At 63.5% G+C, this 54,096-nt stretch carries 62 protein-coding genes (2 of these 62 only partly in view); 37 read left to right on the forward strand and 25 right to left on the reverse strand.

Features of this window, described 5'->3' with window-relative positions:
* The 3 genes in view from FJ980_RS04130 to FJ980_RS04140 are tightly spaced (each overlapping or abutting the next) and all read right to left on the reverse strand, a layout consistent with a single transcriptional unit that may run on beyond the window.
* Positions 1-139 carry the start of a TadE/TadG family type IV pilus assembly protein gene (locus FJ980_RS04130; protein ID WP_246676302.1) on the reverse strand. It extends 278 nt beyond the left edge of the window, so 139 of the gene's 417 nt are visible here — the first part of the coding sequence; the start codon lies at positions 137-139; the stop codon falls past the left edge of the window.
* Complete coding sequence (locus tag FJ980_RS04135; RefSeq protein WP_246673361.1) at positions 129-578, reverse strand: TadE/TadG family type IV pilus assembly protein; 450 nt, start codon at positions 576-578, stop codon at positions 129-131. Before FJ980_RS04135 ends, FJ980_RS04130 begins: the two co-directional genes overlap by 11 nt.
* The gene (locus FJ980_RS04140) at positions 575-1,825 is read right to left on the reverse strand and encodes a pilus assembly protein TadG-related protein (protein ID WP_140541669.1); all 1,251 of its coding nucleotides are present in this window, start codon (positions 1,823-1,825) and stop codon (positions 575-577) included. The genes FJ980_RS04135 and FJ980_RS04140 overlap by 4 nt, the downstream gene beginning before the upstream one ends.
* 282 nt (positions 1,826-2,107) lie before the next feature.
* On the opposite strand from FJ980_RS04140, the gene FJ980_RS04145 reads away from it, so the two are divergent.
* Positions 2,108-3,325 (forward strand): TadE/TadG family type IV pilus assembly protein, encoded by a 1,218-nt coding sequence (locus FJ980_RS04145; protein ID WP_140541670.1) that lies wholly within the window; start codon positions 2,108-2,110, stop codon positions 3,323-3,325.
* Between the two features lie 36 nt (positions 3,326-3,361).
* On the opposite strand, the gene FJ980_RS04150 is transcribed toward FJ980_RS04145, so the two are convergent.
* Positions 3,362-3,613 carry a hypothetical protein gene (locus tag FJ980_RS04150; RefSeq protein WP_348639810.1) on the reverse strand — a complete coding sequence of 84 codons (252 nt, stop codon included), beginning with the start codon at positions 3,611-3,613 and terminating at the stop codon, positions 3,362-3,364.
* Between the two features lie 51 nt (positions 3,614-3,664).
* On the reverse strand, positions 3,665-3,898 hold the full coding sequence (locus FJ980_RS04155) for a polymerase (RefSeq protein WP_140541671.1): 234 nt from the start codon (positions 3,896-3,898) through the stop codon (positions 3,665-3,667).
* A gap of 377 nt (positions 3,899-4,275) precedes the next feature.
* On the opposite strand from FJ980_RS04155, the gene FJ980_RS04160 reads away from it, so the two are divergent.
* The 4 genes from FJ980_RS04160 (at position 4,276) to FJ980_RS04175 (ending at position 8,479) form a co-directional block, all read left to right on the forward strand.
* On the forward strand, positions 4,276-4,656 hold the full coding sequence (locus FJ980_RS04160) for a cupin domain-containing protein (protein ID WP_140541672.1): 381 nt from the start codon (positions 4,276-4,278) through the stop codon (positions 4,654-4,656).
* Positions 4,657-4,926: 270 nt separating this feature from the next.
* Positions 4,927-6,189: a DNA polymerase IV gene (gene dinB / locus FJ980_RS04165; protein WP_140541673.1), complete on the forward strand. Its 1,263-nt coding sequence runs from the start codon at positions 4,927-4,929 to the stop codon at positions 6,187-6,189.
* Positions 6,190-6,408: 219 nt separating this feature from the next.
* A complete protein-coding gene (locus FJ980_RS04170; RefSeq protein ID WP_140541674.1) occupies positions 6,409-7,647 on the forward strand; it encodes a patatin-like phospholipase family protein in 1,239 nt (412 codons plus the stop codon).
* Between the two features lie 127 nt (positions 7,648-7,774).
* Positions 7,775-8,479: an SDR family oxidoreductase gene (locus FJ980_RS04175; protein WP_140541675.1), complete on the forward strand. Its 705-nt coding sequence runs from the start codon at positions 7,775-7,777 to the stop codon at positions 8,477-8,479.
* Positions 8,480-8,522: 43 nt separating this feature from the next.
* Here FJ980_RS04175 and FJ980_RS04180 read toward each other — a convergent pair whose 3' ends face one another.
* From FJ980_RS04180 to FJ980_RS04190, 3 genes are all read right to left on the reverse strand, one after another.
* Complete coding sequence (locus tag FJ980_RS04180) at positions 8,523-8,753, reverse strand: hypothetical protein (RefSeq protein WP_140541676.1); 231 nt, start codon at positions 8,751-8,753, stop codon at positions 8,523-8,525.
* A 69-nt stretch (positions 8,754-8,822) separates the two neighbouring features.
* Positions 8,823-9,053: a hypothetical protein gene (locus FJ980_RS04185; RefSeq protein WP_140541677.1), complete on the reverse strand. Its 231-nt coding sequence runs from the start codon at positions 9,051-9,053 to the stop codon at positions 8,823-8,825.
* Positions 9,054-9,208: 155 nt separating this feature from the next.
* On the reverse strand, positions 9,209-9,652 hold the full coding sequence (locus FJ980_RS04190) for an SRPBCC family protein (protein ID WP_140541678.1): 444 nt from the start codon (positions 9,650-9,652) through the stop codon (positions 9,209-9,211).
* A gap of 455 nt (positions 9,653-10,107) precedes the next feature.
* Between FJ980_RS04190 and FJ980_RS04195 the strand changes: the two genes are divergently transcribed.
* Genes FJ980_RS04195 through FJ980_RS04205 form a run of 3 tightly spaced genes read left to right on the forward strand, consistent with a single transcriptional unit; the run spans position 10,108 to position 14,618 of the window.
* Positions 10,108-11,532: a family 16 glycosylhydrolase gene (locus FJ980_RS04195; RefSeq protein ID WP_140541679.1), complete on the forward strand. Its 1,425-nt coding sequence runs from the start codon at positions 10,108-10,110 to the stop codon at positions 11,530-11,532.
* Positions 11,533-11,541: 9 nt separating this feature from the next.
* Positions 11,542-13,305, forward strand: coding sequence for a type I secretion system permease/ATPase (locus FJ980_RS04200; RefSeq protein WP_246676303.1), 1,764 nt, complete (start codon positions 11,542-11,544; stop codon positions 13,303-13,305).
* Entirely contained in the window at positions 13,302-14,618 is a 1,317-nt protein-coding gene (locus FJ980_RS04205) for an HlyD family type I secretion periplasmic adaptor subunit (protein WP_140541680.1), read from the forward strand. The genes FJ980_RS04200 and FJ980_RS04205 overlap by 4 nt, the downstream gene beginning before the upstream one ends.
* 117 nt (positions 14,619-14,735) lie before the next feature.
* Here the strand turns inward: FJ980_RS04205 and FJ980_RS04210 are convergent, their stop codons facing one another.
* From FJ980_RS04210 to FJ980_RS04225, 4 genes are read right to left on the reverse strand one after another with little or no spacing between them, the layout of a single operon-like run.
* Entirely contained in the window at positions 14,736-16,514 is a 1,779-nt protein-coding gene (locus tag FJ980_RS04210; protein WP_140541681.1) for an ABC transporter ATP-binding protein, read from the reverse strand.
* Entirely contained in the window at positions 16,511-17,530 is a 1,020-nt protein-coding gene (locus FJ980_RS04215; RefSeq protein WP_140541682.1) for a glycosyltransferase, read from the reverse strand. Before FJ980_RS04215 ends, FJ980_RS04210 begins: the two co-directional genes overlap by 4 nt.
* Positions 17,527-18,636 (reverse strand): glycosyltransferase family A protein, encoded by a 1,110-nt coding sequence (locus tag FJ980_RS04220; protein ID WP_140541683.1) that lies wholly within the window; start codon positions 18,634-18,636, stop codon positions 17,527-17,529. Before FJ980_RS04220 ends, FJ980_RS04215 begins: the two co-directional genes overlap by 4 nt.
* A 2-nt stretch (positions 18,637-18,638) precedes the next feature.
* Entirely contained in the window at positions 18,639-19,793 is a 1,155-nt protein-coding gene (locus tag FJ980_RS04225; RefSeq protein ID WP_140541748.1) for an acyltransferase, read from the reverse strand.
* A gap of 457 nt (positions 19,794-20,250) precedes the next feature.
* Between FJ980_RS04225 and FJ980_RS04230 the strand changes: the two genes are divergently transcribed.
* The 4 genes from FJ980_RS04230 to FJ980_RS04245 are packed head-to-tail and all read left to right on the forward strand — an operon-like array spanning position 20,251 to position 24,254.
* Complete coding sequence (locus tag FJ980_RS04230) at positions 20,251-21,129, forward strand: ABC transporter permease (protein WP_140541749.1); 879 nt, start codon at positions 20,251-20,253, stop codon at positions 21,127-21,129.
* Positions 21,126-21,965 (forward strand): ABC transporter permease, encoded by an 840-nt coding sequence (locus FJ980_RS04235; protein ID WP_140541684.1) that lies wholly within the window; start codon positions 21,126-21,128, stop codon positions 21,963-21,965. The genes FJ980_RS04230 and FJ980_RS04235 overlap by 4 nt, the downstream gene beginning before the upstream one ends.
* Positions 21,962-23,104: an ABC transporter substrate-binding protein gene (locus FJ980_RS04240; RefSeq protein WP_140541685.1), complete on the forward strand. Its 1,143-nt coding sequence runs from the start codon at positions 21,962-21,964 to the stop codon at positions 23,102-23,104. The genes FJ980_RS04235 and FJ980_RS04240 overlap by 4 nt, the downstream gene beginning before the upstream one ends.
* Entirely contained in the window at positions 23,097-24,254 is a 1,158-nt protein-coding gene (locus FJ980_RS04245; RefSeq protein ID WP_140541686.1) for an ABC transporter ATP-binding protein, read from the forward strand. The genes FJ980_RS04240 and FJ980_RS04245 overlap by 8 nt, the downstream gene beginning before the upstream one ends.
* 229 nt (positions 24,255-24,483) lie before the next feature.
* Here FJ980_RS04245 and FJ980_RS04250 read toward each other — a convergent pair whose 3' ends face one another.
* A complete protein-coding gene (locus FJ980_RS04250) occupies positions 24,484-24,699 on the reverse strand; it encodes a hypothetical protein (RefSeq protein WP_140541687.1) in 216 nt (71 codons plus the stop codon).
* Between the two features lie 638 nt (positions 24,700-25,337).
* On the opposite strand from FJ980_RS04250, the gene FJ980_RS04260 reads away from it, so the two are divergent.
* Positions 25,338-26,183 carry a hypothetical protein gene (locus FJ980_RS04260; RefSeq protein WP_140541688.1) on the forward strand — a complete coding sequence of 282 codons (846 nt, stop codon included), beginning with the start codon at positions 25,338-25,340 and terminating at the stop codon, positions 26,181-26,183.
* A 57-nt stretch (positions 26,184-26,240) separates the two neighbouring features.
* Positions 26,241-27,011 (forward strand): hypothetical protein, encoded by a 771-nt coding sequence (locus tag FJ980_RS04265; protein ID WP_140541689.1) that lies wholly within the window; start codon positions 26,241-26,243, stop codon positions 27,009-27,011.
* Positions 27,012-27,044: 33 nt separating this feature from the next.
* Here the strand turns inward: FJ980_RS04265 and FJ980_RS04270 are convergent, their stop codons facing one another.
* Positions 27,045-28,025 carry a GlxA family transcriptional regulator gene (locus tag FJ980_RS04270; RefSeq protein WP_140541690.1) on the reverse strand — a complete coding sequence of 327 codons (981 nt, stop codon included), beginning with the start codon at positions 28,023-28,025 and terminating at the stop codon, positions 27,045-27,047.
* Positions 28,026-28,303: 278 nt separating this feature from the next.
* Here FJ980_RS04270 and FJ980_RS04275 point away from each other — a divergent pair, with 278 nt between their 5' ends.
* From FJ980_RS04275 to FJ980_RS04290, 4 genes are all read left to right on the forward strand, one after another.
* On the forward strand, positions 28,304-29,260 hold the full coding sequence (locus FJ980_RS04275) for a hypothetical protein (RefSeq protein ID WP_140541691.1): 957 nt from the start codon (positions 28,304-28,306) through the stop codon (positions 29,258-29,260).
* 18 nt (positions 29,261-29,278) lie between these two features.
* Positions 29,279-29,563, forward strand: a complete 285-nt coding sequence (locus FJ980_RS04280; protein WP_140541692.1) for a hypothetical protein — start codon at positions 29,279-29,281, stop codon at positions 29,561-29,563.
* 234 nt (positions 29,564-29,797) lie between these two features.
* A complete protein-coding gene (locus tag FJ980_RS04285; RefSeq protein WP_140541693.1) occupies positions 29,798-30,331 on the forward strand; it encodes a DUF1629 domain-containing protein in 534 nt (177 codons plus the stop codon).
* 68 nt (positions 30,332-30,399) lie between these two features.
* Positions 30,400-31,116, forward strand: coding sequence for a hypothetical protein (locus FJ980_RS04290; RefSeq protein ID WP_140541694.1), 717 nt, complete (start codon positions 30,400-30,402; stop codon positions 31,114-31,116).
* Here the strand turns inward: FJ980_RS04290 and FJ980_RS04295 are convergent.
* Positions 31,054-31,923, reverse strand: coding sequence for a tetratricopeptide repeat protein (locus FJ980_RS04295; protein ID WP_140541695.1), 870 nt, complete (start codon positions 31,921-31,923; stop codon positions 31,054-31,056). The genes FJ980_RS04290 and FJ980_RS04295 overlap by 63 nt on opposite strands.
* A 198-nt stretch (positions 31,924-32,121) precedes the next feature.
* On the opposite strand from FJ980_RS04295, the gene FJ980_RS04300 reads away from it, so the two are divergent.
* From FJ980_RS04300 to FJ980_RS04315, 4 genes are read left to right on the forward strand one after another with little or no spacing between them, the layout of a single operon-like run.
* Positions 32,122-32,982, forward strand: a complete 861-nt coding sequence (locus FJ980_RS04300; protein ID WP_140541696.1) for a xanthine dehydrogenase family protein subunit M — start codon at positions 32,122-32,124, stop codon at positions 32,980-32,982.
* Positions 32,982-33,458, forward strand: a complete 477-nt coding sequence (locus FJ980_RS04305) for a (2Fe-2S)-binding protein (RefSeq protein WP_140541697.1) — start codon at positions 32,982-32,984, stop codon at positions 33,456-33,458. Before FJ980_RS04300 ends, FJ980_RS04305 begins: the two co-directional genes overlap by 1 nt.
* A gap of 3 nt (positions 33,459-33,461) precedes the next feature.
* Complete coding sequence (locus FJ980_RS04310) at positions 33,462-35,726, forward strand: xanthine dehydrogenase family protein molybdopterin-binding subunit (RefSeq protein WP_140541698.1); 2,265 nt, start codon at positions 33,462-33,464, stop codon at positions 35,724-35,726.
* A gap of 60 nt (positions 35,727-35,786) precedes the next feature.
* On the forward strand, positions 35,787-36,032 hold the full coding sequence (locus tag FJ980_RS04315) for a MoaD/ThiS family protein (RefSeq protein ID WP_095768248.1): 246 nt from the start codon (positions 35,787-35,789) through the stop codon (positions 36,030-36,032).
* Positions 36,033-36,224: 192 nt separating this feature from the next.
* Here the strand turns inward: FJ980_RS04315 and FJ980_RS35805 are convergent, their stop codons facing one another.
* From FJ980_RS35805 to FJ980_RS35250, 3 genes are all read right to left on the reverse strand, one after another.
* Positions 36,225-36,356 (reverse strand): hypothetical protein, encoded by a 132-nt coding sequence (locus FJ980_RS35805; protein WP_281405771.1) that lies wholly within the window; start codon positions 36,354-36,356, stop codon positions 36,225-36,227.
* Positions 36,357-36,434: 78 nt separating this feature from the next.
* Positions 36,435-36,659, reverse strand: a complete 225-nt coding sequence (locus FJ980_RS04320; RefSeq protein ID WP_140541699.1) for a DUF768 domain-containing protein — start codon at positions 36,657-36,659, stop codon at positions 36,435-36,437.
* Positions 36,656-36,925, reverse strand: coding sequence for a hypothetical protein (locus FJ980_RS35250; protein ID WP_246676304.1), 270 nt, complete (start codon positions 36,923-36,925; stop codon positions 36,656-36,658). Before FJ980_RS35250 ends, FJ980_RS04320 begins: the two co-directional genes overlap by 4 nt.
* Before the next feature lie 362 nt (positions 36,926-37,287).
* Here FJ980_RS35250 and FJ980_RS04330 point away from each other — a divergent pair, with 362 nt between their 5' ends.
* From FJ980_RS04330 to FJ980_RS04355, 6 genes are all read left to right on the forward strand, one after another.
* On the forward strand, positions 37,288-37,467 hold the full coding sequence (locus tag FJ980_RS04330) for a hypothetical protein (protein ID WP_246676305.1): 180 nt from the start codon (positions 37,288-37,290) through the stop codon (positions 37,465-37,467).
* A 283-nt stretch (positions 37,468-37,750) separates the two neighbouring features.
* A complete protein-coding gene (locus FJ980_RS04335; RefSeq protein WP_140541701.1) occupies positions 37,751-37,939 on the forward strand; it encodes a hypothetical protein in 189 nt (62 codons plus the stop codon).
* Between the two features lie 110 nt (positions 37,940-38,049).
* Positions 38,050-38,394, forward strand: coding sequence for a hypothetical protein (locus FJ980_RS35255; RefSeq protein ID WP_246676306.1), 345 nt, complete (start codon positions 38,050-38,052; stop codon positions 38,392-38,394).
* A gap of 275 nt (positions 38,395-38,669) precedes the next feature.
* Positions 38,670-38,927: a hypothetical protein gene (locus tag FJ980_RS04345; RefSeq protein WP_140541702.1), complete on the forward strand. Its 258-nt coding sequence runs from the start codon at positions 38,670-38,672 to the stop codon at positions 38,925-38,927.
* Between the two features lie 526 nt (positions 38,928-39,453).
* Positions 39,454-40,413 carry a retron St85 family effector protein gene (locus tag FJ980_RS04350; protein ID WP_210243728.1) on the forward strand — a complete coding sequence of 320 codons (960 nt, stop codon included), beginning with the start codon at positions 39,454-39,456 and terminating at the stop codon, positions 40,411-40,413.
* On the forward strand, positions 40,410-41,366 hold the full coding sequence (locus FJ980_RS04355) for a retron St85 family RNA-directed DNA polymerase (RefSeq protein ID WP_140541704.1): 957 nt from the start codon (positions 40,410-40,412) through the stop codon (positions 41,364-41,366). Before FJ980_RS04350 ends, FJ980_RS04355 begins: the two co-directional genes overlap by 4 nt.
* Before the next feature lie 56 nt (positions 41,367-41,422).
* Here the strand turns inward: FJ980_RS04355 and FJ980_RS04360 are convergent, their stop codons facing one another.
* Both FJ980_RS04360 and FJ980_RS04365 read right to left on the reverse strand, forming a co-directional pair.
* Positions 41,423-41,845 (reverse strand): DOPA 4,5-dioxygenase family protein, encoded by a 423-nt coding sequence (locus FJ980_RS04360; RefSeq protein ID WP_140541705.1) that lies wholly within the window; start codon positions 41,843-41,845, stop codon positions 41,423-41,425.
* A gap of 591 nt (positions 41,846-42,436) precedes the next feature.
* Entirely contained in the window at positions 42,437-44,572 is a 2,136-nt protein-coding gene (locus FJ980_RS04365) for an ABC transporter ATP-binding protein/permease (RefSeq protein ID WP_140541706.1), read from the reverse strand.
* A 252-nt stretch (positions 44,573-44,824) separates the two neighbouring features.
* Between FJ980_RS04365 and FJ980_RS04370 the strand changes: the two genes are divergently transcribed.
* The 4 genes from FJ980_RS04370 (at position 44,825) to FJ980_RS04385 (ending at position 47,144) form a co-directional block, all read left to right on the forward strand.
* Positions 44,825-45,973, forward strand: a complete 1,149-nt coding sequence (locus tag FJ980_RS04370; RefSeq protein ID WP_140541707.1) for an amidohydrolase — start codon at positions 44,825-44,827, stop codon at positions 45,971-45,973.
* 41 nt (positions 45,974-46,014) lie between these two features.
* Positions 46,015-46,572 (forward strand): DNA-3-methyladenine glycosylase, encoded by a 558-nt coding sequence (locus FJ980_RS04375; RefSeq protein WP_140541708.1) that lies wholly within the window; start codon positions 46,015-46,017, stop codon positions 46,570-46,572.
* 85 nt (positions 46,573-46,657) lie between these two features.
* Positions 46,658-46,957, forward strand: a complete 300-nt coding sequence (locus tag FJ980_RS04380; RefSeq protein WP_181181101.1) for a DUF2934 domain-containing protein — start codon at positions 46,658-46,660, stop codon at positions 46,955-46,957.
* Between the two features lie 7 nt (positions 46,958-46,964).
* Positions 46,965-47,144, forward strand: coding sequence for a hypothetical protein (locus FJ980_RS04385; protein ID WP_140541710.1), 180 nt, complete (start codon positions 46,965-46,967; stop codon positions 47,142-47,144).
* A 55-nt stretch (positions 47,145-47,199) separates the two neighbouring features.
* Here the strand turns inward: FJ980_RS04385 and FJ980_RS04390 are convergent, their stop codons facing one another.
* Positions 47,200-47,505 carry an EthD family reductase gene (locus FJ980_RS04390; RefSeq protein ID WP_348640644.1) on the reverse strand — a complete coding sequence of 102 codons (306 nt, stop codon included), beginning with the start codon at positions 47,503-47,505 and terminating at the stop codon, positions 47,200-47,202.
* A 211-nt stretch (positions 47,506-47,716) separates the two neighbouring features.
* On the opposite strand from FJ980_RS04390, the gene FJ980_RS04395 reads away from it, so the two are divergent.
* Positions 47,717-48,076: a hypothetical protein gene (locus tag FJ980_RS04395; RefSeq protein WP_140541712.1), complete on the forward strand. Its 360-nt coding sequence runs from the start codon at positions 47,717-47,719 to the stop codon at positions 48,074-48,076.
* Between the two features lie 21 nt (positions 48,077-48,097).
* On the opposite strand, the gene FJ980_RS04400 is transcribed toward FJ980_RS04395, so the two are convergent.
* Complete coding sequence (locus tag FJ980_RS04400) at positions 48,098-48,709, reverse strand: dihydrofolate reductase family protein (RefSeq protein WP_140541713.1); 612 nt, start codon at positions 48,707-48,709, stop codon at positions 48,098-48,100.
* Between the two features lies 1 nt (position 48,710).
* The gene (locus FJ980_RS04405; protein WP_140541714.1) at positions 48,711-49,241 is read right to left on the reverse strand and encodes a cupin; all 531 of its coding nucleotides are present in this window, start codon (positions 49,239-49,241) and stop codon (positions 48,711-48,713) included.
* Positions 49,242-49,321: 80 nt separating this feature from the next.
* Here FJ980_RS04405 and FJ980_RS04410 point away from each other — a divergent pair, with 80 nt between their 5' ends.
* Positions 49,322-49,861, forward strand: coding sequence for a hypothetical protein (locus tag FJ980_RS04410; protein WP_140541715.1), 540 nt, complete (start codon positions 49,322-49,324; stop codon positions 49,859-49,861).
* Positions 49,862-49,998: 137 nt separating this feature from the next.
* Here the strand turns inward: FJ980_RS04410 and FJ980_RS04420 are convergent, their stop codons facing one another.
* Complete coding sequence (locus tag FJ980_RS04420; protein WP_140541717.1) at positions 49,999-51,015, reverse strand: zinc-dependent alcohol dehydrogenase family protein; 1,017 nt, start codon at positions 51,013-51,015, stop codon at positions 49,999-50,001.
* 27 nt (positions 51,016-51,042) lie between these two features.
* Complete coding sequence (locus FJ980_RS04425; RefSeq protein ID WP_140541718.1) at positions 51,043-51,438, reverse strand: cupin domain-containing protein; 396 nt, start codon at positions 51,436-51,438, stop codon at positions 51,043-51,045.
* Between the two features lie 232 nt (positions 51,439-51,670).
* Between FJ980_RS04425 and FJ980_RS04430 the strand changes: the two genes are divergently transcribed.
* The 3 genes from FJ980_RS04430 to fabF form a co-directional block, all read left to right on the forward strand.
* Positions 51,671-52,564: a LysR family transcriptional regulator gene (locus tag FJ980_RS04430; protein ID WP_140541719.1), complete on the forward strand. Its 894-nt coding sequence runs from the start codon at positions 51,671-51,673 to the stop codon at positions 52,562-52,564.
* A gap of 129 nt (positions 52,565-52,693) precedes the next feature.
* Positions 52,694-53,272, forward strand: a complete 579-nt coding sequence (locus tag FJ980_RS04435; protein WP_140541750.1) for a TetR/AcrR family transcriptional regulator — start codon at positions 52,694-52,696, stop codon at positions 53,270-53,272.
* 38 nt (positions 53,273-53,310) lie between these two features.
* Positions 53,311-54,096, forward strand: partial view of a beta-ketoacyl-ACP synthase II gene (fabF, locus tag FJ980_RS04440; protein WP_140541720.1) — the 5' portion only. 510 nt of this gene lie beyond the right edge of the window; only the first 786 of its 1,296 coding nucleotides appear in the window; it begins with the start codon at positions 53,311-53,313; its stop codon lies beyond the right edge, outside the window.

Here is a 54,096-nt window from a genome sequence, read left to right on the forward strand (position 1 = left end):
TGTTCATCGACCAGCCGAAGGCGAAGATGCCGAACAGGAGCATGATGAGAAAAGGCGCGACCAGCGCGAATTCGAGACCGGCGCCGCCCGCTTCATTAGCCGCAAATGCCGAAAGCCGGAGTCTTCGTTTAGCGCACACGGACCACCTGCACATGGCCGATCGCGGTATTGTCTGGGTATGGACCAAAGGTGAAGGGCGGGATCCAGGTGCCGGATGCCTGAATCTGGACGTAGACGGACGGCGCCTTCGGTCCACTGCATAAGGTCGACGCATCGACCACGGTGGTCCCGCACTTGTAGATGCGACTAATCGTAACCTGCGCGTCGGAAGGCTTGTTCTCCCAGCTCGCCAGCGCGACAGTCTGGGTCGCGCTGTCGTCAGCGGAGCCAGCCATCACGAGGTTGGCCGCCGTTTTCACGCCGGCGCGCATCGACAGCGAACCGTTGACATAGGACCAGCCGTCCATGATTCCGAGCAACGCCGCACATAGGACGGGCAAGACAAACGCGAGTTCCACCGCGGCGATGCCCGATTCATCGCGAATGGCCGGCATCAATCGACGGGCAGCGGATTTCACTCGACCACCGCGACCGACTGAGCGGCCGGGATGTCTTTCATCCCGAGGCTCGAGCAGTCCTGGTTGATGGTCGAGTTGCCCGACCACTGGATGGTATCGGCAACGACTTGTGTGCAGCCATTCACGCCCGAGAAATTGCCGAGATAGTTGACCTGTTGCCTGGGAAAATAGATTGCGCCGGTCAAAAGCGAGGTCGCGGTGCCGTTGAAGGTGCTTTGCGCGGCGGTCCCCGTCCTGTCGCCGTAGAACAGCACGCCCGAATAGGTGCCCGTGGTCGGGGCGGCAAGCGTCACGGTGGCGTTGCCGTTCATGCTGACAGTGTTGCTGCCGGCCATGAAGATCGTAACGTCGCTGCCTTGGATGACGGCACTCGCATTGATCTTCAAGTCGCCCTGGACGACGTAAACACCGGGGGAAAGCGTGATATTGCCGTTGAGGCTCATGCCGCTGCAGTAGGTCCCGGGCTGGATCGTTTGCGTCGTCTTGTTGCCGTTGATCTTCTGGCACGGGCTCGTGGTCGCGGGAGCCGGCAAGCTGGCGAACGGATCGGCCGCCGGCAGCGCCTGGGTGATCGGGGCCTTACAGACCATCGTTGGCGGATTGTTCAGCACCATGCCGCCGGCGCTGATCAGACAGTCGGTCTGGACAGCCGCCGAGCCCTGGATCTTGATTGCGTCGGAGGCGTTCGAATTCGCCATGTCAATGCAGCCGATTTTCTTCGCGTTGGTGCTACCGGAGAAGAGCAACGCCTGCGAGGCCGTGAGACTGAGCGCTATGTCGCAAGCTTTCGAAGCGTCGGTGATCAGCGCCACCGCCCTCGCCCGCTCCGGCACCTTTGTCTGGGTGAAGATGGACGTGAAGATCCGGTCGAGATCCTGGTTGAGGATGACCTCGACCGCCTTCTTGGCCGTGTTCGGTCCCGACGCCGGCGGGGTGTTGACGACGATGGTGCCCGCACCAAGGCCATTCGAGGCGGCCGATGACGCGGCGGCGGCGGTGATGGCATCCGTGTTGGATCCGGCGATCTTTTCCAACGCGCCGGCATAGGCGGCCGCGTCGGCGATCGCCTGCAGCTTCAGGCTCGAATAGTACCAATAGGAGGTCTCGACGCCGAGCCCCGCGCCGCCGACGACGACCGGCAGGGTGAGCGCGAAAATGGTGGCGACATTGCCGCTCTTGCCTTCGCAAAAGCGTCGGAAAAAAAGTCGAGAAAAAAACTGTCTGAAGAAACGACCCGAAAAGGCCATGGCCGAGCGCGCCCAAGCTATCCCAGTCGTCAGGTCATCATTGCCATGTGAACGAATGCCTAATTATTTCGTTCGATTTTTGCCGGTGGGACCCTAGCGCTCCGCTGCCCCCACCTTGCGCCGCGCACACTAAGACTTAAGGCCTATAAGACATCGGACTTAAGGTTTAAGTGCCGGTAAAACCATGCATTTTAGCTCTTTCTGCATTTTATCTATTTTGGAAATCGCCCGTAGAGAGACGGCGCGCATATCACATCTCGCAGGTCTGCGAGGATGGGGTCCATGTTGAGACGTTTTTTGGCATCGAGGCGCGGCAACTTTGCAATCGCGGCCGCGGTCGCCATGGTGCCGCTTATGCTTGGCGTGGCGGCATCCGTCGACCTGATAGGCACGAGCGACGACGCCGCGCAGTTGCAGAACTCGCTGGACGCGGCCGGCTTGGCGATCGGCACGAAATACCTGCCAGGCATGTCGGCAAGCGACGTGCAGCAACTCGGCCAGACCTTCTTCGCCGCAAATATGAGCGCAGCCGACGCGCAGGAGCTATCGGGCAGCCTCGCCGCCTTCCAGGCCAGCGCGAGCGGCAATCCGGGCGCCTATTTCATTTCGCTGTCGTCGAGCGTCAGCCGGCCGGCCTTCATCAGCGGCATGCCGGCCTGGCAGGCGACGCGCACCGCCTCGGTCAAGCTCAAGCCCGGCGCGCAAGCCTGCGTGCTCGCGCTCGATCAGCATGCCGGCGGCGCGGTCAACCTGCAGGGCTCGACCAATGTGGCGATGGACGGCTGCGTGATCGCGGCCAATTCAGACGCGCCCGACGCCGTCAACCGCGGCGGCTCGGCGATCGTCAGCGCCGGCTGCGTCTCGACGGTCGGCGGCACGCAAGGGCTGACGCCGCCGAACGCCACGCTTTCCTGCGGCGCGCCGCATGAGAACCAGTATGCTTCGTTCGATCCGCTGGCCGACGTCGTTCCTCCCGCCTACACGCTCTGCCTGCCGGTGCCCAATGGCAAAACGGTGACGCTCTCGCCGGGCACCTATTGCGACAAGACCTTGTCGGGAAAGATCACCCTCAATCCGGGCACCTATATCATGCGCAACGTCACCATAAAGCCGGGCGGCAACGGCAGCCTGAGCGGCCAGGGCGTGACGATCTTCCTGATGGAGAACTCACAACTCTATATCAACGCCAACGAGCAGGTGAACCTGTCGCCGCCCACCAGCGGCCCCTACGCCGGAATCGCCATCTACCAGGCTCGCGGCAACACACAGGCGCTGACGCTGAACGGCGGATCGGGCTCCGTGGTCAGCGGCTTCATCTACGCCCCGGACGCCGTCATCACCTATGCCGGAAATTCGGACATGAACGCCCAGGGCAGTTGCCTGCGGCTGGTCGGCGATACCATCTCGATGACGGGGAACTCGGCCGTGAAATCGGATTGCACGGCCGAACTCGGAGGCCGGACGGCGTATGCGGGCCGGATGATCACCTTGGCGAAATGAGCGCCAACCTCCTCCGCCAGGAGGAGGAGATTGCGCCTAGCCGACAATATCCGCGCCCGCTCGCTCGTCGAAGAGCACGGCGCAGCCGCGCTTGAGCGCGACCTGCGTCAAGGCGTTGGCCGCGTCCTCATCCGACGAGACGAAATCGCCGGTCAGGACGCGCAACTCCTCGACGGCCCTCGACATCGGCACGATACGGCCGGCCGAACGGTCGCTCACGCAGGCGTCGATGACGCACAGAAGATCGATGAGGTCGAAATTGTCCATGGCGGCCTCCGCCAGCGCCATCCCTTCGTTCCGTCAACGGCCCGGGGCGCGGACTGGTTCCCGCGCCCGGTTTCATCCGCGCGGCCTGGCGGGCGCGCGCTTGAGATCGAAGCGGGCCGGCAGGCATGGCTCGAGGCAGGCTCGGCGCAGCGATCCGGTGGCAATCGTATCGATCGGAAGAAGGATCACCATACGGGCCTGGCGCTCGGGCCAGAGCGGCCTGCCGAAGACGAAGAAGACGCCGCCGACCAGGCCGGCCAGAAGCAGCGCGGCAAACAGATTGGCGATCATCTTACCAGGTTGCACGGCCGGCAACTCCAGGAGCGGTTTCAGGGAAAGGCGTGCCCGCCATATCGCAGGAATAGCGGGCACGCCGTGGTCAACCGCCGATGAAGGGACTTTGTCCGGCGGCTTGCTAGCCAATGATTTTGGTGCCGTCGTTGTTTCCTGAAAATAGGCGTGTCGGGCCTCTGCGCTCGTACGATGGGACTTCGGTCCGAAGCTGGCCCGGGACCGTCGCCCGAGGGTCGGAACATCCACCTTGCACGACAATGCCCAAGCGTTCGGCTGAGCTCGCGGTCGCCTCAATTAATTAGCAATCACTCATAATAAGGCTTATGAATACACTGGCGGTCGCCGACGATCGCAACGTCAGGCGCCGCTTCACACATGGGAGGGATACCATGGCCGAAGTTGCAATGAAGGTGACGAAACTCGAATCCAAATCGCACAACAATCCCGACGAGGTCCGCGCGCCCGCCAAGACGCGTGTCGAGATCGTGCGGCTGCCGGGCTATACGCTCGGGCGGATGAACATGCAGCCGGGCTGGAAATGGTCCGAATGCGTGAAGCCGGTGGTCAAGACCGACAGCTGCCAAGTCTCGCATGTCGGCTATGCCGTGTCCGGCTCGATCACCATACGGATGACCGACGGCACGCAAAAGACCATCGAGGCCGGCACTTCCTACACCATCCCGCCCGGCCACGACGCCTGGGTGGAAGGCAACCAGCCGTTCCAATGCATCGAGGTGCTGAGCGCCGAACAATACGCCAAGCCGGCATAGCGCAGACAGTCGCAATTTACGTTCAGAAGCGAAGGAGGGATCGCCTCGCGAGGCGATCCCTCCTCAGCCTGCGGCGGCGTCTCCCGCGCAAAGGTCACGCGCACAACCGGCGTTCTATCTGTGGCTGCGCCCCCAGTTGTGGAAACCTGCACGGCCAAGCGTGGTGGCTTGACAGAGAGCTTCTTTTGTTCTCTTTATGTTCCGTTAATTCCCCTTACAAAAGACGCAGCTAATGCTGCAATGCCACACAAATGGCCATGGGAGCGCGCGATGGCCGCCACGAACACCGCCGCGGCCGCCACCATCCTGCATGCCGACCTCGACGCCTTCTACGCCTCGGTCGAGCAGCTGCTCGATCCGTCATTGCGTGGCAAGCCGATCGCCGTCGGCGGAGGCGTGGTGCTGGCGGCCTCCTATGAGGCGAAAATTTTTGGCGTGCGCGGCGGCATGCCGGGCCGCAAAGCGCGCGAGCTCTGCCCTCAGCTCATCTTCGTCGGCGGTCATTTTTCCGAGTACCAGCGCCTCGGCGACGCCGCGATCAAGGTGCTCGACGATTTCACGCCGGCGGTCGAGCGCATCTCGATCGACGAGGCTTTTGCCGACGTCGCCGGCTGCACGCATCTGTTCGGATCGCCGCAAGAGATCGCGCGAAAAATCCGCGAGCGGGTGAAGGCCGAGCTCGGTCTGCCGATCTCGATCGGCGTGGCGCGGACGAAGCATCTGGCCAAGATCGCCTCGCAGGTGGCCAAGCCCGACGGGCTGGTGGTGGTCGAGCCCTGCAGCGAGCTCGCCTTCCTGCACGACCTGCCTGTCACGCTGATGTGGGGTGTCGGCCCGGCGACCAAGGCCAGGCTGGCCGAGATCGGCGTCGAGACGATCGGGCAGCTGGCGCGCACCCATAGCGGCGCGCTGGAGCGGCTGATCGGCCACGCCGCCGGCCAGAAGCTTGCCGCGCTCGCCTGGAACCGCGACCCGCGAAAACTCGAGACACACCGCCGCGCGCATTCGGCCGGCGCGCAATCGGCGCTCGGCAGGAAGCCGGCCGTGCAGCGCGTCTTCGTGCCGACGCTGCTGCATCTGGCCGACCGCGTCGCCAGCCGGTTGCGCGCCAAGGACCGGCCCGGGCGCACGGTGACGGTGCGGGTTCGCTTCGCCGATCTGCGCGCAGTGAGCCGCTCGATCACGCTCGACCAGCCGATCCAGGCGACCGCGATGCTGGCGGAGATCGCTGAGGAACTGGTGCGCGGCGTGCTTGCCGTCCATCCGGGCGAGAAGGACATCTCGCTGCTCGCCATCTCCGTCTCGCATCTGGAGGAGCATGCCGAGCTGCAGCTCGAACTGCCGCTCGGGCTGGCGGACGAGAAGCTGAGGCCCGGCAGCCGCAAAGGTCTCGCGCGCTTCGGCGCCGACCGGGCGGTGGACAAGATCCGCCAGCGCTTTGGCAAGGAAGCGGTCGGCTATGGCACGGTGGCGCTGGAAGGCCCGCGCTCGGTGCCGGACGGGTTTAGGGAATTGGCCGAGAAGGAGCTGTGAGTGGCTGAGGCATCTCCGCTGGCGGCATTGGAGATTGGCGAAAGCCTACGCGCCGTCCGTGCGCTACGTACCAACCGCTTCGGATAACCTCCCATCCGTCGGCGCGGGCCGATTTCCAATCTGTGAAGTTACGCGTTCCCCCACTTGCAAGAACGTCGGTGCTGGGCTCGATTGCCCAAAGCCAGGCTTAAGGACGCCGGAGAGGCAAAGGGGGCCGCGATGGAGCCGATTGCGGCTGGATCACCACCGGACGCGGATGGCGGCGCGCCCGAGCGATACGATCTCGGCCTCTGCCTTTCGGGTGGCGGCTACCGCGCCATGCTGTTTCATGCCGGCGCGCTATGCCGCCTCAACGAGGCCGGGCTGCTCCAGAAACTCGACATGGTAAGCTCGGTCTCGGGCGGCTCGATCGCCGCCGGGCTGCTGGCGGTGCTTTGGCCGCGTTTCGCCTTCGTCGACGGTGTCGCCGCCAATTTCGATATCTATCTGGACAGGATCCTGGAGTTCTCGCAAGTCTTCCTCGACGCGCCGGCGATCTTCAAAGGCCTGCTCAACCCGTTTTCGAGCGCGGCGCGCGAAGTCGCCGCCTGCTACGAGAAACACCTGTTCGCCGGCTCGAGGCCGATGTTGAAGAGCCTGCCGGAAAAACCCTGGTTCGTGTTCTGCTCCAGCAATCTCGGCACCGGCTCGCTGTTCCGGCTGTCGCGGCGCTACATCGCCGACTACCGCATCGGCGTCGCCTACCAGGCCGACCTGCCGGTGGCTCTCGCGATTGCCGCCTCCTCGGCCTTCCCGCCTTTCCTGTCGCCGCTGCGGCTCGACCTCACGCCCTTCGCGTGGAAGAACGACAAGCTCGACCCCTCTGTCGGCCCGCCGGTGCCGCCGCGGCGCGCCGTGCTCACCGATGGCGGCGTCTATGACAATCACGGCATCGAGCCGGCGCTGAGACGCTGCCGCTGGCTTCTGGTCAGCGACGCCGGCGCGCCCTGGCAGGCTTCGAGCGCGGGCTACCGGAACTGGTTATCGCAACTGAAGCGCGTGCTCGACACCACCGACAATCAGGTGCGCTCGCTCAGGCGCCGGGATCTGGTGGCGCGCTTCCAGGCAGCCAAGGACGCCGACGATCGCGGCCTGGCCAACGACGCGACCCGGCCCGGCTATGCGGCGACGCGCGGCGTCTTCTGGTCGATCGCCAGCAAACCCGACACGACCGAGCCGAGCTTCGTGCAGACCGCCGCCGCCGCGCCTGCCGATATCGGCACCTCGCTCCATTTCCTGGGCAGCGAAGAGACGGTCGACCTGGTGAACTGGGGCTATTGCGCCGCCGACCAGGCGCTGCGGGGCTGGTACGAGCCGGCGGTGGCTGCGGGCAAGGGCGTGCCGCTGAAAGCGGGCGACGTGAAGCCCGGCCGCTGCGCGCGAGTGTCGAGGATGGTGATGAGTGGCTTCAAGGTTTGAGGGTGCTCGAGATTGGCAGTTCCGCCGCCTTCGCCAATTATCAATCGCCTTGGCGCAATCCAATCCGGTTCGTGCCCCGCACTGCTTCGTGCTAACAGAGCGCTTTCAGCAAGGAATGGATCAGGACATGGCAGGCGAGAAAGTAGCTTTGGTGACGGCTGGCGGCAGCGGCATGGGGGCCGCGGCGGCCAAGCGCCTGGCGGCGGACGGATTCAAGGTCGGCGTGCTGTCCTCTTCCGGCAAAGGCGAAGCGCTGGGCAAGGAACTCGGCGGCTTCGGCGTCACCGGCTCCAACCAGTCGAATGAGGATCTGAAGCGCCTTACCGACGGGGCGGTGGAACGCTGGGGCCGCATCGACGTGCTGGTCAACAGCGCCGGCCACGGGCCGCGCGCGCAGATCATCGAGATCAGCGACGAGGACTGGCACAAGGGCATCGACACCTATTTCCTCAACGCCGTGCGCCCGACCCGGCTGGTGACGCCGGTGATGCAGAAGCAGAAGGGTGGCGTTATCATCAATATCTCGACCGCCTGGGCCTTCGAGCCGAGCGCGATGTTCCCGACGTCGGCCGTGGCGCGCGCCGGGCTTGCCGCCTACACCAAGATCTTCGCCGACACTTATGCCGCCGACAACATCCGCATGAACAATGTGCTGCCCGGCTGGGTCGACAGCCTGCCGGCGACGAACGAGCGCCGCGAGAGCGTGCCGATGAAGCGCTACGGCACGTCGGAGGAGATCGCCGCGACGATCTCGTTCCTCGCCTCGGACGGAGCCGCCTACATCACCGGGCAGAACATCCGCGTCGATGGCGGCATCACAAGAGCCGTATAAGCCGCACGGCCGAGGGACGGCGCCCGGCATAGCCGGCGACATGTCATTTGCTGCGGCGACGATGCAGCAGCAAAAGAACACCCAGCAACGCAACGACGGCGACCACGTTGCCCACAACGTTGTTCCAAAAACGCGCAGGGTCGTCCGCACACGAAATCCAGCTGAGCCTTCCCCGGATCTCTCCGGTCTTCAGGCCGCAAGCAAGGTTATAGATCGCGAAGGCGGCGAGTGCCGCCACCACGACAAAGACGGCGTCGTTTTTGTTGCGATCCATGGAGCACGTCTAGCTGCGTCCGATGAAATTTTGCTTATCGCGTGCGGACGACGCGGGCGGCGCCGCAAGTCATCCGGGTCTGCGGGAATTGAGCACCCACAGAAAGGCTATCGAAGCCACCAGTACGATCGAATTGCCGACCACGATGTTCCAAAAACGTGTCGGATCGTCCGCCAGAGCGACCCAATGCAACTTGCCCCGGACCTCGCCTGTCTTGATGCCGCAGGCAATGTTGTAGATCGCGATGGCGGCGAGCGCCGCCATCAGGACAAACAGGTCGTTGTTCTTGTTGCGATCCATGGAAGCGGCTTTTATCAGCGCTTGGTGAAATTTTGCTTACCTTGGGTAAGACGGCGGCCGGAAAACCGACCGCCGCCCGTTCTCATCTTGACGCAATTCCAGAAGGTTACGGCGAAGGTGCCGGACCTACGCACTTTTCCTGGAATTGCCCCGACTTATTGGTTGATCTCGGGCTCGACGAGCTTGGCCAGGTTGCGCAGCGATTCCTGCCAGCCGAGATAGCACGCCTCGGCGGGGATAGCGTCCGGGATGCCGGCCTGGGTAATGTTGATCTCGGTGCCTACCGAAACCTTCTTCAGGATCACGGTCACCTCGATCTGGCCCGGCAGGTTGGGATCGTCGAAGCGGTCGGTGTAGCGCAGGCGCTCGCTCGGAACCAACTCGACAAATTCGCCGCCGAAGGAATGGCTGTCGCCGGTGGTGAAGTTGCGGAAGGACATCTTGTAGGCGCCGCCGACCTTGTCCTCGAACTCGTGGACCGTGCAAGTAAAACCGTTTGGCGGCAGCCATTTCGCCAGCGCATCGGCCTCGACGAACGCGCGGTAAACCTTCTCCGGCTTGGTCGCCAGGACGCGGTGCAGTTGAATGGTGCTCGGCATGTCTCGATATCCCTTTTCGGTTTGGCTGATCGATGGCCCAAGGACGGTTGGACTCCGGCCTATCCGACAGAAGCTGTCAAATTTTTTCTGCCCGCACCTACCGTGCGCCTTCCAATGCAGGAGCGGATATTAAGCTAGGATCAGGCTGGGCGTCGGCGGCGCGGGCTGGCCGGGCGGAGCTATCTCAAGCGCCGCTTCAGGCGGGCGTCGTTCTCGCGCAGCATGAGCGGACCAAAACCTTGCAAAAATTAAGTAAAATTGAAAACGGCTCGCCTCATAATTGTATTAGGCCTCACTTATTCTATCTGCATAAAATATCGATAAAAAAACCGGTAATTTTCACTGTACTAAATGCTTGTTTTCGGGAACGATACCCCGTGCTGCAAGTTGGTTCGGATCAGGCACTTGAACTTGCAACGAGCCATCCGGGCGGGGCAGCGCGGAAGGAGTGTCCGATGAGTTTCGTTGTCAACGCGGTAGGCGTTCCTCTTTATTATAGCGGGGCTTCCAATCATTGGTTTTCGGCAACGTCCGGACCGACATTCAACGGCAGCAGCGGCAACGACTCCATCTGGGCCACCAGCGGCGTCAACGTCACCATGTATGGAGGCGCCGGCGACGACATCTATTACCTCTATTCGGCGGGCAACAAAGTGGTCGAGAACCCTGGGCAGGGCGTCGACACGATCAACACATGGATGAGCTACACGCTGCCGGACAATGTCGAGAACCTCGTCGTCACCAACGCCCACAACTATGCCTTCGGCAATGCGCTGGACAACATCATCACGGCCACGGCGGGCGGCCAAACGATCGACGGCGGGGCAGGCAACGATGTGCTGATCGATGGCGGCGGCGGCGCGGATGTTTTCATCATCGCGAAGGGCAACGGCAGCGACTCGATCGTCAATTTCGCCTCGAACGATGCTGTGCGGCTCGATGGCTACGGGTTCACATCGTTCGCGGCCATCCACCAGAACATGATCCAAGCGGGATCCAATGTGGTGCTGAACCTCGGATCGGGCGAAATCCTCGAATTCAAGAACACCACGATCGACAAGCTGCAGCCCAACCAGTTCGAGCTGCCGATCGACAAATCCGGCATGACGCTGTCCTTCAGCGACGAATTCAACACGCTGAACCTGCACAACAGCCAGGGCGGCACCTGGGACACCAATTTCTGGTGGGGGGCGCCGAACGGCAGCACGCTCACCCGCAATGGCGAGCTGCAGTGGTATATCGACGCCAATTACGCCCCGACCAGCTCGGTGCATCCGTTCAGCGTGCAGAACGGGGTCCTCACCATCACCGCGGCGCAGGCGCCGGCCGACATCAAGCCGCTGATCAACAATTACGAATACACCTCCGGCATCCTGACCACGCATGACTCCTTCTCGCAGACCTATGGCTATTTCGAAATGAAGGCCGACTTGCCGGAACACGCCGGCGCCTGGCCGGCCTTCTGGCTGCTGCCGGAAGACGGCTCCTGGCCGCCGGAGCTGGACGTGATGGAGATGTACGGACAGAAACCGAATTCGCTGCTGATGACCGCGCACACCAACCAGACGGGCCAGCACACGATGGTCGGATCCACCGTGAACGTCATGGACACCGCCGGCTTCCATACCTATGGCCTCCTTTGGACCCCGGACAAGCTGGTCTGGACCTATGACGGCGTGCAGGTCGCGCAAGCGGCGACGCCGTCCGACATGAACAAGCCGATGTACATGCTGGTGGACCTCGCGATCGGCGGCCAAGCCGGCGCGCCGCCCGACCATCTCGCCACGCCGGCCCAGATGAAGATCGACTATATCCACGCCTATACGCTGGATGAGCTGCAGCAGACCCATTTGAACGTCACGGGCGAGCACGCAGCCTAGGCGGCCGGGATGATGTCGAGGGAGCGAGCTCCGGATGCGATCAGGCAGGCCGGCCTGTGGCCGACGCACCTGCGCAAGGTGTTCCGTCGCGCCATCGCCGATGTTGGCCTGTTCTCGCTGCTCATCAATCTTCTGCTGCTGGTGATCCCGCTCTATCTGCTCCAGGTCTATGACCGGGTGCTGCCCTCCTCAAGCGTCGAGACGCTCGTCTATCTGTCGGTCATCGCGGTCGCGGCGCTCGGTTTCCTCGGCTTTCTCGACGCCGTCCGAGCCGTCTACACGCAGCGCGTCGCGGCGACGGTCAATGACAGGCTTGGCGCCAGAGCGTTCGCCGCTTCGCTCGGCTCCGGCAATGCGCAGTCGCCGCTCACCGACCTTGCCTCGGTCTGCGCCTTCATCCGCTCGCGCGGTGTTTCGGTGCTGTTCGACCTGCCCTTCGCGCCGGTCTTCCTTGGCCTGCTCTACCTTATCCATCCGCTGCTGTTCTGGGTCACGCTCGGCGGCGCCACGCTGCTGGTCATCCTGGTCGTGGCCAACCAGCTTGCTATCGGCAGGAACGATGCGCTCTCGGCGGAGCGTTCGGCCTTGGCCAACCGGGCCGAGCAGGCCTTCGCCCGCAACGCCGAGACGCTGCGCGCCATGGGCATGGTGGAAAACGCCGCGCGCGCATGGGGCCGGCATGTATCGGAGGCGCTTGCCTTGCATGACCGCTCGGCCGGCGCCAACGCGATCTTCAGCGGCGCTTCCAGGGCACTGCGCATGATGTTGCAGCTGGCGATCCTCGGCACCGGCGCCTGGCTGGTGCTCAAGGGCCAGATGACGGCCGGCATGATCTTCGCTTCCTCGCTGGTGTCGTCGCGCGCGCTGCAGCCGCTCGACCAATTGATTGGTTCCTGGCGGCAGCTCGGTGAGGCCAGGCGCGCGTGGACGCGCCTGGGGACCGCGCTCGCGGCGCAGCCGGCAGAGACGCGCAAGCTCGTCTTGCCCGACCCGACCGGCGCGATTTCGGCACAGGATCTTTTCTTCATCGCGCCAAATGCCGCCTTTGGCGCCGAACCGATTCTCAAGCGGTTGAATTTCGCGATTCAGGCCGGCGAGGCGGTGGCGATCGTCGGCCCAAGCGGTGCCGGAAAGTCGACGCTGGCGCGGCTGGTCGTCGGGGCCGCCCGGCCGAGCGGCGGTACGATCAGGATCGACGGCGCGGAGCTCAGGACATGGGACGAAAACCAGCTCGGCCGGCATATCGGCTATCTGGCGCAGGAGGTCGAGCTTTTCCCCGGCTCGATCGCCCACAACATCGCCCGCTTCGACGCGCAGGCGGACGACGCCGCGATCGTGGAAGCGGCAAAGCGCGCCGAGGCGCATGAGCTGATCCTTTCGCTGCGCGACGGCTACCAGACGATGATCGCCGGGACGCTGTCGGGCGGCGAACGGCAGCGGATCGGACTGGCGCGCGCTTTCTACGGCAATCCGCGCATCCTGGTGCTGGATGAGCCGAGCACGCATCTCGACGGCGCCGGAGAGACAGCACTTGAAGCGGTGCTCGCGACGGCCCGCGCCGCGGGCGTGACCACGATCGTGATCACGCATCGCCCTTCGATCGCCACGGCTTGCGACCGTGTGATGGTCTTGCGCGGCGGCGCGATCGAGGCGTTCGGGCCGAGCGCCGAGGTGCTGCGCCAGCCGGGCAAGCAGCGGAACACGGTGGTCACAGGATCGTTCGCGCCGACCATCCGCGCCTCGCACAGCATCGCCACGGGTCCTGGACGATGACGCAGAGCCTCATCCTCGAAAGCCGCCCGCGCACCGACTTCCGGCGAACGGCCGTCGCCGGCTACGCGGCGATCGCGCTGATGGTCGGCGGCTTCGGCTATTGGGCGGCGAGTGCGCCGCTGGCAGGCGCAGTGATCACGCAAGGCACGATCGCGGCGACCGGCGGCAACATCCTGATCCAGCATCGCGAGGGCGGCATCATCAGGCAGTTGCTGGCGCATGAAGGCGACCGCGTGCGGGAAGGCCAGGACCTCATCCTGCTCGACCGGACCGCCGCGGAAGCCGATCTCAACCGGCTGACGAGACAATGGATCGCGCTCAAGGCCAGCGCGGCGCGACTGGAGGCCGAGCGCGACGGCCTCGCCACGCTGGCGCCGATCGCCGAGCCCGCGCCGGCGCCGTTCCAGCAGGAATTCGAAAACCTCATCCGCGAGCAGCAGAAGGAATTCGACGCCAGGCTTGCGCGGTTCCGGTCGGAGCAGTCGATCCTGGCGCAGCGCGTCGCCATGCATCGCGAGTCGGTCAAAGGGCTGAACGCGCAGAAGACGGCCATCGAGCAGCAGGCCGAGGTGGTGAAGAAGGAGCTCGGCATCAAGACCGACCTTCTGAACCGAGGCCTTACCGACCGCAGGGAATATTCGCAGCTTTTGCGCTCGGAGGCCGACCTCGTCGGCCAAGCCGGCGCGCTGGAGGCGGACCTCGCCTCGGCCAGCACGCAGATCGTGGAAGCGGAGGCGCAGACCGAACGCGCGACCACGCAGCGCGTCGAGGAGGCGCTCACCAAGCTCGACGATGTGCGCACCAACCTCGCCGACATCGAGGAGCGGATGCGCGCCGCGCAAGCGGTGCTGAAGCGCACGACGATCACCGCGCCGGCCGCGGGCATCGTCGTCTCCTCGACCTACAATTCGCAAGGCAGCGTGGTCGCGCCCGGCGAAAAGATCATGGAGATCCTGCCCACGACCTCGGGCCTGGTGGTCGACGCCAGGCTGCGGCCGAAGGACATCGACCAGGTGCATGTCGGCCAGCAGGCAAAGCTCCGGCTGTCGGCGCTCAACGCGCGCCTGACGCCGGAAGTCCCGGCCACGGTGAGCGAGATCTCTGCCGACCGGTTGATCGACGAGGCCACCCGCGAACCCTATTTCCGCGCCAGGCTGAAGATCGCCGATGCCCTGCCCCCCGGCGTGAAGGCGGACCAGCTCTATCCCGGCACCCCGGTCGACACCTTCATCAGCACCGGCAACCGGACCTTCTTCGAATATCTGGTGCGCCCGATGATGGATTCCTTCGCACGGGCGTTCAGGGAAAGGTAGGGCAGCCCTTCCGGCCGCCTCGGAACGGCCGCTTTGCGCCAGAACCGTCCTCGCTTCGGCACATAGGAGGAGGAAGTGATGACGAAGAAGATGCGGGCGAGCCCCTGCTCGGGCTCCTCACTCCGGCCGATACAACTCATCCATAGTGAGCTTCGCCATCTCAGTGAACGGCGCCTGTTTCTTCACTCTACCATGCTCCAGGATCACCAGGTCGTCGCAGAACGAGATCGTGCTGCGGTGATGGCTGATGACGATCGTGGTGCGGCGGCCGGCGCGCGACTTCAGCGTCTCGACGATCGCCGCTTCCGAAAGCCCATCCACCGCGTTGGTGGCCTCGTCAAGGATCAATATGTCGGGGTCGCGCACAAGAGCGCGGGCGAGCGCGATGCGCTGCCTTTGCCCGGCCGAAAGGTTCACCCCGCGATAGCCGACCACCGTCTGGTAGCCTTGCGGCAGCGTTTCGATGAAGCCGTGCGCCTCGGCAAGCTCGGCGGCGCGGCGGGCCTCCTCGAACGTCGCCGCGTCCTTGCCATAGGTGATGTTGTCGAGGATCGTACCGTCGACCAGCTCCAGCTCCTGGCTGGCGAGAGCGATGTGGCGGCGCCAGTCGGCCGGGTCGATCTCGCCGAGCGGCGCGCCGTCGACGAGGATCTTGCCTGCATCCGGCTCGACGAAGCGACAGAGCAGGTTGACGATCGTGGTCTTGCCGGCGCCGGAGCGGCCGATCAGCGCCGTCGAGTGCCCGCTCACGATGTCGAAGCTCGCCGCGTGCAGCACCGCCGCGCGCTGCTCCTCATTGGCATAGCTGAAGCTCACGCCCTCGAAGGCGATTTTTTTGGTTAAGGTGGCGAACTGCCGGCTGCCCTCGGGCGGCGGGGGCTTGCCATCGGGATCGAGCAGCCAGGTCACCTCTTCCAGCGAGCCGGAAAGACCCTGCAACTGGCTCCAGGTCATCTGCAAGGCTCTGACATGCGGCTGCAGGCGGTAGAGCAGGATGAGGAAGGCGGCGACCAGCGGGAAACTCAAGCCCGCAAGCCAGGCACCGATCACCACCGCCAGGAACAGCATGGCGTGCAGAACTTCGGTCAGCGGCCCCAGCGCGCCCTGGCGGTTTGAGAGCAGGAAGGCCGCGCGCCGTACGCCGTCGGATGCCTTTTCGAACGCCGCCTTCTCTCGCGCCTCCTGGCCGAAGATGCGGATCAGCCGGCCAGCATGGACGAGATGCAGCATTTGCGAGGCCAGGGCGCTGTTGCGCGCCGAAACATTGCGGCTGGGCGCCCTGAGATGCGCCGACAGCGCCATGTGCGCCGCTTGCACCAGAGCCAGCCCCAGCATCACCAGGAGCGTCATCGGCCACGAGAGCAGCAACAGAAAGGCGAGCAGGATGAGCGCCGCCGAGGCGCTGACGATCGCGCTGAGCATACCCTGGATGGCATCCGACGCCCGCCAGGATTCGCTGGAGATGATGTTGAGCAAACGGCCCGGGCTTTGCCTGAGAAAGAAGGGATAGCCGACATTGAGCAGCCGCTCGGCCAAGGCGCCGCGTATCGCTTGGCTCGCCTTGCCGTAGATATGAGCGGTCAACACCGAATTGGCGAAAGCGAGCAGGTTCTTGAGCAGGATCGAGCCGAGGATCGCGGCCGAAATCGCAATCAGCCGCTCACGCTCGCCTAGCCCAGCGCCGACCTTCTGCAGGAGGGCGGAGAGGCCGGCCATGCCGGTCGTCTCGCCATGGCCCATGATGATGCCAAGCAGCGGGATGATCAGCCCGATGCCGAGCCCTTCGAGCGCGGCACTTGCAAGTCCGAGCACGACGACGACGGGCATCAGGCCGAGCTGACGCCGTCCGAGCGCGCGCTGCAATATCGACAAGATAGGGGCTTTGGGCTCGATCATCGCGCGCCGGCCTCGGCCCTGGCCTCGGTAGTTTCCTGGGCGGGCCGCTCCTGCCGGTCAGGCCGCCCGGCCAGCACCAGGGCCATGAACTTCGCCGCGCCCGCCAGGTTCATCAGCACGATCGGCCAGTGCGACAGGCTGAGTTCCTGGTCGAAGCGCGGACCGCCGAAGAGCTCGCGCGTGGCCGCCCGCGTTGCCCAGTAGAAGTGACGAAGCAGCCACGGGGCGCGGCGCATATGTTTCAGGCAGAGCGCACCGTTGCCGAAATGATAGTCGCGGTGCAGCCGGTCGATCGCCCTGCGGTCACGCCTTCCATGATGGTGAAAGATCGTCATATCCGGCACATATTCCACTGCGATGCCGGCCAGCATGGCGCGCACCAGATAATCCGTATCCTCGGCCGAGCGCAGCGCTCCGCCGGCGCCGAAGCGTTCGTCGAAGGGACCGATGCGGGCGGCGACGTCGCGATGCATGGTCATGTTGCAGCCGAGCACGAAGCCGCCCGGATGGACGGCGCGCGTCAGCCGCTTGCGCTGTTCGCAGCGCTTGATGGTGAAGGGCAGGTCCCCGGCGTCGCCGATCTCGACGCGGCCGCCGCGGATCAGCCATTTCTCGCCGCTCGCATAATGCCGCTCGAGGTCGACGAGATAGTCGCGGTCGAGCCGGCAATCGTCGTCGACGAAGACCAGCACACGCCCGCGCGCCCGCGCCATCCCGGCATTGCGCGCCGCCGCCAGTCCGGGCCGTGGCTCACAGATAGCCGTCAGCGCCATGTCGGACGTCGTGGCGATCCGCGAGAGATAGTCGGCCGTACCGTCGCGCGAGCCATTGTCGACCACCACCAGCTCGGCGGCGAAGGCAGGATGCGTCCGGCAGGCGGCGCGGATCGAATCGATGCAGGACTTCAGCACCGCCGCGCGATCACGCGTGCAGACGATGAAGGAGACCTCAGGCCGCGGGTTCGGGCCGGGAGGCGAGCGTAGATGCTGCAGCAGCGGATGGCGATCGGCGTTCATGCCGCCCCCATCCGATAAGGCGCAAGCACGGACGCCGCCGGCGCGGATTTGAAGCGATAGGCGACGCTGTCCGCGCGTTTGCCAGCCCATATCGAAGCCTGGCTCAGCCAGGGCGCCCAGGCGCCGGCGCGCAGCGCGTATTTCTCGCGGCGGCGGATGACGTCCCACTTCGCCGTCAGCGTCAGCAACTCATGCGCCAACGCCGGCCGCTGCTGGTCGTTGACGAGCTGGTAGAGGAAATAGAACAGGTTCAGCGCGCCGGCCTCGAAGCTCGGCCGCGATGCGGCCGGCAACTCGGCGATCCGCTCCTCCAGGCTGCGGATGAACGCGGCCGCGCGGCGCACGGTATCGAACGAAACATTGTCGCCAATAGCGCGCAGATCCTGCGTTTCGTCCGCCAGCCCCTCGCGCTCGAGATTTTCGCCGACAATCCGGAGGTGCGTGCGCCGCATCTCGCTTGCATGCAAGCTGGTCACGCTGCCGGGATGCAGGCGGTAGACGAGCAGGCTATCCGGCATCAGCGCCGCCGGATAGCGGTCGGCAAGCCGCCGGAAGAGATCGAAATCCTCGGCATGCCGGTAGCGGCCATCGTAATGCAGGTCTGCCTCGCCGATGACCCGGCGGTTGTAGACCACCGTCGGGTGCATGAAGATCGTGAAGAACTTCGACAGCACCGGGAGGAGACCGAGGCCGAACACCGGATCCAGCCTGCCCCGCGCGACGCGGCCGTGCAACAGCGTGTCGACAAGCGAGCCGCAGAAGCCGAGTTCGGGCCGCGCGGCAAACAGCGCCGCCTGGCGCGACAGGCGCCAAGGATAGGCAAAGTCGTCGGCATCCATCCGCGCCACCAACTCGCCCCGGGCTATTGACAGCCCCTCGTTGAGGCTGGCGACGAGGCCGCGATTCTCGCGCGAGATTATGGACACGCGGCCGTCCGCCTTGCGGAAGCGCTCCAGGATTTCCAGCGACCTGTCGGTCGATCCGTCATTGATGGCGATGACTTCGAGCCGGTCGTAGTCCTGCCGCAGGATCGATTGGATTGCAGCGCCGACATAGAGCTCGGCATTGTAGATCGGCAGCACGACGGAGATGAGCGGGCGTATCATTGTCAGCTCCGGTCCGTCGGCTGCAGATCGAGCGCCGCTTTTGCGCCGGGATATGTGGCGCCGAACCGCCGGGTCTCGCTCGGCGCACGAGCGCGTGGCCGCGCGATATAGGGGAAATAGCGCTTGAAGCTGTTGAGCGGCTTTTCGAACAGCACCCAGGACAGCGAGGCGACCATCAGCGTGGCGGCGCCCGCGACCAGGAAGCGGCCCGGCCCCTCCTCCGAGACGTTGAGCGGGATCCACGGCTGCGCCTTTACGGTGTAAGCGAGGAGGATCGCGTGATAGAGATAGACGCCGTAGCTGATGCGGCCGAGGAAAAGCAGCGGAGGCAGTTCGGCCAGCCAGCCGAGCGTGCCGCGAAGGCCGTTCGAGCACATCGAGACGATCGCCACCAACGGCACCAGCGGCAGCACCTGCACCAGGAGCCAGCGCGGCCATTCCCATGTCGAGTTCGCCGGCCCCGGGTCGGACAAGACGACGAGTAGGAAGAGCGCCACGAAGGCCGGCCAGCCGAACCGCATCCAACGCGGCACGCCGGCGCCCCTGGCGCGACGTACGGCAAGCAGCGCGCCGCAGGCAAGCGCATCCATCGAGGCCGGCGGCAGCAGGTCTCGAGCCAGCGCCGGGTTGGCGGCGATCGGCCAGTAGAAGCGGTAGGCGAGCGAGAAGCAGATGAGGCCAATGGTGATCGCCTCGATGCGCCTGCGCGGCGCCAGGAGCACGATCAGCGGCCAGGCGATGTAGAACTGCTCCTCGATGCTGAGGCTCCAGAAATGGCAAAGCAGCCAAGGCGTCCAGTCGTTGCGATGCGCGTACCAGAAGTTCGACAGATAGAGCGCGTGCCAGACGAGCGACGATCCAGCCTGTTCAAGATCGGTGAACCAGACGAAGGCCAGTACCGCGAAATAGGGCGGGAATATTCGGATCGCGCGCCTGGCATAGAAGGAGCGCAGCGCCGATCCAGCCGCGAATTGGTCGGCGTCGCGCGCCTCCAGCAAAAGCCTGGTGATCAGGAAGCCGGAAAGCACGAAGAACAGCCGCACTCCGAGATGACCAAGGAAGGACGTGCCGCCGGGCGCGAAGAAATGCGAATAAAGCACAAGCGTGACGGCAGCAGCCCGGAGCGCGTCAAGCTGGAGGTCGCGACCGCCGGGCATCATTCGCAGCCGCTGGTGCTGACGACATGGCCCGGGCCGCCGGCCGCAACATCCGTGCCGGTCAACGGAAAACGCAAGCGTGCCGACTCCTAAACCATATATTCGCCTACGCTAAAGGACTGCGGCACAAAATGGTGCGGTGCAACACAGAATAGTTATCAGACTGAATGAAAACGTGACCGTTCGTTCCAGGAAATGACACGTATATGCCGCTATTCTGCCTCTTTTGGCGAAGCGGCAGGCTCCAACCAATGCGGATGCATCAAGCTCTTCGAAGCTGCTGGAGAACTGCTCAGACAACGCCACAATGTACCCCGGCGACACACCAAAAGGGGCTACCCTCCTCGCTCCCATCTCTCTGGCTCAATCACCGCCTGTAGACATCGCGGCGGCAATGAAACAATCTTCACTGCGGGAACATAAGCGCGCCGAAGAAGGCGCCTACCTCCGGGTGCGCATGAACAATCGCTGGACCTTGTACGATCCGCGCCTGGCCTGGATGCTGGTTGCACCGGTGCTCTTGCTGCTGATCTTCTTCCTGGTGCTGCCGATCGCGGTGATGGCGGCCTATACGTCCTTCACCTTCGTCACCGCAGGCGTCGAAACCAGCGCGCTGACCACCGCCAACTGGCAGGAATTCTTCACCGACAGTTATTATTCCGGCTTCCTGCTGAAGACGCTGAGGGTCGGCGCGATTACCGCGCTGCTGTGCGGCGTGCTCGGCTACTTCCCGGCCTATTTCATCTGGGCGACGAGCTTCAGGCACAAATGGCTGCTCTTGCTCCTGCTCATCGTGCCGTTCTGGATCAGCTTCACCATCCGCACCTTTTCCTGGATCAACATCCTTGGCGAACAGGGCGTCATCAACGTCGCGCTGCTCAAAATGGGCATCATCAACGCGCCGCTGCCGATGCTCTACAACGAAGGCGCGGTGATCCTGGGACTGCTGCACTTCCTCCTGCCCTACATGATCCTCAACGTCTATGTCAGCCTCGAGGGCATCGACCGAACGTTGATCTCGGCGGCGCGCTCGATGGGCTGCACCAGCGCGCAGGCGTTCCGCGAGGTCACGCTTCCTCTTTCCCTGCCCGGCCTGGCGGCGGGGTTGCTGCTGTGCTTCGTGCTGGCGGCCGGCAGCTATGTGACGCCGCAGCTGCTCGGCTCGGGCCGCGACGCGCTGTTCGGCAATTTGATCTACGACACCATCATGAGCGAATTGAACTGGCCGATGGGCGCAACGCTGTCGATCGTGCTGTTTCTCGTGCTCGGCTTCTTCGCCGCCATCTACACCCGCTACATGGGCATGTCGCAGATCGTCAAAGGGCTTGGCGGATGAAGGCGCGGCGCAAGGAGGAAGGCAGATGGGCCTGGCGGCTGACCGGCTTCGTCACGCTCTGCGTCTACGTCTTCATGTTCGCGCCGATCGTGGCGACCGTCATCCTGTCGTTCAACGCCTCGATGTTCGGCGGCTTCCCGATGACCGGCTTTTCGCTGCAATGGTACGCCAAGCTGATGGGCAATGAAGCGGTGCTGGCCGCCTTCCGCACCTCGCTGTGGATCGCGCTGGTCACTGCCGCCGTCACCACAGCCATCGGCGTCGTCACGGCGTTCGCGCTGGTGCGTTTCGAGTTTCCCGGCAAGCAGGCGCTGAGCACGCTGGTGATCCTGCCGGCGCTGGTGCCGGAAACCATCCTCGGCGTCGGCCTTCTGGTGCTGATCAAGGCGATCGACCAGCCGCGCACGATGCTGCTTCTGGTGCTCGGCCATATCCTTTTAGCCGTGCCCTATGTGGTGCTGATCGCGCAGGCGCGCATGGTCGGAATCCGGCGCGTCTATGAGGAGGCGGCGCTTTCGCTGGGCGCCTCGCGCTTTTCGTCCTTCCGCGAGATCACGCTGCCGCTGCTCATCCCGGCGGTCGTCGGCGGCGCGCTGCTCGCCTTCACCATCTCGTTCGACAACACGTCGGCTAGCCTGTTCTGGCGGCCGGCAGGCGTCGAGACCATGCCGACGCAAATCCTCTCGATGCTGAAAATCTCGATCAGCCCGGAGATCAATGCGCTCGGCACCGTGATGATTGTGGTGACGGTCGGCATCCCGCTGATCGGCGGCCTGCTGATGCAAAGCCTGACAAAACTGAGAAGACGTAGCGAACCCAAGGAGGAAGCACGATGAAACTGACCACCACCAAGCGGCTGGAGCGGCTGCACGACCGCTATGTCAACGGCGATCTCAGCCGACGGACGTTCCTGAGCCTGACCGCGGCTGCCGCGGCCTCGGCCGGCCTCTCCATGCCATGGATGAGCCGGGCGCTTGCCGCGGTCGAGCAGGTGCGCTTCGACGGCTGGGGCGGGACGGTGCAGGACGCGATCGACAAGTTCGCCTTCCAGCCCTACACGGCCAAGACCAAGATCAAGGTGGTCCAGGGCACGTTCGGCGACGAGGACGAGATCATCACCAAGATCAAGACGGCGAAGCCCGGCGACTACCAGGTCATCCATTCCTCGGGCGTCAACTACTACATCAAATACGTCAATGGCGGCCTGACCTCGGAAATCAACGAGGCCAACATTCCCAACATGGTGAATGTGCTGCAGCCGATGATCGAGCCGTTCCGTAAGCTGACGCCGAAGCTTTCGGCCGTGCCTTACGACTACGGCACCACCGGCATTGCCTACAACACCAAGGTGATCTCGCCGGAGGAGGCCAAGGAAAAGGGCGCGGGACTGCTGCTCGACAAGAAATATGCCGGCAAGGTCGGCGGCTATTCCGACATGACGACGCGCGTCTGGTACGCGGCTCTCGCCACCGGACAGGACCCCAACAACCTCAAGGACATGGACACGATCTGGGCCAAGGTGCGCGAGACGCGCGACCTCGCCAAGAAGTTCTGGAGCTCCGGCGCCGAGCTGATGGACCTGCTGTCCAAGGGCGAGATCGTGGTGACCGATGCCTGGTCGGGCCGCGTCGCGGCGCTGCAGGATCAAGGCCACCCGATCGGCTATCTCGATCCGGCCGGCTCCTATGCCTGGATGGAGGACATGCTGATCCTGAAAGGCTCGCCGATGGCCGAGTGCGAGGAGCTGATCAACTTCATGCTCGATCCGGCGACTTCGATCGCAGTGGCCGAAGGCCAGAGCTATCCGCCGTCGCTCGACCCGAACAAAGTCAAGCTGACCGACAAGATTGCGAAGCTGCCGGCATTCGATCCGACCGGTACGATGAAGGCGTTGACCTTCGCCGATCCGACCTACTGGGCGACCAACGAGGACGCCTGGACCAAGCAGTGGAACAGGATCTCGAAAGGTGCCTGACAGCCAGGGCACGACACTCAATCCCCGGCCGGCCTCGACCGGGGCGGAAGGCGCGAGCGCGGCCGCCGGGGCGAACAGCCCCGCGGTCGAGTTCCGCAACATCGATATCGCCTACGGCAAGTTCGTCGCGGTGCGCGATTTTTCGCTGTCGATCGGCAAGGGCAGCTTCGTCACGCTGCTCGGCCCTTCGGGCTGCGGCAAGACGACGATCCTGCGCTCCATCGCCGGGCTGGTCGACATTTCGGCCGGCCAGATCATGATCGGCGGCCGGCGCGTCGACGACGTGCCGATCTACAAGCGCAACATCGGACTGGTGTTCCAGAGCTATGCGCTGTTTCCGCACAAGAGCGTGTTCGACAATGTCGCCTTCGGGCTGAAATATCGCAACGTCGCCAAGCCCGAGATCAAGCGCAAGGTCGGCCAGGCGCTCGACATGGTGCGGCTGCCGGGCAGCGAGAAGAAACTGCCCTCGCAATTGTCGGGCGGCCAGCAGCAGCGCATTGCGCTGGCGCGCGCCATCGTCTTCGAGCCGCAGGTGCTTCTGCTCGACGAGCCGCTCTCGGCGCTCGACGCCAACATGCGCGAGGAGATGCGCGTCGAGATCAAGAAGATCCAGAAGGAAACCGGCATCACCGCCATCTTCGTCACCCACGACCAGGAAGAAGCGCTGTCCATGTCGGACCGCATCGTGGTGATGAATGCCGGCTCGGCCGAGCAGGTCGGCACGCCGGAAGAGGTCTATGAGCGGCCGGCCACCGCCTTCGTCGCCGACTTCCTCGGCAAGGCCAACATGCTGTCAGGCACGGTGAGCAGATCCGACGGGCTGGCAACCGTCACGCTGACCAGCGGCCAGACGATTAACGTCCTGTCACCCAGGCCGCTGCCGCAGGGAAGCGCCGTCACGGTGGTGGTGCGGCCGCAGAAACTGTCGGTCGGTGGAACGAGCGCCAATCGGTTGTCCGGCCGGGTCGTGTCGGCCTCCTATCTCGGCGGCAGCGCCATCTACGAGGTCGACATAGGCGGCAAGGCGAACATCCGCGCCAACGCCCCGATCGACGGCCGCGTGCTGCGCGAAGGCGAAGCGGTCGAACTCGGCTTCGACGCCGACAACTGCGTCTTGCTGGACGAGGCCGGGATGCGGATTTCCTGACGTCGCGACCGCCTTCCCGCAGGCATCGACGGCTGCCACGCATCCGGTTCTGATCGATGCACCACGGCGGCGGCCTTCCGTCGGTCGCGGTGCCTGGAGCGGTTCACCGTTTCACCGAAACAGCGAGCGGGTCCATGTCCTTGCTTTGACGCAATTCCGGACGGAGAACCACCTTGGCGGTCCGTAGGTCTGCCGAGTAATCAGTACGATCCTTGACGGCTATTACAGCTCATTTCTTGGAGAGAAACGCCTTGCAGGCAGGAGTGAGCTCACTGATATGCTGTTTAAGACAGCTTAACCCCTTTGCGTTGTCGACCATCTTGCACAGTCGTTGGGCATCCGCCCTGCATGGTGTTTTGTAAGCGTCTTTCGCTAAAGCGGCGTCGGCGAGGAAAAGCGACATGGAAGCAAGAAGCGCCAGTCCAAGCGATTTCTGTTTGCGCATGATTTAATTCCCCTCTGAAAATGAGCATAGTAACGCAGTCTTATATACGCGACTCCTGATATAATGGGAAGGCAAACAACTTCGTGACGACGCGGTCACCGGATTGGCCGCGAATGTGCCGCCATGCGGCAGCGTGGTCTTGCCTGCGGTCGGATCGAACACCGCCGCGACATCGGCGCGCCCGCCGACGGCACCCACCGGGAAGCCGCCGCCGATGATCTTGCCAAGCGCGCCGTCAGGCCCTGCCGCCACAAGTTCTGCCGCGAAACGATCGACATGAGGTCTAGTCCATTTGGATGATGCTTCCTGGGCCTGAAAGCGTATTTGGTATAAGCGGCCGGAACGGTTTCGAAAAATACAGATTATTCAGCGGTATAAATCAAAACGGAGCGAACTGTTACAACAAGAACCGCAATTCATGCACAGAGCCGCTATGACACGTTCTTGAGCATCGCGAGGAATGCCCAGTAGACAGAGGACCGTGGCCAGTGACGTCCATACATGGATCTTACGAGGAGTTCGAAGACGACCCGCGCCCGGTATGGGTTCGCTTCAGCATGCGCCACTGGAGGTGGAGCGCCGTTCCCGGATGCATCCTCCTCTTGGCGGCGGTATCTCCGCCAGACAACCGCGCCGAAATGCAGCAACAGATCGCGGCGGCGCGAGTCGAACTGGCGTCGACAAAAGCGCAACTGGGCCTGAGTCAGGATGCCGAGCGCACAGCAAGCGCCCAGGCAAGGCTGTTGGCCAGCACCTCCGCAGAGCAGACAAAGGCCCTGAGAGAGGCGAACCAAAGCAACGGAACCCTCAAACTCAATCTGGATGCGGCGCAGCGCGTCATCAAAGACTTGAAGGCACAATTGATTTCTGCAAACGAAGCACGCAACGCCGTGGAAGTGTCCCTGGCCGAGGCAAATCAATCGGTTGCCGAAGAGCGCCATAAGGTCGAACACTTCGAGCACGAACTCGCCATGGCTCGCCAGGCCGGCGAGGCCGATCAGAAACGTGCAAATCTGGCTGCGGCCGAGCGGGCCACCGCCCTAAAGGACCTCCAGCTGGCGGTTGCTGCCGCAAAGCATGTCAACGAGGCATTGGAACTGGAACACACGCGCGCGGTTTCGGCCGCAAGCGATGCCGATGACGCCCGTCGGGAAAGAGACGCTGCGAAGCAGGCATCTGCCGACTTGAGCGCGGCGCTGGAGCAGGAGCGCCAAAAGCTGACCGACATGTCCGTGTTCCTTACCGCTGCGCGAAAGGCGATCGACCTCGTCAAGGCGCAAAGTGCGCGCCGCACAGCGCAGATGGAGCGCGCGCCCGGGACGCGTTCCGCCGCGGTTCCACTTGCCAGCCAGGATGGCCTAGCTGTCCGCCAAACGGGCTTGCAGGATAAGAACAGAGCGAAGATCCCAAGATCACCGAAACGGGTTCTGGTGGCGACGACGATCACTCTCCCCGACGCGTTGCTTCCGACCCCGCCTCGATGATGATGGTCAGGAGTACATTTGGATTGGCACGAACGCATGCCCAGGAGGGGTCCTGAAATGGGCAAATACGTGGCGGTCGCTTTGATGATCGCAGCCGCTACCGGACCGGCGGCCGCCCTTGATGTCGGCGGTGGCGGCAAGGTCGGCGGCATTGGCGTCGGCGCTGGAGTGAGCGCCGGATCACAAGGTGTCTCCGCTGGCTTGGGGGCAAGTGTCGGCGGCTTGGGCGGCGCAAGCGTTGGCGCGTCGGTGAGCTCAGGCGGCGTCAGCGTTGGCGCGTCGGCAGGCGCAGGAGGGACAAGCCTTGGCGCGTCCGCGAATGCTGGTACCGGATCGATCGGCGCGAGCGTTTCGACGGGTGACGCTGCAGGCAGCACAAGCGCGGGCGTGTCGACGGGTGCCGGCACCGCAACGTCAGGCACCAGGGACACCGCGCCCCCCGACAACCCCACCGTTTTCTCCGCCAAAAGCGCAACAACCGCGATCAGCCTACCATCCATCCTCAAACCTGCCAGCGCACGTGGCGGGGAGTTCGGGCGGTTTAGAGCGGGCTATCCTTTTGCGCCCCTTGTATCGCTGAAACCGAAGCCAGGCACGCCGCCCAAAGTCGTCAGCGCTTGCCGCGCGGCGATCGTGTCGGCCGCGACGCCGCTCGGTGCTGTGCGCGTATACGCGGTCAGTGCCGGTCCGATGCGCCAACGCAGAGCCGGTCTGGCGGCGCCGATCGAGGTGCGAATAAACTATGCGCTTCCAGGCGGTTTCCAAGTGCGACAAGCGAAAGTTCTGTGTCGCTTTGGTGCGACGGGGAAGGTTATCGCGGTGACATAGAAGCCAGCTTGCCGAAATCGTGCGCAGGGACCGCTATCTGGCAACGTCACTCGCCGCCGCCCGGTTCGGGTGCCTCAGATGGGTCGGCGTGATGCCGGCCTGCTGGCGGAAGACGCGGCTGAAATGGCCGGCATTGGCAAAGCCGCAGCGATAGGCGATCTCGCCGATCGCGAGGTCGCTGCCTTCCAGCAGCGATCTGGCATAGTGAACCCTGAGCGCCAGATAGGCGGCCATCGGGCCGATGCCGAGCTCGGCGCCGAACAGGCGCTCGAGCTGGCGGCGCGAGCAGTTCTGCCTGGCGGCAATCTCGGCGATCGGGATCGGCTCCTGAAGATTGCTTTCCATCAGGAGCAGCGCCCGCTTCACCGCGCGGCTCGCGGCCGATGGAAAAAGATCGCCGACCGGCTGCACGTCGCGGCTGGAGCGGATGCGATCGAGCACCAGGATCTTGGCCGCCTTTTCCGCTGCCTTCCGGCCGATGAACTGCGAGACGAAATAGCCGGCGAGATCGGCCGCTCCCGTGCCGCCGGCGCAGGTGGCGCGGCCGCGGTCGACGGAATAGAGGCTGTCGGCATGGGCGTTCACATCGGGGAACTCGGCGCGAAAATCCTTGATGTGGAACCAGCTGACCGCGGCGCTGTAGCCGTCGAGCAAACCGTAGCGCGCCAGCACGAAGCTGCCGGTGCAGAGCGCGGTGAGCGGCACGCCCTTCTGCGCGGCGCGCAACAGGAAGGCCTCCTTTTCCGAACTCAGCTTGCGGCTGGTGTCGAGCAGGCCGCCGACCACCACGACATTGTCGAAATCCTCGGGATTGCCCATCGCCTTGGTCGGCAGCAATTCGACGCCGCAGCTGGCGCGGATCGGCAGGCCGCGCTCGCCGACGATCTCCCAGTCGAACTCGATCCTGCGGCTGCGGTCGCCCTCGTCGCCGGCGAGCCTCAGCGTGTCGATGAACAGCGACAGCGGCGACAAGGTGAAATCGCGCACCAAAAGAAAGGCGAACTTCTTGGCCATTCGTTTTTGGAACTATCCCTTGGTCATCTTCATCGGCTCGCGAACCACCGGAAGGCCGTCCGAGACGTCCATCAATACAGCGGCGATCCATCTTCGACCATCGCACGCCACCGGCGACCTGTAGCGTGTCGGCCGGCGCACTCCAACGCGGATTGCAGACTGGATCAACGGTATCTAGATCATTAACCGAAGAGTTATGTATATTTATTTCCTGCTAATGTATTGACATTTTTCTACCAGCCATCGCAGTATATTCGAGTCTTCTGGGGGCTAATGACATGTTATGGCGCCGCGTTGCCGCGCTTTTGTTTTGCGCCGCAAATGCATCATGCACGACTACACCTGTAATCGAGACCGTGACCGGTTTTACGGCAACTGACATAGCGCGCAAGACGCGGTGCGAGTTGCGAGACGCGTTTGAAGACAAAGTCGCCGCCTGGTTTCTCTCTGATCAGCTCAAGAATGATCGATACGCGCGCAGCGTAGCGCCACTGCTAAGAGACGACACGATTTCACTTGCGAATGTCGATTTCAAAAGCTTGTCTCCAACCGCACGGAAATACCTGGACTATTTTATGGGCGCGGCAGTCGCCTACGATTTCTCGCTGAATATCACAGAAACGAACGACGCGAATGCCTCCGTGGATCTGCTGGGTCGCCTGACGGGGAACCAAATCAAACTCGGGATTGGAGCTGGCGTCGATCGCACCAGGCGCCATGAGCAAACATTCTACCTCGTCGAAACTTTTGACCATTTGACCAGGCAGGTTGACTTTGACTACTGCAATCCAAAAAAGAAGAAAAACAAGAATTATTTCAATAAAGATCCAAACTTTATGTATCCTATCGCTGGTCTTATAGGAGTCAAAAAGCCTCTTGATGAATTTGTCGACTTATCACTTTTTGCTTCTTTGGACTCAAAAGACAAGGGTCCACCTACATTGACGTCCGCTCTTGAATTCACTACCAAGATTTATGGCAATGCTACGCCGGGGGTTGTTGCGGAGCCGGTTCTGAGTGATTCTTCGGTCGAGTTCAAAAATAGCCGCGAAGACGTCCATAAGGTCGTGCTCGCCTTTTCGATCCCCAACCCACCGTCCTTCGAGGCCATGGCAAACGATGGACGATTTGTCGTATCCGCCGGAACTTTCGCTGAAAAGGCGGCTGCCGGCGCAGCTAACAATTTCATCCTGCGGACAGAATTCAACAGGACCACGATCGTCATAGATCGTTAAGCCAAACAGGAGGAAGCCATGGCGAAATCGAAACCGAAGGACAATGACGATTTAGAGCACCTCGGCAAAGACTTTGTCGTGCCGGTGAGCGGCTTCATCGACGCAGTTCTCGATGCCGCTTATCGCCGTAATATCGAGGAATTGAAGCGCGTTTTTACAGGGATAAACCTGACTGTCAGCGAACAGGTAGGGATCGACACACTTGTCCTGCTGGGCAAGTTGAACCGAGCTCCGCAAACGGCGGCATTCAGGGCATCCCTCGCCACTGACGGATGCAGCGACTATGGATGTACTCGCGCATGATCCCTGCGCGGCGCGTTAATCAGCTTGCGGCGGCTTTAGGCTTTCTACCACCGAGCTCCTGCCGGTCCCTTCGCCTGCAGAGCCGCCCTGTCATCGAGCCAATCGCTATCCTTGAATAGCGTTTTGGACCATTGCATGATTCCTCGTGCGCGCTTTCGGCGACCCCAGGCGTCGCAATCCGGCACGGCGCCGTCATCGCCGGACCTTCATCGAAAGCAGCGGGGCCATCGGGCGATGACGATCATCCATCAATTCACTGTGTCGGAAGGGCAGGAATGGGTGCTGCCGGTCGACGACGGCGATTACGAGGTGTTCTTCGGCCTCGACGGACGCTCACTCGAGGGCTGGCAGCCGCCGGTGATGCGGCGTGTCGAGGAAGGCGAACGGCACTATTCCGATTTCCCGTGGCTCGGCGAGCATGCCCCGCTTTTGCGCCGGCCGGCCGTGGACGCGCTGGCCGCGACGCTTCGCCCCTACGGCGAGTTGGTCCCGCTGCGCGGCGAGAAGGTCTGGCTGCTCAATGTCACGCATGTGATCGACGCGCTGGATGAGGCGCGGTCGCAGATGGTGCGGTTCGAGGACGGCGACATATTGGCGATCAAGCGCTACGCTTTCGACGCGGAGAAGATTGGCGGCGCGGAAGTGTTCAAGCTGCCGATGCGGGCTTCCCCGGTCTTCGTCGATGACGTGTTCGTCGAGCGGGTGCGCAAGGCAGGACTGCGCATGGTATCGTTCAAGCCCGTATGGACTTCGGGAACGGCAGGTTGACAGCTGACTGACGGGCGCCGCTTGGAGCGCGGCGGGCAGGCATGGTATCGCAATGCCGGGAGGTGGCGATGCGTGTGATTTTCCGATGTGATCCGATGCTGGCGGAGCATTTGCCGCGCCCGGTGCCGGCGCGCGGCGTGTTGCCGGACTGGCTGCGCACGATGCCCGCCACCGCCTATTCGGCGATCCACGGCCGCGATATTCGCACGCTCAAGCAATGCCCGCCGGTGGTCGACGCGATGACCTACGGGTTCATGATCCTGCTGCCCTGCGACGTCATCGTCGACCAGGGCAAGTTTTCCTGGGACTGGAAGGTTTCGGAACCCGCCACCGCGAACCATCCGCGAGCGCCGCTGAGCTTCCACACGCCGGGGCAGCTCGCGGGCAGCCCGTTCGCCTGGCCTGGCCAGGCCGCGCTCAAATTCAACAGCTTCTGGACCATCGAGGTCGAGGATGGCTGGTCGCTCTACGCGACGCACCCGGTCAATCGCGAGGATCTTCCCTTCAGGCTGGTGACCGGCCTGGTGGATTCGGACCGGTTCAGCGATGGCGGCATCAATTTCCCGGCGATCTGGAAGGAGCCCGAATTCTCCGGAGTGCTCCGCAAAGGAACTCCGGTCGCGCAATGCTTCGCGGTTCCGCGGGCCGCGCCGCGGCTGGAATACGAAGTGTTCGACGAAAAACGCCAGGCGGCCTATGCGCGGACGGTCGCGGATGTCCTGTCAACGCCGGGCGTCTACCGCAAGCGGTTCCGCGCCAGGCGCGGACGCTCCACCGGCGAGTGAAAGACGCAGCGCATCCTCGTCGAGCCAGAGCCGGCCGCATGGCGCGGAGGTGAGCGCCATGGCGATGACGCCGAAGGTGGACGGGGCGAGACGATAGGCTCGCGAATAGGCCGCCATCGCCCCCGCGAGGTCGCCCATCTCCTGCAGGACGACACCGAGATTGACCGCGGCTTCCGCGGCGTCCGGGCTCATCTCCAGCACATGCCGGTACGCCTCGGCGGCGGCGGCGAACTTGCGCATGTCCTGGCGCACGAGCCCGAGGTCGAACCATTGGGCCGGATGCCCGCCGCCGGCGACGGCGCGTCCGAGGAAGCCTTCCGCCTCGGCAGGCACGCCGCGTTGCCAGGCCAGGCGTCCGAGGCGCGCCATCGCCTCAACGGATTTCGGATCGCTTTGCAGGACCTTTGTCCAGGCCGCGCCAGCGGCGGAAGCATCGCCCGCCTGATCGAGGGTGCGTGCCCGCTCGAGAAGGATTTCCGCCTGGGACGACCGCCTCGCGGCGCGATCCAGGAACTGCAACGCAGCGTCGAACCGTCCCTCAGCCCGGGCGATCCTGCCTGCCAGGATCAGGGCGGGAACATTGTCCGGACGCGTCGCCAGGCTCGCCTCGATGCGCGCCCGGGCTGCCGGCTGGTCCGCCCTGGCGAACAATACGGCCGCCAGAAGATGGCAAAGCGCGGAATCGCCTGGGTGCCGCTTCAGGCCAAGCTCGCACAGGTCCATCGCCCGGGCGTGGTCGCCGGAGTTGAAGGCGGCCACGGCGCGGCGAACCAGATCCTCGCTGCTGGCTTGACCGGTGCTGGTCACTGAATTTGAAGCTCCTCTGTAGTGGCGCGGACGCCCGGCTCAACGCAGGCGCGTGGTTCAGGGGCCCAGGCTTGGAAGATTGGGCCAGGAATTAGGGCCAACCTGCCTGACTTGGATGGTGCAATGCACGAACGGGATGGCCATTATAACCAGACGCTTTATAACGGGCGATCCGATTATGACCACCAAGGGGAGACGATGCGTTACATACGTCCGCTTTCAATCGAAGATGCCGTTGGCGAGCTCGCCAAGGCAGTAGGCCCGGCCGCTATCCTGGCCGGGGGCAGCGACCTTTTGGTGAGGATGAAGGGCGGCTTCATCGAGCCCGAGCTGATCGTCGACATCAAGGCAATCGGCGGCCTGGCCGACATCGCCGAGACGGCCGACGGCTTTCGGATCGGCGCTGCCGTGCCCTGCGCGGTGCTGGGCGAGAACAAGGCGCTCAAGCAGGCGTGGCCCGGCGTGGTCGAGGCGGCCAACCTGATCGGCTCCAAGCAGGTGCAGGGACGCTGCACCATCACCGGCAATCTTTGCAACGCCTCGCCGGCCGCCGACAGCGTGCCGGCGCTGGTCGCGGCCGCGGCACAAGCAGTCGTCGCCGGGCCTTCGGGCAAGCGCACGATCGCCGTGGAAGCCGTGCCGACCGGACCCGGCCGCACGTCTCTGGCCAAGGGCGAGATGATCGAGGCGATCCTGCTCGACAAGCGGCCTGAGCATGCGGGCGACGCCTATCTGCGCTTCATTCCGCGCACCGAGATGGACATCGCGGTGGTGAGCGCCGGCGTCAACCTGACGCTGGACGAGAAGGGCGCGATCAAGACCGCCCGCGTGGCGCTCGGCGCCGCCGCACCCACGGTGCTGCTGGTCGAGGAAGCCGGGCAGGTGCTGATCGGCTCGAAGCTCGACGAAGAGACGCTGGAGCGGCTGGCAAAGATCTGCTCCGGCGCCTGCCGTCCGATCGACGACAAGCGCGGCACCATCGAATTCAGACGGAAAGTCGCGGGCGTGCTGGCACAGAGAGCCGCAACGACCGCCTACAAGCGTGCGGGAGGCAAATAATGGCCGGTATAGCTATATCAACCACGATCAACGGCGACGCCGTCGAATATCTGTGCCAGCCCGACGAGACGCTGCTCGACGTGCTGCGCGACCGTCTGGGGCTGACCGGCGCCAAGGAAGGCTGCGGCACCGGCGACTGCGGCGCCTGCAGCGTCATCGTCGACGGCAGGCTGGTCTGCTCCTGCCTGGTGCTGGGCGCCGAAGCCGAGGGCCGCAAGGTCGAGACCATCGAAGGCATGGCGCATGGCGACCAGCTGCATCCGCTGCAGCAGAAGTTTTTGGAGCACGCGGCCTTGCAATGCGGCATCTGCACGCCGGGCTTCCTGATCGCGGCCAAGGACCTGCTGGAGAAGAACCCCTCGCCCACCGAGGAGGAAATCCGCTTCGGGCTCGCCGGCAACCTCTGCCGCTGCACCGGCTATGACAAGATCGTGCGCGCCGTCCAGGATGCGGCCCAAGTGATGAAGGGAGCGTAATCCATGAACTTCGATCCGCGCTACTCCGGACGCAATTTCTCCTCGGTCGGCACCCGGCCGATCCGCCCCGACGGCGTCGACAAGGTGACGGGACGCGCCCGCTACGGCGCCGACTTCAACATGGCCGGACAGCTGGTTGGCCGGGTGCTGCGCAGCCCGCACGCGCATGCGGTGATCAAAAGCATCGATACCTCGAAGGCGGAAAAGCTCGCCGGCGTGAAGGCGGTGATCACGGCCAAGGACCTGCCGGACCTCACTGACGGCGATGCCGCCATGTACGACATCCTCGACAATTCGATGGCGCGCAAGAAGGCGCTCTATGACGGGCATGCGGTGGCCGCGGTCGCGGCGATCGACGCCCGCATTGCCCGCCAGGCGCTGAAGCTGATCGAGGTCGACTATGAGGTGCTGCCGCATGTCACCGATGTCGACGAGGCCGCGCACCACCACGCGCCGCTGATCAACGACCAGGTCTACACCGAGGGGCTGGAGGAAAAGCCGGCAAAGCCCTCCAACGTTACCAAGCGCACGCAGTTCGGCCATGGCGATGTCCACAGGGGTTTCGCCGAGGCCGATTTCATCGTCGAGCGCTCGTTCAAGACCGAGCAGACGCATCAGGGCTATATCGAGCCGCATGCCTGCGTGGCGAGCGTCAACCCGGACGGCACGGCGGAGCTGTGGGTGTGCACGCAGGGCCATTTCGTCTACCGCCAGCATTGCGCCCAGCTGCTTGGGCTCGAAGCCTCGAAGCTGCGCGTCACCTCGTCGGAGATCGGCGGCGGTTTCGGCGGCAAGACCCATGTCTGGGCCGAGCCGGTGGCGCTTGCCTTGTCGCGCAAGGCCGGCCGCCCCGTAAAGCTGGTAATGACCCGCGACGAGGTTTTTCGCGCGTCGGGCCCGACCAGCGCCACTTCGATCGACGTCAGAATAGGCGCGAGGAAGGACGGCACGATCACCGCGGCGGAAGCGACGCTGCGCTATAGCTGCGGCCCCTATGCCGGCTCCTGGGCCGAGATCGGCGCCATGACGGCGTTTGCCTGCTACAAGCTCGAGAATGTCAAGACGGTCGGCTACGAAGTGCTGGTCAACCGGCCCAAGACCGCGGCCTATCGCGCGCCCTCCGCGCCGATGGCCGCCTTTGCCGTGGAAAGCGCGGTGGACGAGCTCGCCAAGGAGCTCGGCATGGATGCGGTGGACTTCCGCATCAAGAACGCCGCGCAGGAAGGCACGCGCTCGTCCTACGGCCCGGTCTACGGACCGATCGGCATCGGGCCGACGCTGGAGGCGGTGAAGAGCCATCCGCATATGAAGGCGCCGCTGAAAGCCAACCAGGGGCGCGGCATGGCCTGCGGCTTCTGGTTCAATTTCGGCGGCCAGACCTGCACGGATCTGAACATCGGCATGGACGGCACGGTCTCGCTGGCCGTCGGCACTGTCGATGTCGGCGGCTCCCGCGCCTCGCTGTCGCTGGTGGCGGCGGAGGAGCTCGGCATCGACTACTCCAACGTCAAGGCGATCGTCGCCGACACGTCTTCGCTGGGCTACAACGACATGACCGACGGCAGCCGCGGCACCTTCTCCTCCTCGATGGCGACGATCTCGGCCGCCCGCAACGCGATCAAGATCCTCAAGGATCGCGCCGCGCAGATGTGGGACATCCCGGTGGAAGACGTGACCTGGGAAAAGGGCCACGCCATCGCCAAGGGCGAGAAATACGGCAACCTCTCGCCGCTGTCGCTGAAGGACATCGCGGCCAAGTCGGGCACGACCGGCGGCCCGATCGCCGGCCATAGCGAACTCGTCGCCGACGGCGCCGGCGTCTCCTTCGCCACCCATATCTGCGACATCGAGGTCGATCCCGAGACCGGCGCGACCAGGGTGATCCGCTACACGGTGGTGCAGGACGCCGGCAAGGCGGTGCACCCGACCTATGTCGAGGGCCAGTACCAGGGCGGTGCCGCGCAAGGCATCGGCTGGGCGCTCAACGAGGAGTATATCTACGGCAAGGACGGGCGGCTGCAGAACGCCGGCTTCCTCGACTACCGCATCCCGGTCTGCTCCGACCTGCCGATGATCGACACGCAGATCCTGGAAATTCCCAACCCCAACCACCCCTACGGCGTGCGCGGCGTGGGCGAAACCTCGATCGTGCCGCCGCTGGCGGCGATCGCCAACGCGGTGTCGAACGCGGTCGGCGTGCGCATGACCCACATCCCGATGTCGCCGCCGCGCATCCTGGCGGCGCTGGAGGCGGAGCGGGAAGGCTGATGCCGAAAAGCGCGAAGCGGTTTTCGGCTCACATCCCCGCCCGATGAGGAGCCGGGCCTGATGGTCGAGGTCACCCTCTGGGGCTCGCTCAGCGCCGTCGCCGGCGGCAAGGCCAAGCACGAGATCGAGGCCAAGGACATAAGGGAGCTGTTCCGCAAGCTTGCGGAACAGTATCCCGGGATCGAGCCCTGGATCGACCGCGGGATCGCGGTGGCGATCGATGGGACGATCTACCGGGATACGTGGAGCAAGGAACTGCCGGAGGGGGCGGAGATATTTTTGCTGCCGCGGCTGGCTGGAGGGTGATGGGGACGCGCGGCCCCATAGGCTCTGCGCGCGGGAGACCAAAGCGTCCTGCGTTCGGATGGCTATAATTTAGCGTAAGCTGATATAACAATGTCAGCCGGCGCCCTGCGTCTAGTCCGTTCCCCCGCCGGTCAGGCCCGGCTCGTGGGCACCCCCCGCTTTCGAGCTGGGCCGCTCATGATTATCGGGCGGCTATCGGTTTGGCCGGTCTTCGCGCACAACGTTGTAGAGAAGAAGCCCCGCAGTCAAAGACACAATGGCGCCGACCATGTCGTGGCCGGTCAGGCCCGAATAATACACAAAAGCAAATGCCAACTCGGCCATGATTCCACCTGAGTGTGTGATCCTTGCTGAGAGAACTTTTAGGGTACGCTAATGTTCCCATAGACGGCCATCAGATCGTTACGGTTTGCCGCTGTGCTCGGAGCCGACTATCGCCTCCAGGATCGCCTCGTATGCGCTTCCGACTTCCTCTTCAATCTCCTCCTCGGCGATACCTGCCGCCCTGGCATCGGCGAACAGCTTGGTCGTCAGCTCGGCAACCGAGACGACGTCCGCGCCCACATTGCCGCGCATCACGTTATCGGTGATCCATCTGCCGAAGAACTCCGCGCCACGCTCGCTCATTTGCCCTGCTCTTTCAGAAAATGAGCTTCGCGAAGGAGCGACCCCCAGTCGGTTCCGATTGTCTCGATCAGCTCGCCGGCCTGCTCCTGGGTGATGCCGGTTTCCCTTGCCAGGCGTCCTGCAAGCAGTTCGAAGACAGCCTGGTCGCTCTCCCCCAAACTGCCTTCGCGATGCTGCAACGCCTCGAAGATCACCTCGAAAACGCTGTCGATTTCCTCGTTGATCTCGCTGGCCGCGATGCCTTCGCGCTCGGCCGCCTTGATCATTTCGTCGGCCAGGTCGGCAACTGCGACGGGGTCATCCGTCATCACGTTTGGCAGATGCTCCGCGATCCATCGGTCGAAGAAGTCGAGACCTCGCCTGCTCATGTGGCCATAAGCGCGCGGCCAACATTAGGTTCCGCTGATGAGGCCCTCTCTCCGACTGAGGTCCCATTCGCCAGCGCATTGGTCCGTCGCGTGAAACATAAGCCCTGCGATCTCATTAGGGCTGCGCTGACGAGCAATCAGTCCCTTCATCGTCAGTTGGCTGGATCGCCCGCCACCTGCCCCAGGTGGTGGGCATCCGCAGAAAGAACAGGGGCTCGGGACAGAGGTGGACAATGTCGATTTCCGAGGAGTTGCGGGACGTGAGTCTTCGCTATGAATGCCCGAATTGCCGCCGGCCGATCATCAGAAACGGTTCATGGTTCAAGTCGGTGAGCACCTTCCGGTGCGATGCCTGCAAGACCAAGCTCAGGCTTGGCTATTCGGCCAAGCTGGCGCTTTTCGAACGCCACGGCAAGGCGGCGTTTTCGGGGGGTGTGTGACCTATGCGGATGAGTGCCCGCGAACCTTTTGCCGAGCAGCAGCTTCCTTTCCGAGAGCGGTGGGAGATGCCCCCGACGGCCGTAAACGACAACAGCGCGCTCCAACACGGCGATCTTTCCAATCTCGTCCCGGCCGATGACGGCCTTGCAAGGATCACCGCGAAAGCGGAGCGGATGGGCATTGCAGCGGCCGTAGTCATCAGCCTTTTCATCGGGCCGGTCGTGTTCACGTGCTTGATGCTGAGCGTGTGGAACGCGGCGTTGGAGAATAACGGAGGCAAGCATGATCGAGACTTCCAGGATCCTGGAAACCAAGGTGGCGGGCCTGCAAGACAGGCTGCGGGAAGCCAAGCTCAGCATGGATGACATGCTGGCCTTTCAAAAGGTCGCGGACGTGCTGGACAATGGCCATGGCGGCATCGACGTCGACGACCTGATCGCGCTTTCGTTTGTGGTGGAGGATGAAGGTTGAGGACGTCGCGGGGCCGGCCCAAGCTGGTTGAAGTCACCCTTTAGGGCTCGCTCAGCCCCGTTGCCGGAGGCAAGGCCGAGCACGAGATCGAAGCCAAGGACATAAGGGAGATGTTCCGCAAGCTGGCGGAACAGTATCCTGGGATCGAGCCGTGGATTGATCGCGCGATTGCGATCGCGATCGACGGGGTGATCTATCGGGATACGTGGGGGAAGGAGCTGCCGGAGGACGCGGAGATATTTCTGCTGCCGAGGTTAGCTGGGGATAATCGGGCGCTGGCGGAAGGTTGTGGCCAACGCAACCACAAAAATCTACGGATCTCCCGGCCTTTGGCGCGCCCGACGGCGAGCAGATCGCGCACCGCCATTAGCGCGCTGCTATCTACTCACGTCCGAGTTCGATGCCATTCGTTACCTCCGGTGTATTGCACACCTGAATTCATTCACGATTGTTAATAGATTTTGCCTTGCAGAATATTGTTCTGCAGAGGAATTCTCTGCTCGACTCTCCGTTAGTTGGAAGAGATGTTCAGTCAGATTGATGTAATCGCGCATGTCAAGATTTTCTCGGACCCGCTTTACTCGGTCTTCAAGAAGGTAACCGAAATGCCTGATTTAGTGGTTCGAAAAAGCACGTTACGCCACTCTACCAAACCAGCCTAGGCAATTGACTTTTTACCCGGTTTGGATTTTGCTCGCAGAGTCCAGCGGGATAGCGAATGGAGGACTGAGTGGCCACGTTCGAAGAAAAGAAAAAAATCTTAGCACCTTTGATCAAAGCGGTCTGTCTACTTTTAGATGACGACGATTTCGTCAAAACCAACCCAGGTGAACCCGTTTTGACTAGCGAGTTGTTCCACCACATGTATGATCTTTACCCAGGCCTCCGAGTTAGTCACCTTTACGAACGCCGAGAAAACATTCGAAAGCGGCTCAGCTACATGAAAAACGGACACCTCAAGGAGGCCGACATAATTCCGACATTGTAGTACACCGGGTCGGCGCCAAGGAGGACAACCTGCTGGTAGTCGAGGCAAAGCGACATCCGAAGGTAGATGACGGAGACGATGTGTGGAAGTTGGAAGGCATGACCGCCGAAGGGCCTTACCACTACACGCTCGGCGTCCACATCACATTTCAAGTTCCCAAGAAGATCGCGACTCAGTGCATAGTATATTCCGAAGGCCATATCGATACCGAAACCACGGAATGGCTTAAGGGAGCTCTACCTCCAGTCGCCTAATGGCTGAAAGAAATGTGCATAGTGGCAAGCAAGATGGGTCACAAACGTTGCGAACATCAGCGTCGACATGCAAATGTCTTGACAGAATCATCGGGTGGTGGGAGCAGATGTATAGCTTACGTGGGAAGCACTGTTCGTGCTTGGTCCGACGTTCCGTCAGACCTCAATTGATTGCTAGGTTTTATCCGGTGTGGAACAACGAGGTGTTTAACCGCCTTGTCAGGCCGCTCCGCTCGGTAAAACCCCTCGTTCTTCCACACCTCCAAGGGTAAGTGATAGCCGGAGGGGACATAGTCGACTTAGTCGACCGGATCGACCTCGGTACGGTCCATGTTAAAGCGCCGAGTTCGCTGATCTTTCTATGCGGCGGAAAGACAGACGTAACTCAGCCTAAGCCCGTTTCCCTACGGGAGGCTTTCACGCGTATTTATACCACGCCTGACTTGCGACCGTACTACACCATCATGCCCGAGGACTTCAGAATCTTCCCCCCTCATGGGCAATATAGAGACATCCTGAGTTTCGAAACCGAGTTCGCTGAGATCGTTGACTTGGTAATCGTCTTCTCCGAGAGCAATGGTAGCTTTACCGAACTCGGTGCTTTCGCGATGATTAAGGAAATCGCTGAGCGTCTGCTCGTGGTGATTGACGATGAGAGTTACAATGCGGACTCATTTATCCGGCTTGGCCCAGTCCTTTACCTTCAAAACAATATCGGTCAGTCATCTGTCTGCGTCGTCGATCGCAACGACATCAACATTAAAAGCATCCGGGATGTAGGTGACCTGAACCTTGGGGTATTCGAAAATCGCATTGTGACGGCGATTAATGCTCGGAAGAGCGAGGTAAAGGAGCCAACCACTTTTGACCCCGAAAGGCCGGGCCACATTATTAAACTTGTTGTCGGCCTCATCCAACATTACTCGGCACTGACATTTGCGGAAATCGCGGAGCTGGTAGGTCCATTTCAGGTCAACCTAAAAGCGGGAAAGCTGGATGACTATCTTCTCTGCGCGATAAACGCAGAATGGATCAAGAAAGATCGAAGGGGTTTTATCGACTACTATTGTGCCACACCCAATAAGGGGAACGCGATCGAATACAAGCTGAAAAAAGATGCTTCTGTCGAGCCGCGAGACCGGTGGCGGGCACAGATAAGCGAGTACTGGAAGGCGTATGATGACGCTCGATTTAGTGTGATCCAGGCTGCATTGAAGAGCGTTGCCAGATGAGTATCGTCGACACTCTATCAATCGAATCGGGACTGGAAGTATCACTCGTCGAGCGGATCATCCGCAACGCTCCCGTCAGGTACAAAACGTATCAAATTCCCAAGCGCTCTGGCGGCACTAGAACGATTTCCCAACCGGCGCGCGAGGTAAAAGTGCTCCAGCGGTCGCTGAGTGAGGTATTGCTCCGCCTTTTGCCTGTGCACGAAGCAGCGATGGCATACCGACCGGGAATGTCTATCAGGGACAACGCCTTGCGCCATGCTGGAGATGGGCCGATCCTCAAGATGGACTTCAAGGATTTCTTTCCATCGATCAAAACCCATGATTGGGTTCAATACTGCAAAGAAACTGGCGCTCTGACCGACCCTGGAGATGTGCGGGTAACCACTCTTTTGCTGTTCCAGCGCCCAAAGGGCAGCACCACCTTGCGCTTGGCTATTGGCGCCCCTTCATCACCATTCGTCTCAAATGCCCTGCTTTACGAGTTCGACGAGCGCATCACCGCCGCAGTCGCAAGAGATCACGTTATCTATACGCGGTATGCCGACGATCTAACTTTCTCCGCACCTAGGACGGGTTACTTAGTCAACGTGGAGAAGATGGTTCAAACTACGTTGGCCGGACTGGAGTACCCTAAACTGCTCATCAACGCCCAAAAAACGACCCGCATCACTAGGAAGTATGGTCGGCGAGTCACAGGCCTGACGCTCACTAATGATGGCGGTGTCTCAATAGGCCATGAGCGCAAACGCATCCTTCATGCGCAAGTTCACAACGCCACGAAAGACCTGCTCGACAAGGACCAGATCGCTGAATTGAAGGGCATGCTCGGTTTCGTAAACAGTGTCGAACCGCAGTTCCTTGACGTTCTGCGACGTCGATACGGTCATTCCATTATTACCAGTATCCAGCGCTTCGAGCTGCCCCCACCGACGTTGGATCTACTCGAATGAGCAACTTCGTTCAGCGCGACGATGTGGCGGCAGGCAGAGGCGATGCCCCGCCCCCCTCACACCCCCAGCGTCGGCTCGGTATTCACCGCCAGCGCCTCTTCCGCCTCGTCCTCCTCGCCCAGCACCTCGCCATGCACCCCGAGCGCGCGGCCGATCCAGATCGGGTCGACTAGGTGGTCGCGTTTGGGGTTGGCGGTGTTGGGGTGGATGAGGATGCTCAGGCCGCCATGGTTCAGCATCAGCCAGGGCACCAGCGTGGCGAAGATTTCGGTGGCGAAGGAGACCTGGTACATGGCCTGCTCATGCGGGCCGACCGGCTCGTCGCGCCAGTTGCCGAGGCGCACGCGAAAACGTTCGCCGATGCGCTGGCGCAGCCATTCGGCCTGCCGGCGCTGCGCTTCATCTCCGTAATAGATGTGAGCGTGATAGCTGGCGATCTCCGAAAGCGGTCTCGGATCGTGCGGCCTGGCTTCGTTCATCGCGATACTCCCCTCCCCGATGGTTCCAGTCTGTCGTGCGGAACTCTAGGCGGTTCTTCGGTTCCTGGAAACGGCGAGCCGCTCTACAGACTGTTCAGCGTGGGCGCGTTGGCCGTGATCGCAGACGCCGGCCCGCTCCGTCTCGGCGTTGCGCGCCGAGCCACCTCTCCCCACTTCGTCTACGGCATGCACATTTCCAAGCGGCTGGCCTTTGGCGATAACGTGCATGGCAGCTTGGCGCATGCATTGGCTAATGTAGCGCAGGTCGACCCCCACTCCGGCTCGGCTTCGCCGAGCTCCCCCGATCGACGGGGTAGAGGAAGGCGCCAAGCTTTTTGCCGTCAATGCTCGTCCAGCAACGCTCACTTCCTTTCCCTCTGGAGGGGGGAAAGTGGCGCTGCGAAGCAGCGACGAATTGGGGGAACCACGTGGCAATCAAGCCTCAGGTCGATCAGTCGCGCCAGTCAAAGAAGATGTGTGCATAGCATAGCCCCTGTGGGGAGAGGAACCCAGGCTTGCGAAGGCCGCGCGCTTGGCGATCGGCGGAGCGGGGAAGCGCCGCCGGCGATTACGCACAAACGTCAGAGTGCCCTACCCCTTATCGCCACCGCTGCCCCACAGCGCGCGCTGCAGCAGGCCCGGCGCGCGCTTCTTCGGCGCGAGCTCGACATCGCTCACCAGCCGCGCCCCGCCCTCACGCCTCTCCAGCGTGATCTTTCGCGTGTGGAAGGCTTCCAGCTCGGCGCGGTGGGCGACGCTGATGATGGTGACCTGGGGCAGCACCTTGATCACCGTCTGCATCATCTTGTCCTGGCTCTTCTCGTCCAGCGCCGAGGTCGCCTCGTCGAGCACCACGATGTCCGGCGCGTGCAGCAAGAGGCGAGCAAAGGCGAGACGCTGCTTCTCGCCGCCCGACAGCGTCTGGTCCCAGGGCGCCTCTTCCTCCAGCCGGCTCTTCAGATAGTTCAGGCCGACCTTGTCGAGGGCCGCATTGATCTCTTTCGTCTTCCAGTTCTCGGCGGCGGCGGGATAGGCGGTGGCGCGGCGCAGCGTGCCGGACGGAATGTAGGGGCGCTGCGGCAGCATGAAGAGGCGCTTGCCCGGGTGGAAATCGACGCTGCCGCTGCCCCAGGGCCAAAGGCCGGCGATGGCGCGCACCAGTGTCGACTTGCCCGAACCGGATTCGCCCGAGACCAGCACGCGCTCGCCAGGCTCGATCTCCACCTCGGTTTCCTTGACCACGGCGGTGCCGTCGTCGAGCGTCACGGAAACATTGTTGAGGCTGAGCATCGCGCCGTCTGCGGTCTCGCCGCGCTGTATGCGGCCGAGCTTGTCGTTCTCCTCGGCGCGCTCCAGCCCGTCCAGCGACATCATCAGCGAGGCGATGCGGTGGGCCGAGGCGTTCCAGTCGGCCAGGCGCGGATAATTGTCGACCAGCCAGCCGAAGGCGCCCTGCACGATGGCGAAGGCGGAGGCCGCCTGCATCACCTGGCCCAGCGTCATCGAGCCGTCGAGGAATTTCGGCGCGCACAGAAGCACCGGCACCACCGGCGCGAACAGGCTGGAGCCTTGCGAGACCAGTGCCGTGCGCATGTGCTGGCCGGTGAGCCGCGCCCAGCGGCCGAGCACGCCGGCGAAGGTGCGGTCGATGCCGGCGTTCTCCTCCTCCTCGCCGCCCAGCAGCGCGATGCTCTCGCCATTCTCGCGCACGCGCGTCAGCACGTAGCGGAACTCGGCCTCGGCCTGGTTCTTGTCCTCGGAAAGCTGGACGAAGCGGCGGCCGATGGCGAACATCGAGGTCGAGGTGATCGCCGCGTAGATGACCGCAGTGACGACGAGGAAGCCGGGCACGGTGATGGTGGAACCGCCCAGCGAAAAGCTCAGCGCGCCGCCGATCGTCCACAGCACGACGATGAAGGTCGAGGCCGACAGGAAGGCGTTGAGGACGCCGGCGATGAAGTCGACCGGCGATTCGGTGGCGATGCGCAGGTCCTCGGTCAGCCGGGCCTCCGGGTTGGCATGGTCGCCTTTGACGAGGTTGAGCTGGTAGTAGCGGCCGCTGGCCAGCCAGCGCTGGATGACGGCCGTGGTCAGCCAGGAGCGCCAGCGGCGCTGCATGGTCATGCGCAGGTACACTTGCGCGACCACCAGGCTGATGCTGCCGGCGACCAGCGGCAGGAAGACGGCGCTCAACCAGTAGACGGTGTGCGCGTCGCGCAGCTCGATGGCGTCGAAGATCGCGCGGTTCCAGCGGTTGATGCCGTATTGAAAGCCGACATTGACGCAGATCAGCGTGAGCAGCCCGATCGTCAGCGGCCAGGCAAGCCTGTCGCCGCGCAAACCCCAATAGCCGCGCCCGCTGATCCAGAAGCGCCGCAGCAGATATTTCTTTCGCGCCCGCACGGCCTCCTCGGGCGAAAGCTCGGGATCCGGCTCGATCGCCTCGGGCGGCGGCGACCCGGCGTGGCCGATGGCCTCCGGCGCCGCGTCGGCCGATGCCTTTTCTTCGGCCTCGCCGGCCTGCGGCTTGCGTTGCTGCGCCTTGTCGTCTTTCAGCCGGTCATCCTGATGTGTGTCTTCCCGTGCCATCTTCGCGCGCGGCTTCGGGGCACCGCGCGGTTCTGACTGGCGCGGCTTGTCCTGGCGCGGCGGCGCCGAACGCGGCTTGCTTGCACCGCGCTGCGTGGCGCTGTCGGCCGGTTTCGGTTTGTGCTTGGCCGGGGACATCGCGCCACAACGGCCCAAAAATCAAAAGGTTTCACGCTGCCCGGCAATCGGCTAAGGCGGCGCTGCCCCCTCTCAGCCTCGGCTCCGCCGAACCACCTCTCGGGGGCAAGGAAACCTGCAGTCTTGCCGGCGGCGCCCGAGACATAGGGTCGGGAATTCGTCGATGGACCATTTGAATTGACCGCCATGGCACGGCGCGAGAAAAAACCTATCGTGTTTGTGTGACCTGCAAGCCGATCGGAGCCCCAACCCATGACCCTGACCAATCGAGACATCGTCGAGCTGACCGAATGGCGGCGCAAGCTGCACCGGCAGCCGGAAATCTCGAACGAGGAGGAAAGGACCGCGAAAGAGGTGGTGAACTTCCTCGCCGATACCGGGCCGGACAAGGTGCTGACCGGACTCGGCGGCCACGGCGTGGCGGCGGTCTATGACAGCGGGCAGGCCGGACCGACGGTGCTGTTCCGCTCGGAGCTCGACGCGCTGCCGATCGCGGAGCTTTCGGGCGTCGCCCATGCCTCCGAGGTGCCGGGCAAGTCGCATATGTGCGGCCATGACGGGCACACCGCGATCCTGGCCGCGCTCGGCCGCCAGTTCGGACGCGAGAGGCCGGCGCGCGGCCGCGTCGTCTTGATGTTCCAGCCGGCTGAGGAAACCGGCAACGGCGCGGCCGGGGTCGTCGCCGATCCACGCTTTGGCGAGATCCAGCCGGACTTCGCGTTTTCGCTGCACAACCTGCCGGGCGTGCCGTTCGGCGAGGTGCGGCTGAAGGCCGGCACCGTCAACTGCGCCTCGCGCGGCATGCGCATCGTGCTCGAGGGCAAGACCGCGCATTCCTCGATGCCCGAGACCGGCGCCTCGCCGATGCCGGCGGTGAGCGAGCTGATGCCGGCGCTGCCCGCGCTCGGGCGCGGGACCTTCACAGATGAGGATTTCGGAATGGTGACCGTCACCCATTGCGCGATGGGCGAAGCCGTGTTCGGCATCGCGCCCGGCTATGCGGAAGTGTGGGCGACGCTGCGCACCCGCCGCGACGAGCGCATGGCCGAGCAGGTCGCCGCGGCGGAGGCGCTCGCGGCCAAAATCGCCGCCAGGCACGGCCTTGCCGTGCGTTTCGACTATCACGAAATCTTCCTCGCCAGCGTCAATGCGCCGGACGCGGTCGAGCATCTCAACCGCGCGCTCGACGAGGAAGGCATTGCGCGCAGCGAAGCGGCGCTGCCGATGCGCGCCTCGGAGGATTTCGGTATTTTCGGCCACAATGCGAAGTCGGCGATGTTCTTCCTCGGCGCCGGCGAAAGGCACCCTTCCCTGCACAACCCCGACTATGATTTCCCGGATGATCTTATCCCGATCGGCTCGCGGATCTTCATGCGCGCGGCGCGCAATCTTTTGGGCTGAGCGGACGCCGACGATGAGCTGTTCGAACGACGCCGATCGCCATGCCGCTTAGTGTCGGGCCCGATTTCTTTGCCCGCGACGCGGTTATCGTCGCGCGCGCGCTGATCGGTGCCGGGCTTGCGCTCGCCGGCGTCGGCGGGATCATCGTCGAGACCGAGGCTTACCGGCCCGACGACCCTGCATCGCACAGCTTTCGCGGCCGCACGCCGCGCAACGCGCCGATGTATGGCGTGCCCGGCGGCGCCTATGTCTATCGTTCCTACGGGCTGCATTGGTGCCTGAACGCGGTGTGCCTGCCGGGCAGCGCGGTGCTGATCCGCGCCATCCAGCCGCAATCCGGCATCGCCGCGATGCGCGAGCGGCGCGGAACGGATGGCGACCGGCTGCTCTGCTCCGGTCCAGGCAAGCTCTGCCAGGCGCTGGGCATCGACGGTTCGCATAACGGGCTCTCGCTTACCGCGCCACCGTTCGAGTTCGCCCGTTCCGAGGCCGACCCGGGCGCGATCCTCGCCGGTCGCCGGATCGGCATCACCAAGGGCGTGGAAGCCGAGTGGCGATTTGGCCTCGGCGGATCGGCCTATCTCAGCCGCAGGTTCTGAGCCGCAACCTTATCCAATCCCTCTCCCCGTCACGGATCATTCGCGGCCAGCGCGCGTTTGAAGACAGATGACGGAGGATCGGACAATGGCGACCGACAAATACGAACGCATCAAGCGCCGCGCCTATGAGATCTGGCAACGCAGCGGCGAAGCGAATGGCCAGGACGAGGAGCACTGGCATCGGGCTTGCGAGGAAATCGAGCGCGAGGACAACGGCTTGGGCGAACAGCCGGGTGCTGCGATGCCCGGCGCGGTCACGATACCGGCCGGCCAGCCGGACCGGTCGGCGGCCGAGGCGCTGGCGCGCAAGGCCCTGGCAAATCGTCCGGACAGGCCGGCCGCCGACGATCCGGCGCCGAAGAAGCGCAGCCGGCGCAAAGGCTGACCCGGCCATGGTCAAAAATGTCGAACAGGCATTGGACGACGCGTTGCTGGCCATGCGCATGCTGCGCAAGTCGATCGTCGATCACGGCCATCTGGAAGCGATGGCCGATCTGGATGCCGCGATGGAAACCGCGATCGCCGCGGCGGAGCAAAAACGCATCGACATCGAGCGGGCAAAATCGACATGAGCAGCGATGCGGCCGCGGTTCTCGGCGGACCGATCGTCCTGTCTCGGCCGCGGGCTCAAACTTCCCTGCTGTCGAAGAGGAACATCTGGACGCCCGATTCATCGGGTGCGTAAAGCCGGCGGTCCGCCCCGGCCGCCTTTCCCTGCGGGCTTGCGAACGCCTTTTTCATCGCTTCGAGATCGTCAAAATAAAGCGTCCCGATCAGGTAGACATCGGATGGTCCGGCCACCACCGTGATCGGCCCCTGGCTGACCTCGTATTTCCTCAGACCCGGGATCTTCTTGGCCAGCGGTATGTGCGTCTCGAAATAGTGCTTATCGAACGCCTTGGCATCAGCCGGCTGCTTGTAGATGACGACCATTCCAGCCATTGCGGTTCTCCTTCTTCGTTGGAACGGAACCAAGGACGAAATGGTGGGGGCAAACGGAACGGGACGTTGAAAAAAATCTCGGGAGCGCCGAAGGTCGACGATGGCGGCTGTCCCGCCCTGCCCGTTGCTTTTCGCCGCTATCTCGGTTGTGCGAAGGAGCGTTCTGTGTTCTCTCCGCCTTGAATTAGCAGGGACTCAAACGATGAGAATTGCGGTGGTCGTGGCGCTGAGCGCGGCAGCGGCGGGATGCGTGTCCTCTGCCGCCGATAATGGCGCTTCGCTGTCGCAGCAGGATCCGAAATGGGCATCGCCGGAATGCCGGCAGGCCTGCGCCGCGGCATCGGACTATGCCCAGCGCGAGAAGGACCATCCCGGCTGGGGGTTCGGTGTGCTTCTTGGCCCTTACAGCATGGCGATGGTGGCGGCGGTCAAGGAGCATGAGCACCAGCAGCGACGGCTTCTTGCCCGCCAGATGCACCTGCAATGCTCGAGCCAGCCGCTGCCGAAGGAACTCGATTTCGATCCGGCAAGCTACGCGCCGAAAAAAACGCATTATCCATAGAGGAAGGACCTCGGGTTCCGGTTATTCTGGCCGCTCCGCCGCGGCCTTGCCGTCGAATGCATAAGTGAGGATCGCCACCCCCGTCGCGGTCGACACCTGGTTGGACAGCTTCAGCATCGAGGTCGCCTGACCCGGCTCGAAAAGGCGCAAGCCTGTGCCCAGCACCAGAGGGTGGACCATCAGCACCAGCTCATCGACAAGCCCGTGCCGCATCAGCGCGCGCAGCAGCTTGCCGCTGCCGAACACAATCAGCGCCTTGTCGTGGCCTTGCTTGAGCGCGCGCACCGTCTCCCCGGCATCGCCGGCAAGCAGCGCCGAATTCTCCCAGCGCGGCTCATAGCCGGCGTCATGCGAGGCGACGAACTTCCGTGCGCCGGTCAGCGCCCTGGTCATCGGACTGGCCGGCTGACGAACAGCCCAGGCTTCGTGAAGATCCTCATAAGTCGTGCGGCCGGCGAGCAACGACCAGCCGCCGGCCATGGCGCGGCCAATGACTTCCTGCATCTTCGGGTCGCTGCCTGGATTGCCCCAACCGCCGTGCGCAAAACCATTGCGAGTGTCCTCGTCGGCGCGCCCCGGCGCCTGGAAGACGCCGTCCAGCGTCACATGCTCGATGGCGACGATGCTTGCCATTTCAGCCTTCGCTCCATGCCTTGAGCAACGGCCCTTCGCCGCCGAAGAGCGGATCCTTGTCGGGCCGGCCGACCTTCGGGACGGTGCGCAGCGCCTCGGCGTGCTGCTCCGGGCTCCGGCACAAATCATAGGTGCCGAAGGGCGGATAGGCGCCGACCACCAGAAGATCGGCCGAGCCGGACAGGCGCTGATGGCCGGTGCCGGCCGGCAGCACCGCCACGTCGCCCGCCTTCACCTCCAGCACCTTGCCCTTGTCGCCGCCGAAGCGGACCTCGGCGACGCCGCGCGCGATGCCCAGCACCTCGTGGATGCGCGAATGATAGTGGACGAAGCCGTAGATGCCATTGCGCCAGCTGTCGCCCCATCCATTGGCGCCGAAAATACCCTCGAGGACAGCAGCCGGATCGCCCTCGTCCGGCAGTTGCACGGCGCCGGGATAGACGAGCATGGGCCAGCGCGGATGGTTGGGCACCAGGCCGTCATCGGCGAAGCGGAAGGCAAGCGGTTCCTGTTTGTCGACAAGTTGTGCCATCCTTGCGATTTCCTGCATGGTCTTAATCGGACCTAACGGTTTCCCGCGGGTTTTGCTCCGGCCAGTCTGAGGAGGTCACAATGACTGCATTTCGTCTTTCGGCAATCGGCCTTCTTGCATCGGCATTTGCCTTTACCGCCGTCGCCGCCGACAACGCCAAGGCGGCGCCTGCGACCGCTACGGCGGCGCCTGCGCAGGATCTCCACAAGCTCTGCCGCCAGGTGAATAACGACGACACGGTCCGCCCCTATTCGCACGCGCTTCACGCCGGCACCGTCAAGGCGTTCAACAAGCTGTTTCCGCAGGCCAAGAGCGCGCCGCAGGAATCGGAGCTTGCGACGCAGGCCAACTATCGCTGCATGAACGGCAAGCTGCTGGCCTGCTTCGTCGGCGCCAACCTGCCCTGCGCGAAGATGAACGCCGCGCGCGACAATCCCGGCGCGGACGAATTCTGCAAGACCAACCCGAATGACGACGTCGTGCCGGCTTTCGCGACGGGACACGACGCCGTCTATGCCTACAAATGCGTGGGTGGCAAAGCGGTGATCACCGGCCAGCCATGGGTCCTCGACAAGCGCGGCTTCGCCAAAGAATTGTGGGCGGTGGTTCCAGAGCGCTGAGACGGTTCAGCGCCCGACCGGCGCCTAGAGCCGGATGATTCAGGTCGAGTCGACCTGAAATCTGAATCCGGCTCTAAATCAAAGAGATAGAGCATGATGTCGTCCGAAAACCGCTCCACATTTTTCGGCATCATGCTCTAGACCTCGAGCATGACCTTGATGGCGCGGCGCTCGTCCATGGCGCGGTAGCCTTCGGCCACCTCGGCCAGCGGCAGCTTGAGGTCGAAGACCTTGCCTGGCTTGATGCGGCCTTGCAGTACGCGCTCCATGAGGTCGGGCAAGAAGCGGCGCACCGGCGCGGGGCCGCCCAGCATGCGCTTCTGGCCGAAGAAGAGTTTCTGGCCATCGAAGCTTACGCCATGCGGCACGCCGACATAGCCGATCGTGCCGCCGGGCCGCGAGCAGGCCAGCGCCTGCTCGAAGGATTCCGCCGTCCCGACGCATTCCAACACCGAATCCGCACCCACGCCCTTGGTGAGCTCCTTGATGCGCGCAATCCCTTCCTCGCCGCGTTCGGCCACGATGTCGGTCGCGCCGAACTCGTGCGCGAGTTTCTGGCGGCTCGGGTGGCGGCTCATGGCGATGATGCGCGCGGCGCCCGTCTCCTTGGCCGCAAGCACGCCCATCAGGCCGACCGCGCCGTCGCCGACGACCACGACCGTCGAGCCTTCGCGAACCTCGGCGGCATCGGCGGCGTACCATCCGGTGCCGAGAACGTCCGACACCGCCAACAGGTCGGGAATAAGCTCGGCCGGCGGAACCTCGGACGTCGCCACCAGCGTCCCATCGGCCAGCGGCACGCGGGCATAAGGCGCCTGGGCACCGCTCATGAACTCACGCTGCTCGCAGGACGACTGGAAGCCGAAGCGGCAATGCGGGCAGGTGTTGTCGGAGAGGCAGAAGGAGCCGACGACGAACTGTCCTGGGCGAACCGTACGGACTTCGCTGCCCACCTCAACCACGATGCCGCAATACTCATGACCCATGTGCTGCGGCCCGTCGACCGGCTGCAGCCCCCGATAGGGCCAGAGATCCGAGCCGCAGATGCAGCTCGCCGACAGCTTGATGATGGCGTCGGTCGGGCGCAGGATTTTCGGGTCGGCGACGTCCTCGCAGCGGATGTCGCCGGGCTTGTGAAGAATGGTTGCGAGCATTTTCTTGCTTTCCTTTCGTCGATCGGGTCAGGCGCCGTAATCGGCGTCGCTGACATGTTCCAGCCAATCCACGACCTTGCCGTCCTTGACCTCCTGGAGGGCAATGTGGGTCATGGCGGTTTCGGGGGATGCGCCGTGCCAGTGCTTCTCGCCGCGCGCGAACCAGATGACGTCGCCCGGTCGGACCTCCTCGATCGGACCGCCCTCGCGCTGCACGCGGCCGAGGCCGGAGACGACGATCAGCGTCTGCCCCAGTGGATGCGTGTGCCAGGCGGTGCGGGCGCCGGGCTCAAAAGTCACCTGCGCGCCCTGCACCCGGGCGGCATCGAAGGGATTGAAGAGCGGATCGACCCGCACCGCGCCGGTGAACCAGTCGGAGGGGCCCTTGCCGGAAGGCCGAGAGCCTGCGCGAAGAATGTTCATGGTGATCTCCTTTGCGTCGTCAGATGCGTTCCATGTGAAGCGGGAACTCGCCGCGCCGCCGCGGCTCGTCGTCGAGCCCTCCAGGCATTTCGCTGGCGGCCATATAAATCACCGGCACTATCCGGATTAGCCGTTGCAATCTGCATGGACTTATCCATTCTTGATATGAATTGATGAATGGTGGCCTTGAGACGCCGCGTCTTGAGCGAGCGGCTGAGCCAGGATGGTGCCCATGCAGCGCGAGGTTCTGAAGGATTTGCTGTGGTTCCTGACGGTGGCCAGGGAGCGCAGCTTCACCAGGGCGGCGGCCGAGCTAGGCACGTCGCAATCGACGCTCAGCCATACGATCAAGCAATTGGAGGCACGGCTCGGCGTGCGGTTGCTCACCCGCACGACGCGCAGCGTTGCGCCGACGGAAGCGGGTGAGCGGCTCTACCAGTCGCTCGTCCCGCGATTCGAAGGCATAGAGTCCGACCTGTCGAGCCTGGTGGCTTTCCGCGACAGGCCCGCGGGCACGGTGCGCATCACGCTGTCCGACCATGCGCTGCGGATGATCGTCTGGCCGAGGCTGCGGCCGATGCTGCGCGACTATCCCGACATGCGCGTCGAGCTCTACAGCGACAATGGCATGCGCAACATCGTCGAGGAGCGCTTCGACGCCGGCGTGCGGCTCGGCGAGAGCGTCGACAAGGACATGATCGCGGTGCGCATCGGCCCCGACTGGCGGCTGGTAGCCGTCGCTTCGCCGGATTATTTTTCGCGCCGCTCCATCCCGAGGACACCGCAGGACCTGGTCGCGCATGACTGTATCTGCCTGCGGCAGACGACGCTCGGCGGGCTCTATGCCTGGGAGTTCGAGAAAAAGGGCCGCGAGCTCAGGGTCCGGGTGGAGGGCCAACTTACCTTCAACACGACCATCCCCATGGTCGATGCGGCGCTGAACGGATACGGCATAGCCTATGTCCCGGAAGACCTCGTCAGCCAGCATGTAGCCGAGGGCCGGCTGAGACTCGTGCTCGACGATTGGAGCCTGCCCTTCCCGGGCTACCACCTCTACTACCCAAGCCGGCGCCAGCTCTCGCCGTCGATGGCGGTGATCGTCGCGGCGCTTCGGCATCGAAGCTGATCCAGGCCTGCCGCAGGCACATTCAGCCCGTAGCAAACCACCACGTGGCGCGCCACCCATTGATAGATTGCGTTCGGCTTCTAACTGAATTATAGATGTCGTACGTAATCTAAAATATGGAGATCGATGATGCGCGTGAGCCGCATTCAGGCTGAGCAGAACCGGCAAACCGTGATCGATGTCGCAAGCCGGCTTTTTCGGGAGCACGGTTTTGACGGTATCGGCCTTAAGGACCTGATGAAGGGCGCCGGGCTGACCCAAGGCGCTTTCTACAAGCAGTTCGCATCAAAGGAGGACCTTGCGGCGCAAGCTTCCAGGCGCGCGATGGAGAGCGCTGCCGACAGATGGACGGCGGCGACCGCAGCGAATCCCGGCGATCCGCTTGGGGCGGTGATCGAGTTCTACCTCAGCATGGGCCATCGCGAGGAAAGGATGGACGGCTGCCCGGTCGCGGCGCTCGGGTCGGATGCGGCCAGACAGGGGACCGAGGTGAAAGCGTCGTTCGAAGTGGGGATCAAAGCATACCTTGAAGTGCTCGGCAGGATGATTGCCAGGACTGAGATCGAGGAGACCGGTGAAAAAGCCATGGCCGTCCTCTCGACGATGGTCGGTGCGGTGGTTCTCTCGCGCATCGTCAATGATCCCGACCTCGCCCAGGCCTTTCTGGATGCAGCGGCCGAACAGGTTCGCGACACCGTCACCGTTTGACCGGCGCGGGCTGGTCACTCAGATCGATAGGAGAATAGATGCGACGGATTGTTGTCACGGGCATGGGCGCGGTCACGCCCCTTGCCGCAAATATCGAGACGTCGTGGTCGCGTCTCCTGGCCGGCCGCTCGGGCATTCGAAGGCTTCCTGAGGACATGGTGGAAGCCCTGCCGACAAAGATCGGCGGAACGGTTCTTTCCCTGGAGGAGGATCCCGAAGCCGGCCTTGATGCGAATGCCTTCCTGGCGCCGAAGGATCAGCGCAAAATCGATCGCTTCATTCTTTTCGCGCTGGCGGCGGCGGAAGAGGCGCTTGCCCATGCGGGATGGAAGCCGGAGTCGGAAAGGGATCGGCTTCGCACCGCGACGATCATTGCTTCAGGCATCGGAGGGTTCCCCGCCATAACCGAGGCGGTGCGGACCGTCGACCAGCGCGGCGTTCGACGTCTTTCGCCGTACACGGTGCCGTCTTTCCTGGTGAACCTCGCCGCCGGCCACATCACGATCCGTTACGGCTTCAAGGGCCACATCGGCGCGCCGGTAACGGCGTGCGCCGCCGGCATCCAGGCGATCGGCGATGCGGCGCGCATCATCCGTGCCAATGAAGCCGACATCGCCGTGTGCGGCGGCACCGAAGCCTGCATGAACGTCGTCAGCCTGGGCGGCTTCGCCGCGGCGCGCTCGCTTTCAACCTCCTTCAATCACCGTCCCGATCAGGCCTCGCGTCCGTTCGACATGACGCGGGATGGTTTCGTCATGGGCGAAGGCGCCGGCATCCTGGTCATCGAGGAATTGGGCCATGCGCTGGCGCGCGGCGCGAAACCG

This window comes from Mesorhizobium sp. B1-1-5, from assembly GCF_006443065.1.
Lineage (GTDB): Bacteria > Pseudomonadota > Alphaproteobacteria > Rhizobiales > Rhizobiaceae > Mesorhizobium.

Bases quoted from the DNA above. Each gene is read 5' to 3' on its own strand.
- FJ980_RS04375 (WP_140541708.1), top strand. From the start codon at position 46,015: ATGCCGCTTAGTGTCGGGCCCGATTTCTTTGCCCGCGACGCGGTTATC.
- FJ980_RS04355 (WP_140541704.1), top strand. From the start codon at position 40,410: ATGAGTATCGTCGACACTCTATCAATCGAATCGGGACTGGAAGTATCA.
- FJ980_RS04235 (WP_140541684.1), top strand. From the start codon at position 21,126: ATGAAGGCGCGGCGCAAGGAGGAAGGCAGATGGGCCTGGCGGCTGACC.
- FJ980_RS04215 (WP_140541682.1), bottom strand. From the start codon at position 17,530: ATGAACGCCGATCGCCATCCGCTGCTGCAGCATCTACGCTCGCCTCCC.
- FJ980_RS04300 (WP_140541696.1), top strand. From the start codon at position 32,122: ATGCGTTACATACGTCCGCTTTCAATCGAAGATGCCGTTGGCGAGCTC.
- FJ980_RS04220 (WP_140541683.1), bottom strand. From the start codon at position 18,636: ATGATACGCCCGCTCATCTCCGTCGTGCTGCCGATCTACAATGCCGAG.
- FJ980_RS04420 (WP_140541717.1), bottom strand. From the start codon at position 51,015: ATGCTCGCAACCATTCTTCACAAGCCCGGCGACATCCGCTGCGAGGAC.
- FJ980_RS04335 (WP_140541701.1), top strand. From the start codon at position 37,751: ATGATCGAGACTTCCAGGATCCTGGAAACCAAGGTGGCGGGCCTGCAA.
- FJ980_RS04390 (WP_348640644.1), bottom strand. From the start codon at position 47,505: ATGGTCGTCATCTACAAGCAGCCGGCTGATGCCAAGGCGTTCGATAAG.
- FJ980_RS04400 (WP_140541713.1), bottom strand. From the start codon at position 48,709: ATGGCAAGCATCGTCGCCATCGAGCATGTGACGCTGGACGGCGTCTTC.
- FJ980_RS04280 (WP_140541692.1), top strand. From the start codon at position 29,279: ATGGCGAAATCGAAACCGAAGGACAATGACGATTTAGAGCACCTCGGC.
- FJ980_RS04310 (WP_140541698.1), top strand. From the start codon at position 33,462: ATGAACTTCGATCCGCGCTACTCCGGACGCAATTTCTCCTCGGTCGGC.
- FJ980_RS04150 (WP_348639810.1), bottom strand. From the start codon at position 3,613: ATGGCGCTGGCGGAGGCCGCCATGGACAATTTCGACCTCATCGATCTT.
- FJ980_RS04230 (WP_140541749.1), top strand. From the start codon at position 20,251: ATGAACAATCGCTGGACCTTGTACGATCCGCGCCTGGCCTGGATGCTG.
- FJ980_RS04250 (WP_140541687.1), bottom strand. From the start codon at position 24,699: ATGCGCAAACAGAAATCGCTTGGACTGGCGCTTCTTGCTTCCATGTCG.
- FJ980_RS04185 (WP_140541677.1), bottom strand. From the start codon at position 9,053: ATGGATCGCAACAAGAACAACGACCTGTTTGTCCTGATGGCGGCGCTC.
- FJ980_RS04270 (WP_140541690.1), bottom strand. From the start codon at position 28,025: ATGGCCAAGAAGTTCGCCTTTCTTTTGGTGCGCGATTTCACCTTGTCG.
- FJ980_RS04360 (WP_140541705.1), bottom strand. From the start codon at position 41,845: ATGAACGAAGCCAGGCCGCACGATCCGAGACCGCTTTCGGAGATCGCC.
- FJ980_RS04190 (WP_140541678.1), bottom strand. From the start codon at position 9,652: ATGCCGAGCACCATTCAACTGCACCGCGTCCTGGCGACCAAGCCGGAG.
- FJ980_RS04205 (WP_140541680.1), top strand. From the start codon at position 13,302: ATGACGCAGAGCCTCATCCTCGAAAGCCGCCCGCGCACCGACTTCCGG.
- dinB (WP_140541673.1), top strand. From the start codon at position 4,927: ATGGCCGCCACGAACACCGCCGCGGCCGCCACCATCCTGCATGCCGAC.
- FJ980_RS04405 (WP_140541714.1), bottom strand. From the start codon at position 49,241: ATGGCACAACTTGTCGACAAACAGGAACCGCTTGCCTTCCGCTTCGCC.
- FJ980_RS04180 (WP_140541676.1), bottom strand. From the start codon at position 8,753: ATGGATCGCAACAAAAACGACGCCGTCTTTGTCGTGGTGGCGGCACTC.
- FJ980_RS04290 (WP_140541694.1), top strand. From the start codon at position 30,400: ATGCGTGTGATTTTCCGATGTGATCCGATGCTGGCGGAGCATTTGCCG.
- FJ980_RS04225 (WP_140541748.1), bottom strand. From the start codon at position 19,793: ATGCCCGGCGGTCGCGACCTCCAGCTTGACGCGCTCCGGGCTGCTGCC.
- FJ980_RS04305 (WP_140541697.1), top strand. From the start codon at position 32,982: ATGGCCGGTATAGCTATATCAACCACGATCAACGGCGACGCCGTCGAA.
- FJ980_RS04200 (WP_246676303.1), top strand. From the start codon at position 11,542: ATGATGTCGAGGGAGCGAGCTCCGGATGCGATCAGGCAGGCCGGCCTG.
- FJ980_RS04320 (WP_140541699.1), bottom strand. From the start codon at position 36,659: ATGAGCGAGCGTGGCGCGGAGTTCTTCGGCAGATGGATCACCGATAAC.
- FJ980_RS04260 (WP_140541688.1), top strand. From the start codon at position 25,338: ATGCAGCAACAGATCGCGGCGGCGCGAGTCGAACTGGCGTCGACAAAA.
- FJ980_RS04430 (WP_140541719.1), top strand. From the start codon at position 51,671: ATGCAGCGCGAGGTTCTGAAGGATTTGCTGTGGTTCCTGACGGTGGCC.
- FJ980_RS04195 (WP_140541679.1), top strand. From the start codon at position 10,108: ATGAGTTTCGTTGTCAACGCGGTAGGCGTTCCTCTTTATTATAGCGGG.
- FJ980_RS04385 (WP_140541710.1), top strand. From the start codon at position 46,965: ATGGTCAAAAATGTCGAACAGGCATTGGACGACGCGTTGCTGGCCATG.
- FJ980_RS04410 (WP_140541715.1), top strand. From the start codon at position 49,322: ATGACTGCATTTCGTCTTTCGGCAATCGGCCTTCTTGCATCGGCATTT.
- FJ980_RS04380 (WP_181181101.1), top strand. From the start codon at position 46,658: ATGGCGACCGACAAATACGAACGCATCAAGCGCCGCGCCTATGAGATC.
- FJ980_RS04315 (WP_095768248.1), top strand. From the start codon at position 35,787: ATGGTCGAGGTCACCCTCTGGGGCTCGCTCAGCGCCGTCGCCGGCGGC.
- FJ980_RS04275 (WP_140541691.1), top strand. From the start codon at position 28,304: ATGTTATGGCGCCGCGTTGCCGCGCTTTTGTTTTGCGCCGCAAATGCA.
- FJ980_RS35255 (WP_246676306.1), top strand. From the start codon at position 38,050: ATGTTCCGCAAGCTGGCGGAACAGTATCCTGGGATCGAGCCGTGGATT.
- FJ980_RS04285 (WP_140541693.1), top strand. From the start codon at position 29,798: ATGACGATCATCCATCAATTCACTGTGTCGGAAGGGCAGGAATGGGTG.
- FJ980_RS04210 (WP_140541681.1), bottom strand. From the start codon at position 16,514: ATGATCGAGCCCAAAGCCCCTATCTTGTCGATATTGCAGCGCGCGCTC.
- FJ980_RS04435 (WP_140541750.1), top strand. From the start codon at position 52,694: ATGCGCGTGAGCCGCATTCAGGCTGAGCAGAACCGGCAAACCGTGATC.
- FJ980_RS04145 (WP_140541670.1), top strand. From the start codon at position 2,108: ATGTTGAGACGTTTTTTGGCATCGAGGCGCGGCAACTTTGCAATCGCG.
- FJ980_RS35805 (WP_281405771.1), bottom strand. From the start codon at position 36,356: ATGGCCGAGTTGGCATTTGCTTTTGTGTATTATTCGGGCCTGACCGGC.
- FJ980_RS04175 (WP_140541675.1), top strand. From the start codon at position 7,775: ATGGCAGGCGAGAAAGTAGCTTTGGTGACGGCTGGCGGCAGCGGCATG.
- FJ980_RS04160 (WP_140541672.1), top strand. From the start codon at position 4,276: ATGGCCGAAGTTGCAATGAAGGTGACGAAACTCGAATCCAAATCGCAC.
- FJ980_RS04395 (WP_140541712.1), top strand. From the start codon at position 47,717: ATGAGAATTGCGGTGGTCGTGGCGCTGAGCGCGGCAGCGGCGGGATGC.
- FJ980_RS04370 (WP_140541707.1), top strand. From the start codon at position 44,825: ATGACCCTGACCAATCGAGACATCGTCGAGCTGACCGAATGGCGGCGC.
- FJ980_RS04240 (WP_140541685.1), top strand. From the start codon at position 21,962: ATGAAACTGACCACCACCAAGCGGCTGGAGCGGCTGCACGACCGCTAT.
- FJ980_RS04425 (WP_140541718.1), bottom strand. From the start codon at position 51,438: ATGAACATTCTTCGCGCAGGCTCTCGGCCTTCCGGCAAGGGCCCCTCC.
- FJ980_RS04265 (WP_140541689.1), top strand. From the start codon at position 26,241: ATGGGCAAATACGTGGCGGTCGCTTTGATGATCGCAGCCGCTACCGGA.
- FJ980_RS04140 (WP_140541669.1), bottom strand. From the start codon at position 1,825: ATGGCCTTTTCGGGTCGTTTCTTCAGACAGTTTTTTTCTCGACTTTTT.
- FJ980_RS04170 (WP_140541674.1), top strand. From the start codon at position 6,409: ATGGAGCCGATTGCGGCTGGATCACCACCGGACGCGGATGGCGGCGCG.
- FJ980_RS04365 (WP_140541706.1), bottom strand. From the start codon at position 44,572: ATGTCCCCGGCCAAGCACAAACCGAAACCGGCCGACAGCGCCACGCAG.
- FJ980_RS35250 (WP_246676304.1), bottom strand. From the start codon at position 36,925: ATGATCAAGGCGGCCGAGCGCGAAGGCATCGCGGCCAGCGAGATCAAC.